This window comes from Chryseobacterium sp. c4a, assembly GCF_009900745.1.
In the GTDB taxonomy this organism is placed as follows: Bacteria; Bacteroidota; Bacteroidia; order Flavobacteriales; family Weeksellaceae; genus Chryseobacterium.
On sequence record NZ_WXVU01000009.1, the window covers coordinates 57,672 to 115,342 of the forward strand.

Annotated in this window: 54 protein-coding genes (2 of these 54 cut by a window edge); 22 read left to right on the top strand and 32 right to left on the bottom strand. The window is 35.1% G+C overall.

What is annotated here, in order from left to right:
- The 4 genes from GTR01_RS13105 to GTR01_RS13120 form a co-directional block, all read left to right on the top strand.
- Positions 1-2,320: the 3' portion of a DUF6443 domain-containing protein gene (locus GTR01_RS13105; protein WP_160138284.1), read on the top strand. It extends 1,142 nt beyond the left edge of the window; only the last 2,320 of its 3,462 coding nucleotides appear in the window; the start codon falls outside the window, past its left edge; it ends in the stop codon at positions 2,318-2,320.
- Positions 2,321-2,398: 78 nt separating this feature from the next.
- The gene (locus tag GTR01_RS13110; RefSeq protein ID WP_160138285.1) at positions 2,399-2,878 is read left to right on the top strand and encodes a hypothetical protein; all 480 of its coding nucleotides are present in this window, start codon (positions 2,399-2,401) and stop codon (positions 2,876-2,878) included.
- A 518-nt stretch (positions 2,879-3,396) separates the two neighbouring features.
- A complete protein-coding gene (locus tag GTR01_RS13115; protein ID WP_160138286.1) occupies positions 3,397-3,846 on the top strand; it encodes a MarR family winged helix-turn-helix transcriptional regulator in 450 nt (149 codons plus the stop codon).
- A gap of 21 nt (positions 3,847-3,867) precedes the next feature.
- The gene (locus tag GTR01_RS13120) at positions 3,868-4,716 is read left to right on the top strand and encodes a universal stress protein (protein WP_160138287.1); all 849 of its coding nucleotides are present in this window, start codon (positions 3,868-3,870) and stop codon (positions 4,714-4,716) included.
- A 208-nt stretch (positions 4,717-4,924) separates the two neighbouring features.
- On the opposite strand, the gene GTR01_RS13125 is transcribed toward GTR01_RS13120, so the two are convergent.
- From GTR01_RS13125 to GTR01_RS13150, 6 genes are all read right to left on the bottom strand, one after another.
- Entirely contained in the window at positions 4,925-5,776 is an 852-nt protein-coding gene (locus tag GTR01_RS13125) for a cupin domain-containing protein (protein WP_160138288.1), read from the bottom strand.
- Between the two features lie 2 nt (positions 5,777-5,778).
- Positions 5,779-7,815 carry a GMC family oxidoreductase gene (locus tag GTR01_RS13130; protein WP_160138289.1) on the bottom strand — a complete coding sequence of 679 codons (2,037 nt, stop codon included), beginning with the start codon at positions 7,813-7,815 and terminating at the stop codon, positions 5,779-5,781.
- Positions 7,816-8,068: 253 nt separating this feature from the next.
- Positions 8,069-8,749 (bottom strand): MarR family winged helix-turn-helix transcriptional regulator, encoded by a 681-nt coding sequence (locus tag GTR01_RS13135; RefSeq protein ID WP_160138290.1) that lies wholly within the window; start codon positions 8,747-8,749, stop codon positions 8,069-8,071.
- Between the two features lie 63 nt (positions 8,750-8,812).
- The gene (gene hemH / locus GTR01_RS13140; protein WP_160138291.1) at positions 8,813-9,841 is read right to left on the bottom strand and encodes a ferrochelatase; all 1,029 of its coding nucleotides are present in this window, start codon (positions 9,839-9,841) and stop codon (positions 8,813-8,815) included.
- 34 nt (positions 9,842-9,875) lie between these two features.
- Positions 9,876-11,078, bottom strand: coding sequence for a cryptochrome/photolyase family protein (locus GTR01_RS13145; RefSeq protein ID WP_228452234.1), 1,203 nt, complete (start codon positions 11,076-11,078; stop codon positions 9,876-9,878).
- Positions 11,079-11,309: 231 nt separating this feature from the next.
- Positions 11,310-11,609, bottom strand: coding sequence for a hypothetical protein (locus tag GTR01_RS13150; protein WP_160138292.1), 300 nt, complete (start codon positions 11,607-11,609; stop codon positions 11,310-11,312).
- 249 nt (positions 11,610-11,858) lie between these two features.
- Here GTR01_RS13150 and GTR01_RS13155 point away from each other — a divergent pair, with 249 nt between their 5' ends.
- Positions 11,859-12,092 carry a hypothetical protein gene (locus GTR01_RS13155; RefSeq protein ID WP_123907777.1) on the top strand — a complete coding sequence of 78 codons (234 nt, stop codon included), beginning with the start codon at positions 11,859-11,861 and terminating at the stop codon, positions 12,090-12,092.
- A gap of 1 nt (position 12,093) precedes the next feature.
- On the opposite strand, the gene GTR01_RS13160 is transcribed toward GTR01_RS13155, so the two are convergent.
- Positions 12,094-12,924, bottom strand: a complete 831-nt coding sequence (locus GTR01_RS13160) for an AraC family transcriptional regulator (RefSeq protein WP_185155130.1) — start codon at positions 12,922-12,924, stop codon at positions 12,094-12,096.
- Between the two features lie 84 nt (positions 12,925-13,008).
- On the opposite strand from GTR01_RS13160, the gene GTR01_RS13165 reads away from it, so the two are divergent.
- Together GTR01_RS13165 and GTR01_RS13170 are read left to right on the top strand one after the other, a co-directional pair.
- Positions 13,009-13,965 carry an alpha/beta hydrolase gene (locus GTR01_RS13165; RefSeq protein ID WP_160138293.1) on the top strand — a complete coding sequence of 319 codons (957 nt, stop codon included), beginning with the start codon at positions 13,009-13,011 and terminating at the stop codon, positions 13,963-13,965.
- Positions 13,962-14,588: an NAD(P)H-dependent oxidoreductase gene (locus GTR01_RS13170; protein WP_160138294.1), complete on the top strand. Its 627-nt coding sequence runs from the start codon at positions 13,962-13,964 to the stop codon at positions 14,586-14,588. Before GTR01_RS13165 ends, GTR01_RS13170 begins: the two co-directional genes overlap by 4 nt.
- On the opposite strand, the gene GTR01_RS13175 is transcribed toward GTR01_RS13170, so the two are convergent.
- Positions 14,549-15,508, bottom strand: a complete 960-nt coding sequence (locus GTR01_RS13175; protein WP_160138295.1) for a hypothetical protein — start codon at positions 15,506-15,508, stop codon at positions 14,549-14,551. The two genes, GTR01_RS13170 and GTR01_RS13175, sit on opposite strands and share 40 nt — an antisense overlap.
- 272 nt (positions 15,509-15,780) lie before the next feature.
- Between GTR01_RS13175 and GTR01_RS13180 the strand changes: the two genes are divergently transcribed.
- Positions 15,781-16,563: a hypothetical protein gene (locus GTR01_RS13180; protein WP_160138296.1), complete on the top strand. Its 783-nt coding sequence runs from the start codon at positions 15,781-15,783 to the stop codon at positions 16,561-16,563.
- 152 nt (positions 16,564-16,715) lie between these two features.
- The gene (locus GTR01_RS13185) at positions 16,716-18,281 is read left to right on the top strand and encodes a serine hydrolase domain-containing protein (RefSeq protein WP_160138297.1); all 1,566 of its coding nucleotides are present in this window, start codon (positions 16,716-16,718) and stop codon (positions 18,279-18,281) included.
- A gap of 9 nt (positions 18,282-18,290) precedes the next feature.
- Here GTR01_RS13185 and GTR01_RS13190 read toward each other — a convergent pair whose 3' ends face one another.
- From GTR01_RS13190 to GTR01_RS13200, 3 genes are all read right to left on the bottom strand, one after another.
- A complete protein-coding gene (locus GTR01_RS13190) occupies positions 18,291-19,055 on the bottom strand; it encodes a hypothetical protein (protein ID WP_160138298.1) in 765 nt (254 codons plus the stop codon).
- A complete protein-coding gene (locus GTR01_RS13195) occupies positions 19,052-19,546 on the bottom strand; it encodes a MarR family winged helix-turn-helix transcriptional regulator (RefSeq protein WP_160138299.1) in 495 nt (164 codons plus the stop codon). The genes GTR01_RS13190 and GTR01_RS13195 overlap by 4 nt, the downstream gene beginning before the upstream one ends.
- A gap of 136 nt (positions 19,547-19,682) precedes the next feature.
- Positions 19,683-20,528, bottom strand: coding sequence for an AraC family transcriptional regulator (locus tag GTR01_RS13200; protein ID WP_160138300.1), 846 nt, complete (start codon positions 20,526-20,528; stop codon positions 19,683-19,685).
- A 74-nt stretch (positions 20,529-20,602) separates the two neighbouring features.
- Here GTR01_RS13200 and GTR01_RS13205 point away from each other — a divergent pair, with 74 nt between their 5' ends.
- Positions 20,603-21,982, top strand: coding sequence for an MFS transporter (locus tag GTR01_RS13205; protein ID WP_160138301.1), 1,380 nt, complete (start codon positions 20,603-20,605; stop codon positions 21,980-21,982).
- Positions 21,983-22,017: 35 nt separating this feature from the next.
- Entirely contained in the window at positions 22,018-22,407 is a 390-nt protein-coding gene (locus tag GTR01_RS13210) for a hypothetical protein (RefSeq protein ID WP_160138302.1), read from the top strand.
- Between the two features lie 50 nt (positions 22,408-22,457).
- Here the strand turns inward: GTR01_RS13210 and GTR01_RS13215 are convergent, their stop codons facing one another.
- A complete protein-coding gene (locus GTR01_RS13215; RefSeq protein WP_160138303.1) occupies positions 22,458-23,618 on the bottom strand; it encodes an MFS transporter in 1,161 nt (386 codons plus the stop codon).
- Positions 23,619-23,811: 193 nt separating this feature from the next.
- On the opposite strand from GTR01_RS13215, the gene GTR01_RS13220 reads away from it, so the two are divergent.
- From GTR01_RS13220 to GTR01_RS13230, 3 genes are all read left to right on the top strand, one after another.
- Positions 23,812-24,657, top strand: a complete 846-nt coding sequence (locus GTR01_RS13220; RefSeq protein ID WP_228452235.1) for a helix-turn-helix domain-containing protein — start codon at positions 23,812-23,814, stop codon at positions 24,655-24,657.
- A gap of 131 nt (positions 24,658-24,788) precedes the next feature.
- Entirely contained in the window at positions 24,789-25,418 is a 630-nt protein-coding gene (locus GTR01_RS13225; protein ID WP_160138304.1) for a hypothetical protein, read from the top strand.
- Between the two features lie 87 nt (positions 25,419-25,505).
- Entirely contained in the window at positions 25,506-26,123 is a 618-nt protein-coding gene (locus tag GTR01_RS13230) for a GNAT family N-acetyltransferase (RefSeq protein WP_160138305.1), read from the top strand.
- 93 nt (positions 26,124-26,216) lie between these two features.
- Here GTR01_RS13230 and GTR01_RS13235 read toward each other — a convergent pair whose 3' ends face one another.
- The 3 genes from GTR01_RS13235 to GTR01_RS13245 all read right to left on the bottom strand — a co-directional run bounded on the left by GTR01_RS13235 (position 26,217) and on the right by GTR01_RS13245 (position 29,153).
- Positions 26,217-27,224, bottom strand: a complete 1,008-nt coding sequence (locus GTR01_RS13235; protein ID WP_160138306.1) for a T9SS type A sorting domain-containing protein — start codon at positions 27,222-27,224, stop codon at positions 26,217-26,219.
- Positions 27,225-27,381: 157 nt separating this feature from the next.
- Positions 27,382-28,296: a helix-turn-helix domain-containing protein gene (locus GTR01_RS13240; protein ID WP_160138307.1), complete on the bottom strand. Its 915-nt coding sequence runs from the start codon at positions 28,294-28,296 to the stop codon at positions 27,382-27,384.
- A gap of 59 nt (positions 28,297-28,355) precedes the next feature.
- Positions 28,356-29,153 (bottom strand): SDR family oxidoreductase, encoded by a 798-nt coding sequence (locus tag GTR01_RS13245; protein WP_160138308.1) that lies wholly within the window; start codon positions 29,151-29,153, stop codon positions 28,356-28,358.
- Between the two features lie 227 nt (positions 29,154-29,380).
- Here GTR01_RS13245 and GTR01_RS13250 point away from each other — a divergent pair, with 227 nt between their 5' ends.
- The gene (locus tag GTR01_RS13250) at positions 29,381-32,719 is read left to right on the top strand and encodes a DEAD/DEAH box helicase (RefSeq protein WP_160138309.1); all 3,339 of its coding nucleotides are present in this window, start codon (positions 29,381-29,383) and stop codon (positions 32,717-32,719) included.
- Positions 32,720-32,811: 92 nt separating this feature from the next.
- Here GTR01_RS13250 and GTR01_RS13255 read toward each other — a convergent pair whose 3' ends face one another.
- The 4 genes from GTR01_RS13255 to GTR01_RS13270 form a co-directional block, all read right to left on the bottom strand.
- On the bottom strand, positions 32,812-34,116 hold the full coding sequence (locus GTR01_RS13255) for a T9SS type A sorting domain-containing protein (protein WP_160138310.1): 1,305 nt from the start codon (positions 34,114-34,116) through the stop codon (positions 32,812-32,814).
- 888 nt (positions 34,117-35,004) lie between these two features.
- On the bottom strand, positions 35,005-36,180 hold the full coding sequence (locus tag GTR01_RS13260; protein ID WP_160138311.1) for an acetyl-CoA C-acyltransferase: 1,176 nt from the start codon (positions 36,178-36,180) through the stop codon (positions 35,005-35,007).
- 155 nt (positions 36,181-36,335) lie between these two features.
- Complete coding sequence (locus GTR01_RS13265) at positions 36,336-36,836, bottom strand: endonuclease V (protein ID WP_160138312.1); 501 nt, start codon at positions 36,834-36,836, stop codon at positions 36,336-36,338.
- Positions 36,837-36,991: 155 nt separating this feature from the next.
- Positions 36,992-38,032: a M28 family metallopeptidase gene (locus GTR01_RS13270; protein ID WP_160138313.1), complete on the bottom strand. Its 1,041-nt coding sequence runs from the start codon at positions 38,030-38,032 to the stop codon at positions 36,992-36,994.
- A 216-nt stretch (positions 38,033-38,248) separates the two neighbouring features.
- Here GTR01_RS13270 and GTR01_RS13275 point away from each other — a divergent pair, with 216 nt between their 5' ends.
- Complete coding sequence (locus tag GTR01_RS13275) at positions 38,249-39,388, top strand: aminotransferase class I/II-fold pyridoxal phosphate-dependent enzyme (RefSeq protein WP_160138314.1); 1,140 nt, start codon at positions 38,249-38,251, stop codon at positions 39,386-39,388.
- A gap of 272 nt (positions 39,389-39,660) precedes the next feature.
- On the opposite strand, the gene GTR01_RS13280 is transcribed toward GTR01_RS13275, so the two are convergent.
- The 12 genes from GTR01_RS13280 to GTR01_RS24775 form a co-directional block, all read right to left on the bottom strand.
- A complete protein-coding gene (locus GTR01_RS13280) occupies positions 39,661-42,387 on the bottom strand; it encodes a sodium-translocating pyrophosphatase (RefSeq protein ID WP_160138315.1) in 2,727 nt (908 codons plus the stop codon).
- 385 nt (positions 42,388-42,772) lie between these two features.
- Positions 42,773-43,384, bottom strand: a complete 612-nt coding sequence (locus tag GTR01_RS13285) for an inorganic pyrophosphatase (protein ID WP_160138316.1) — start codon at positions 43,382-43,384, stop codon at positions 42,773-42,775.
- Between the two features lie 17 nt (positions 43,385-43,401).
- Entirely contained in the window at positions 43,402-43,914 is a 513-nt protein-coding gene (locus GTR01_RS13290; RefSeq protein WP_066699697.1) for a hypothetical protein, read from the bottom strand.
- 36 nt (positions 43,915-43,950) lie between these two features.
- Positions 43,951-44,847 carry a phytanoyl-CoA dioxygenase family protein gene (locus tag GTR01_RS13295; protein WP_228452236.1) on the bottom strand — a complete coding sequence of 299 codons (897 nt, stop codon included), beginning with the start codon at positions 44,845-44,847 and terminating at the stop codon, positions 43,951-43,953.
- Positions 44,848-44,960: 113 nt separating this feature from the next.
- Positions 44,961-45,872, bottom strand: a complete 912-nt coding sequence (locus GTR01_RS13300; protein ID WP_160138318.1) for a hypothetical protein — start codon at positions 45,870-45,872, stop codon at positions 44,961-44,963.
- Positions 45,869-46,546: a RadC family protein gene (radC, locus tag GTR01_RS13305; RefSeq protein ID WP_160138319.1), complete on the bottom strand. Its 678-nt coding sequence runs from the start codon at positions 46,544-46,546 to the stop codon at positions 45,869-45,871. The genes GTR01_RS13300 and radC overlap by 4 nt, the downstream gene beginning before the upstream one ends.
- A 34-nt stretch (positions 46,547-46,580) precedes the next feature.
- Positions 46,581-47,159, bottom strand: coding sequence for a murein L,D-transpeptidase catalytic domain-containing protein (locus GTR01_RS13310; RefSeq protein ID WP_160138320.1), 579 nt, complete (start codon positions 47,157-47,159; stop codon positions 46,581-46,583).
- Positions 47,160-47,172: 13 nt separating this feature from the next.
- Positions 47,173-47,841 carry an ABC transporter ATP-binding protein gene (locus tag GTR01_RS13315; RefSeq protein WP_115968897.1) on the bottom strand — a complete coding sequence of 223 codons (669 nt, stop codon included), beginning with the start codon at positions 47,839-47,841 and terminating at the stop codon, positions 47,173-47,175.
- 100 nt (positions 47,842-47,941) lie between these two features.
- Entirely contained in the window at positions 47,942-48,469 is a 528-nt protein-coding gene (locus GTR01_RS13320) for a hypothetical protein (RefSeq protein WP_160138321.1), read from the bottom strand.
- 174 nt (positions 48,470-48,643) lie between these two features.
- Entirely contained in the window at positions 48,644-50,242 is a 1,599-nt protein-coding gene (locus GTR01_RS13325) for a pyruvate dehydrogenase complex dihydrolipoamide acetyltransferase (protein WP_160138322.1), read from the bottom strand.
- A gap of 109 nt (positions 50,243-50,351) precedes the next feature.
- Positions 50,352-51,353 carry a pyruvate dehydrogenase (acetyl-transferring) E1 component subunit alpha gene (gene pdhA, locus GTR01_RS13330; RefSeq protein WP_160138323.1) on the bottom strand — a complete coding sequence of 334 codons (1,002 nt, stop codon included), beginning with the start codon at positions 51,351-51,353 and terminating at the stop codon, positions 50,352-50,354.
- A 317-nt stretch (positions 51,354-51,670) separates the two neighbouring features.
- On the bottom strand, positions 51,671-51,799 hold the full coding sequence (locus GTR01_RS24775) for a hypothetical protein (RefSeq protein WP_262885751.1): 129 nt from the start codon (positions 51,797-51,799) through the stop codon (positions 51,671-51,673).
- Positions 51,800-52,376: 577 nt separating this feature from the next.
- Here GTR01_RS24775 and GTR01_RS13340 point away from each other — a divergent pair.
- Entirely contained in the window at positions 52,377-52,979 is a 603-nt protein-coding gene (locus GTR01_RS13340; protein ID WP_160138324.1) for a phosphatase PAP2 family protein, read from the top strand.
- An 8-nt stretch (positions 52,980-52,987) separates the two neighbouring features.
- Positions 52,988-53,488, top strand: a complete 501-nt coding sequence (locus GTR01_RS13345; RefSeq protein WP_160138325.1) for a BlaI/MecI/CopY family transcriptional regulator — start codon at positions 52,988-52,990, stop codon at positions 53,486-53,488.
- Between the two features lie 37 nt (positions 53,489-53,525).
- On the opposite strand, the gene GTR01_RS13350 is transcribed toward GTR01_RS13345, so the two are convergent.
- Positions 53,526-53,888 carry an RNA recognition motif domain-containing protein gene (locus GTR01_RS13350; RefSeq protein WP_160138326.1) on the bottom strand — a complete coding sequence of 121 codons (363 nt, stop codon included), beginning with the start codon at positions 53,886-53,888 and terminating at the stop codon, positions 53,526-53,528.
- Between the two features lie 400 nt (positions 53,889-54,288).
- On the opposite strand from GTR01_RS13350, the gene GTR01_RS13355 reads away from it, so the two are divergent.
- The 4 genes from GTR01_RS13355 to GTR01_RS13370 form a co-directional block, all read left to right on the top strand.
- Entirely contained in the window at positions 54,289-54,702 is a 414-nt protein-coding gene (locus GTR01_RS13355; protein WP_160138327.1) for a DUF6157 family protein, read from the top strand.
- Positions 54,703-54,798: 96 nt separating this feature from the next.
- The gene (locus tag GTR01_RS13360; protein ID WP_076553354.1) at positions 54,799-55,194 is read left to right on the top strand and encodes an acyl-CoA thioesterase; all 396 of its coding nucleotides are present in this window, start codon (positions 54,799-54,801) and stop codon (positions 55,192-55,194) included.
- A complete protein-coding gene (locus GTR01_RS13365; protein WP_160138328.1) occupies positions 55,191-55,751 on the top strand; it encodes a helix-turn-helix domain-containing protein in 561 nt (186 codons plus the stop codon). The genes GTR01_RS13360 and GTR01_RS13365 overlap by 4 nt, the downstream gene beginning before the upstream one ends.
- A gap of 187 nt (positions 55,752-55,938) precedes the next feature.
- Positions 55,939-57,671, top strand: the 5' portion of a protein-coding gene (locus GTR01_RS13370; RefSeq protein ID WP_160138329.1) for a heavy metal translocating P-type ATPase. 1,132 nt of this gene lie beyond the right edge of the window; the window shows 1,733 of its 2,865 coding nt (coding positions 1-1,733); the start codon lies at positions 55,939-55,941; its stop codon lies beyond the right edge, outside the window.

Consider the following 57,671-nt stretch of genomic DNA (forward strand, 5'->3'; position numbering starts at 1 on the left):
CTTAGACAGTCCGGCAGGCAGAAATCAACAAGTAACAGCTGTAGAGGCAGCAGGCTTAAACATAGAGTCACAAACTACTTCCAGCTGGAACAACAGTGGGATGGATGTATTTTACAGTAATACTGATGCTTATCCAACGACAAATTTTAAAGTATTAAGCATCAATTATTATGATACTTATCCTGCCGGATCACCAGCTTTCCCCAATACTTTTGCACAGAATCTTTTAACAGATAGTCAAAACACCAAGTCAACTAAAAGCTTACCCGTAGCTTCTTTTATAAAGAACATAGAAGATGACAACTGGACGCGCGATTTTATCTGGTATAATACCCAAGGAAAAATCATAGGTACTCATTCTGTGAATCACCTCAATGGCTACACCAAAACAGAAACGGATCTGGATTTTACAGGAATTCCAAAAAAAACTATTACTAGCCATAAAAGGCTAAGTTCTGATGCTGAAAAGATCATTACCGAAACCTTTGAATATGATCATCAAAATAGAATCAAAAAACACTGGCACCAGATAAATAGTCAACCCCAAGAGCTTTTAGCTGAAAATACCTATAATGAAAAATCAGAGCTTACCAATAAGAAGACTGGAAACAACCTGCAAAGCATTGATTATTTATACAACATCAGAGGTTGGCTAACCTTCATCAATGACCCTTATGCGCTGAGTGGAAAATTATTTGGATATGCCATTAAATATCAAAATCCTGAATATTCCAACATTGTTCCTGCAAAGTACAATGGCAATATCTCCGAAATTGACTGGAAGACAGCAAATGATGGTATTCAAAGAAGATATAACTATTCATATGATTCACTAAGCAGACTCTCTGCTGGTATTTATACAGAACCAAGTTCATCAATTATCGAGAATAATTATTATAACGAATTGATGACCTATGACCTTAATGGAAATATAAAAACCCTCGCCCGTTACTCAAGACCATCTTTCGGAGCCACTGCTGAGCAAATTGACAACCTCATCTATAATTATAAAAACGGAGGGTTGAGTAATCAACTTGAAAGAGTTACTCTTCCTGGTGGTATCGCTAATAATCCTTCAGGATATAATGCATTACAAAATGCGATTAGTTACGATGCTAATGGAAATATGAAAGATCTGTTAGACAAAGGAATCTCCAATATTTCTTATAATTTCCTGAATATACCTAATAACATTACATCATCAATTGGAAATACATCGTATATCTATAGTGCCAGCGGACAAAAGCTAAAAAAGGTTTTCGGAAGTAAAACTGTAGATTACCTAAATGGCTTTCAGTATGAAAACAATATTTTACAATTTATTCCTACCTCTGAAGGTTATTTTGATTTAACAAAAAACCAGTATATTTACAACTATACAGATCATCTGGGAAATGTACGATTAAGTTACACCAAAGGAGCATCTGGAGGAGCAGAAATCATTGAGGAAAACAATTATTATCCGTTTGGATTAAAGCATGAAAGGTATAATTCTTCATCTCTATTAAACACTTCATATCAATACAGATATAACGGAAAGGAGCTTCAGGAAACTGGGATGTATGATTATGGTGCACGCCAGTATATGGCCGATTTAGGACGTTGGTTTGTCTTAGATGAAAGAACTGAAAAGTATAGAAGCTGGACTCCTTATAATTATGCTATAAATAATCCTATAAAATATGTTGATCCAGATGGAAAAGATATTCTGAATGTTACAGGAGGAGTACAATTTACTGGGCAAGATGCGCAAACAATGTTTGCTTATCTACAACAAAATATGTCTTCATCTGGAAGAAGTCATATTAAAGGATTTCATTTTGTTATGGAATCCACAACACCTAATATTTATCGACACACTTTAGATTCATTCAGAAAAGGGAAACAAAATGTATTACATTATGATTCTGATCGTACACGAAGTAGAAAAAGAAGAACGGAAGCAACTTCTGGATATCCTACTAAACCGGGATTTGATAGAGATGAATATCCCTATGCTTCCACTTTTGAAGGGGGAAAAGGTGCAAACATTGCTTATGTTCCTTCTGAAGAAAACAGAATTGGCCAAGGGTTATTAGCATTAGCACCCTTATATAGAAAATTAAAAACAGGAGATGCTTTTATGGTCATCCCTGTACCAAAAAATAGAGAACCTGAAGATGTAAAGCAAGAGGCATTAGAGTCATCGCCAAAGCAAATACCAATACCTAGATTTCCTGATGTTTCTCATCCAACAGTTCCCATGAAGTTTTGGCCAGTAATGGGGGCTGCAGGAATACTAATATTTGTAACCTATTTTGGCACTAGAGTAGCAATTTAATTATTTGTAAGTATGAAGAACCTTTTAATATTAATTCTAATAGGGTTATTTATATTTTCTTTTAAGAATATAAAAAAAATGAAAATAAAACATTTTAAATTTTATACTGAATATAACCAGTTCTATCTTAGTAGTGATAATGCTGATTTTTTAAATAACATAATAGATTTTGATTCTAGCTCCTATAAAAGTAGGTTGAAAATTGAAAAAAATTCTCTAGTTATTTTTACCCAAAGTTATGGTAATATAAAAGGAGAAATAGAAATTCTAGAAACTTCCAATACAAACATTGATTATAATAAATATGACCATATTGTAGAAGGAGGAATTAATATTCAATCTGGAAAATTGAAAATATTGGACTGCCCGCATATTCATAAAAAGTTACTATTAATTGTTAAACCAGGAAAATATAGAGTAAGAATATATTCATCAAACCTTCTTACTGTGAAAGAATCTGACTTGGTAAATGAAACAGATAATGATTACTACAGAATTGAATTGTGGCCAAGTGAAGATATGAAAAGAAAAGTTTTAAAACAATATGAAGAGAGATAACTAATTCTAATAACAAAAATTATAATAAGAGTAAAATCCATGTATTTAGCTAGGGTTTTACTCTTATATTTATTAATCCTTAACTCATATATAATTTCTATTTGTAATAATACTCTTTAAAAAATAAAAAATATCATCCATTACCCCTATTTCCTCGCTAGCGCGAACATCTTGCTCGTGCTGCTAAATAAAAAATGACTTAAAAGATCTCTTTGCTATTAAAACCTCATTACTACATTTTTCCGTACTCCACCACTAATTTCGCCATCACTTCTATCCTATCTCTCCTACTTTTCTTTCAACCTTCTTTTGAACTAAGGCTGGATTTTTTACTCCTATCTTTCTTTTCAACAATAACCTGATTGACTACCACAAGCAATTCCACAAATCTCTTTATTCATTTAAAAACCTATTCACTAACATTTTACACCTAATTAGTTGAAATTAAAACTAATTTTCCGTACATTTGTTAGGAAGTATCACTCTGGGAACTGAAATTTCACCTTATTAGAAAAGATATGTCTGAGAAACAAAATAACCTTTCCGAACTCGCCTTAGAACTAGGCTGGGCAATGACTGAAATGAAAAGTCGTTTACGGCAAAAAATTCAGGCTTGCGTGAATGAGTATGATCCGGATCTTTCCGTTGAGCTGGTTGAAATCCTTGGACTTCTATCCCGCAATGATGGGATCAATCAACAGGAAATAGCCAACAAAGTAAGTAAAGATAAATCAAGCATCACCTATCTTATTAATGCCCTTGTAAAAAGAGAACTGGTAGAACGGGTTGCTTATAAAAATGACAAAAGAAACAAGCAGATCTTCCTTACTTTAAAAGGGAAAAAGCTTGTAGAAAAAGTGTATCCATGGGCACTGGAGCTGTATAAAAAGGCGGCAGGTGATCTTCATGAAGATGAAATTAACAAAGCTCTTCTTTTAATAAAAAAAATGACTGCCAATTTAGAATAATCAGGATTTAAAATAGACAACATGAGAACAATCCTCGTCCCTATTGACTTTACATCTACTACAGAAAATGCTGTAAAAGTAGCCGCAGAATGGGCAAAAAATTATAATTATCAAAACATTATTCTTTTAAAAATTGCCGGAGAATCTGAATTTGATTATCTGCATATTGCAGAAGGTCACTCATTCGTCAATGAAGAAAGTGTCAATAATCTTTTAGAGAGAACAGAATTACGATTTGATCAGCTAATTAAAATTGTTACAGAGATTTCACCGGAGATAAAAGTCTCCAGATTGTTAAGTGATTGGGCGCTGACAAGAAGTATCAATGAAGTATTGAAAAATCAGCCATCCATTGAAATGATCATTTTAGGAAGTGATGATTCTACTTCCACTACCGAAAGCTTTGTGTCCGATAATATTATCAGTATTGCAAGAACAAGTCCCGTTAAAACCCTGATAGTTCCCAATAGCTATCAATACAGCAATATTAAGAATATTGTGATTCCTTGTGATGTGAATGGGGTTAAAAAGCTTGAAAGACTGTTTCAGCACAAGTCAATTATTCAGAAACAGGATCTACACTTATCATTTCTGAATATCAATACTAAAGAAAAAACAGAGATCAACCCTGATAAGAAGCAAGAACTTGAAGACTATATTCATCAGCATTTAACAGAAATTCCCAGCAGTATCCATTACTCCTATGATGACAATGTGATCAACGGGATTTTAACTTTTGCTGTTTCAAACAATACGAATCTTATTATTGCTTTACCGGGAAGACATAGTTTCCTTTATTATTTAGCAAACCGAAGTATTTCTGAAGGCCTTTATCAAAACACCAATTTACCTGTTTTGATTTTGAAATAAAACTTAGATGTAAAAATCAGTTTTTGAAACCATCTTTTAAGATAGCTGAAAATAATAATGATAAAAAATGAAATCCGTCTCACAAATAGTGAAACGGATTCTCTTTTTATTTTCAACCTGCTTTCTGAAATATAGAGTTCACAACCCATACTTCCCTTCAGGCAGGCTTCCTCATATTTATTTTCAAAATGAAATAAACTTTCACTATTTAAGAGAGTTCATCTATTATAGCAATGTATTCTGGAAAAACTTGTTTTAAATGATCTAAAAAAGTTTTGCGATCCTTGTCATCTACTGGTAAAGATGTACTGCAGCCTTCATGAAAACCTGGTGCTAAGCTACAACTGCTTAAATTAAAATCTTCATTTACGACTTTGGCACCAAACCATGTATTTTTGGGAGCAATACCTTGTAATTTTTCCCCTTTATTGGTATTCCGGCCTATCACTTTAACCGTTGCTGTCTTTTTCTCCAAATCGAAAATATAAATTTGCAATGCTGAGCCATCATGAAAAAACCATTGCTCGTCCATCGTAAGCTTATGCAATTTTAACTTTGGATGGTTATCTATCAGAATAAAATTCAAAGAATAGGTACTATCTTTGTCTGCTTCATGAGTATGATCAATGCCAAAATAACCTACACGATCTACCAATTTAAGTCCCAATTCTTTAATCCACGCTTCTTTAGTTTTTTGCAATGCGAAGTTAACGGTGGTTCCTAAAATTTCGAATTCATTTGTCGGGCATCGCCATAACCCTTTTTGTGTAAGAATAGGCTGTTGCGATCCGTTTGGCAATTCTATCAATTCGCGATGATTCAATAAGGGTACTCCAGACTTTCTTACCGCTTCATCATCCTTTACATGCTGCTCTCTGTCATCAATCGTCCCTATAATAGCAGAGACAGAGCTTCCCACTAATTGGGCAAAGTTTTCATTACAATATACAAATCTGGAATCCACATCTTTTACACAAGTATAGACACCGTCCATATTTAATACAGGACTTGAATCCAGACCAATTTCTACAGGTAGAATAGTTTCGATATTATCCATCATGTTTAAAATTTAGATTGATCCATTAAAGAAAAAACTTCATTAGACCCAATAGTATTACCATTAATATGTTTTTTTTCACCATTGATACTTTCTTTTTTAGCATCCACTGCCTTACCTGCTTTTTTCGCAGCAATTCGTTTATCAGCTAATTGTAATGCCATTGCCGTCATAGTCAAAGTAGGATTCCAGGCACCACTTTGTGCCCATAATGATGCTCCTGTTATAAATAAATTGGATACAGGTGTTCCTCTATTTATCAGTTGATACTCTAAATTTACTACAGGATCAATATCATTATTATTTACTATAGGCAGTGTAGAACCTTCGTGTACCATTGCCGGAACGTGTGGGTAAGCCGTACGTTTATCTTTATTTACCCAAGAGTTTTGCATTTTAGAGCGTTCCTCCAAATCTTTGACCACATCCTTTCCTAATTGAGACTCTTGATAATAGTTCAAATCACTATACCAATATTCAGGATCACCAAATAAGAAATCAAGAATATCATAGGTTGCTTTCCCCATATCATCCCATGTCTCTTTATCTATTGAGCTTGGATTGCATCGCAGAACACTAGCAGTTGTAACATCATGATCATGATTAGCATGAAAATAGGCTTCTTTATTATGAATATCTAATTCTCCCAGAATAGCACACACTAATATCACATGGTTTTCTGAGTCTGCCAATTGTTCAGGAGAGGCTGTAGATACAACATCCGGCATATAGCGCATAGCAAGTTCTCTATTCTTATTCGGGTTAGGATCATGGATAATAGACAATTGAATATGAAACTGCTGCTTATTTTTCGCAAAGAATGGCAGGTAGATAGCTCCCATCTGTAAATTGTCATTTTCTGAAATCGAATCTTGTCCTAAAAGCGCCAAAAACTTATACTTCTCTACTCTGGCCGTTATTGCAGAAATCGTATGAGCCGTAAAATGCTGACCCGCTAATTGATGGTTGAATGATTTCTGAATCAGCGTAGCAGGAGGCAGCGCTCCGGTTGCTACGATCAATTCCGCATCATTCAATGCTATTGTCCCTCTTGTTGTTGATAAGCCATAAGCTTTATTATCTTCATTCAAAATCTCTTCTACGACACATTCTGTAACAATATGCAACCTGTTTGGATACATATTATTTCTTTCTTTTCGTCTTTTCTCTGCAACAGGATCTTTAGTATCAAATGCAGTACTATCTACCAAATTCAGAATCGCAGTTGGAGTAGAGAACTTATTAAAATCAATCCCTTTATTCTCACCATCACCACAAGCCAGAGAAGCGTATTCAACCTTCATCAGGTGAGCTCCGGTACGATTTCCGTTATCAACATTCGAGTTAAAATTTTCTCTATTATTATAAAATTTATTGTAAATAGCATCTTGCAATGCCCCATATTCTGGTAGTTGTAATTTACTCAAATTGTCTTCCAAATCCAGTCCCTTTAATTTTTTTAAGTTTTTCACAAAAGGTAAACTATTAGACTTATGAACATGCAATAACTCGATGGCATCATCAAAATAAGATGTTTTACCATTCTTTTCTGTTAGAGATTTAAATAATTCCGGAGACCATTTTTCAGCTTGCTCTGCTTCGGGTTGCGGACACCAGGCACTCCACAAGAAACTTCTCCCCCCAAAATAAGGTAACATCCCATGCTGGGTTACCCGATAAGGTGCCTTTTCAAGCATTGTAGATTGAGATAAGCTCCAAGGAAATGTTTCAGAGATTGGCCCAACCAGTTTCTTATAGCTTGCCCCTAAATTCTGAAAATGAGTTGGCAATAAGAATCCTCCCCTTTCAATCATTAGAATGGTAGCTTCTTTGTCTTTTTCTAAAATTCTTTTAGCGAAGGCATATCCACAGAAGCCTGAGCCAATTACGATATAATCATAAGAATTATTTTCTCTTGCTTCTTTCCATTGACCTTCCGTCAAGAAATAAGCGTGATTCATGATATCCTGAATATCAGGACGCTGAGGGCCCGGAGTTGGATATCCATTGCCTAGGTTTCTAGATGATGCAAAATTTCCCATAGTTATTAGTTTTTTTTATGGATTAATATGATGGGATAAAAATAATAGGTTCAAAAAGATATAAACTAAGTATTTATACCTAATTTATGATACCGAGTTTATACATATAATCAATAATTAATGCGAAATAATCATATTTTATTTTATACCTATTTTCCAAAAAAATATCGCCAACTGTTACCAGTTGGCGATTTATATAATAAAATTAATTAAGTCTTTTAATACAATTGGGCTTCAGGAGAAATTTATGTTTCTACTTCACTTGAAATGAATATTCATCATAGACTGTATTGATAAGCTCTTCAGAATGGATATTTCGTGAAAAAATAGGATAATGAAAACGATCCAGTTTATTAAGAATACGTATAAGCTCCATTTTTTCGCTGTGATTAAGATTTCCTGCAACAATATGGGTAGCCTGGCGAATCTTATCCATTTGTTTTTCCAAAATCATCAGTCCTCTTTCAGAAATACGGATTAATTTACTGCGTTTATCTACATCAGAATCCATCTGCTCAATAAGTCCCTGGCGTAGAAGTCTTGCAATAATAAGCATTCCTACAGGTTTGTCCTGGATATTCTTCTTGATGAGAGCCATCTTGGTCATTTCTCCAAAAGCTTTCAAATTAATCAAATAAATAAAGTCTTCCTGTGTAGAAAATTCCGAATCTGAAATTGCTGATTTTGAATAGGTTTTCGCATATCGGTTAAGATGAACAAGTAATGTACTTATTGCACTTTCCGGGGTTCTTCCGTTTTCCTTACCTTCCCAATAGGGTTCTTCTGAGTTATTTTTTTGCTCAGTATTTTCTTTACTGGAAATCCATGCTTTAAAGCCCTGAATATTTTCTGGATATAAATCAGGACATGCCTGGATTTCGGTTTCAAACTCTTGCAGTAGGTCTACAAAATCTTTAATAAGTGTATAATTCATATCCGCTAAATAGTTTACAAAAATACCTAATTCCTTAAAGAACTACGCAATATATCATCAAAACTATAGTAAATAGAATTGATTAAGCTGTTCTTCACATAGGGTTTTTATCACTTCAATCCAACGATCTTCATCATTCAGACAAGGTATATAAGTGAAATTCTCACCCCCAGCTTCCAGAAACTGCTCTTTTCCTTCAACAGAAATTTCTTCCAGAGTTTCAAGACAGTCGGAAACAAATGCAGGACAAACAATCGCAAGATTTTTAATTCCTTTTTCGGGAATAGTTTCTAGCGTATGATCTGTATAAGGCTCTATCCATTTGTCTTTTCCTAATCTGGATTGAAAAGAAACAATGACTTTATCTTTTGGCAATTCAAGTTTTTTGATGACCCGATCTGTGGCATTAAAGCATTGATGACGATAACAGAATGAATGACTTGGATGGGTATCTTTATGACAGCAATCATTCATATTGCATGTTTTTGTTCGATCTGTTTTATAAATATGCCGCTCAGGAACACCATGGTAAGAAAACAATAAGGCATCAAAATTTTCAGGAAGCTTCTCGCGGATACTTTCTGCTAAACAGTCCGTATATACATCCCGATTATAAAAAGGCTGCACATAATTGATTCTTATACCAGGGAACTTCGCCTTTCTTACCTCTTCCGCTTTTTCAATCACTGTTTCTGTGGTGCTCATTGCATATTGCGGATAAAGGGGAAATAAAACAATTTCCGTGATTCCTTTTTCAACAAGATTTCTGATTCCCGTTTCAATACTGGGTTCCGCATATCTCATTCCGATCTCAACTGGTATATCAACTACCTTTTGCAGTTTTTGCTGTATCTTTTTTGTGATAACAATAAGAGGAGATCCTTCTTCTGTCCATACGGTTTTATAAGCTTCCGCTGATTTTGCAGGTCGGGTTTTTAAAATAATTCCACGAACCAAAAGTGCTCGAAAAATCCATCGATAATCAATTACCTTTTCATCCATCAGGAATTCATCCAGATATTCTTTTACATCTTCTACCGCCGTTGATCTCGGAGACCCAAGATTGATCAACAAAATTCCTTTTTTAGCCAATGTTATGTATTTTATTTATTAATAGTCTCATCTGTTATTCTGCCAATGCGTCCTTATAAGCTTTCAATGCCCGCTCTCTGGCTTTTGTATGTTCTACAATGGGTTCTTCCGCATATTCTTCAGGAAGCCATTTTCTGATATATTGGAGATCTTTATCAAATTTTTTTGTCTGTTCATAAGCATAGTCTAAGAGTTTTTCAGCAAAATAGGCTTCTCCCCACCGCCAATCAATGAGCAAATGTTTGGTAAGGAAACTTGCTGTAATCATCCTTACTCTGTTGTGCATCAATCCGGTTTCATTAAGCTGCCTCATTCCGGCATCTACAATCGGATATCCCGTTCGCCCTTCACACCATGCCTTAAACTCTGTTTCGTTGTTCCTCCAAACTATATTCTCATATTTCTTTTTAAAACAATGATGAACAACACTTGGGAAATGGTACAGAATCTGCATAAAAAACTCTCTCCAGATAAGCTCATTAAGCCATGTTTCATTATGTTTAACAGCATATTGCACGCATTTTCTTATGGAAATGGTTCCAAAACGAAGGGCAATACCAAGATGAGTCGTACGATCCAATGCAGGAAAGTCTCTATAATCACCGTAAGAATCTACTATCTTTTTGTCAAGTTCCGGTTCTGCAAAGTCAAGATCTGTCTTCTCAAATCCAATTTCTTTCAGTGAAATAATTTCTGAAGTTCCATTATAGTCTGCAAAATTCTCCATGTTTGGAGCAACCGATTCTATACTGCTCAGGTTTTCTTTCCATTTCTTTGAGTATGGAGTAAAAACGGTATATGGAGAAAGATCATTCTTCAAAATATTATTTTTTTCAAATATGACCTGATCTTTAAAGTTCCTGAATAGAATATGATGCATCAACAGGAAATCAGCGATCTGCCGATCCCGCTGTATGGCATGTGGCTCGTAATCTCTGTTTGAAAAGACTGTATCAACCGTAAAATCTTCCGTTATTTTTTTAAAAACATCCATTGGAGTTCCATAGTAAACATGAAGTCCACTGTTATATTTCTTCAAGTCATTATGAATTCGTTGTAAAGCCTGATGAATATAATCTACCCTTCTGTCCTGTTTATTCTGAAGCCGATTGAGTATCTCTTGATCAAAAATAAAAATCGGAATAACCTTTAACCCTGCATTAAGCGCATGATAAAGCCCCATATTATCCTCCAGTCTAAGGTCTCTTCTGAACCAAAAAACATTCACTTTATTCATGATGTATCTATTTAAAGAAGTCGTATGCTTGTTTCAAAAAATAAAATACAAATATACTATTTAATAAATAAAAAGAATATTAATATACCAGTATTTATGCAGAATGATCATTAAACATCAATCAATATCTAATGAATAGCCTCACTAACAGCCCAAAATAAGATATAAATAAACTAAATAACATATAAAAAAAGGCCGGAATTTTTCAATTCCGGCCTTTATTAAACTAACTTAATTGGTTTTCTTTCTCCATTCTGCTTTCACATCTTCGGCGGCATCTTTGGTCTTTTCCCATGCTTCATCAGCTTTATCCTTAATATCTTCCCATGCATCGGAAACATTTGATTTCACTCTATCTAACCAGCCTTCCTGAGTTGCTTCCTGATCACTATCTCTTTTTTCATTGATATAATCCTTAGCTTTATCTGCCAATTCATTGATCTTCCACTTCGCCTCATCAGCTGCATTTTTTAAAGTTTTTTTTGTTTCATCTACTGCATTTTCCGCTTTGTTATAATCTGAATTATTCATAATATAATATTTTAGTAATTGGTATATAAATAAACAATATCCATGCCTAAAAAATAATTATCATGTTAAAAAAATGATAAAACTGGTTCAGCAGTAATATAAAATATCTTTTTCTCTTCTATTAGTCTTCGTAATACCACTCATAATGAGCATCTTACTAAAACAGCAGCTAGACTTGCCCTTAAACATGATAAATTTAGCCCAAGATTTCCGAACTTTGCCCCCATTAAATATATAGCACCCGAACTCATGGAGGAATTTGAACTACCTGTAACCTATAAAGGCAAAGAAGAACTTTTCAATGTAAAATTGGCTACATTCACTTATGGTTATAAATTCTATGTAGATGTGAATGGTAACGAAGTTGTTTTTGAGCGGGACGACGAAGGCAATATGCGGGCTATGGTACAGGATACCTCATCAGAATCAAAGATAGAAAAAGGACTTATTGAGGCGATTATGGAAGTGTTTAATGCACTTTAATCTAAGCCACTTCAAGCCGATATGCTTTAAGGCTTTTCCCTTTATGTCTTTTGAAAAATTTATTGATGTGGCTTTCATCAGCAAATCCAAATTCATCGGCAATTTCGTGAACTCTTTTATCACTGAAACGTAATCTATGTTCTATCAGCCGGATTTTATAGGAAGAAATATATTGTTGAATAGATTCATTACATTGTTTACGGAAATAACTCCCTAAATAAGTAGATGATAGTCCAAATTCATTGGCTATGGTTTCTACTTTTAATAGCTTGGGATGACGTATATGTTCCTGAATATAATCCAGAATCTGAAGAATACGGACATCTGCATGGGAAGAAAGATTCTCCGGTTTGATCACTGCAATATTTCTGGCTGCAATCACAATAATAGCATTCACCAGATGGCGGGTAAGATCCTCATTATATACTGAATCATGTTCTATGGCCTGTCTTAAATTCTGTATCAGCAGGCTGATCATTTTTTTATCCTCATTATTTACAAGAACAGACCCGGATAAATGGGAAGCATAATACAAAAGACATTCGATGTGGTCTATACTTTTCCATTGGTATTCTTTGATATAATTTTCTCCGAAGCGAACGACCATAAATTCGCAAATTCCATTTAGATCAAAACCATGACAATCATTGGGGGTAATCAAAAACATATCTCCGGGAGAAAAAGCAATTTTATTTTCATTCACAATATGATCTCCAATACCGGAGATTACATACACTAACTCAAAAAAGTTAAACTGTCTATCCTTTAAAGGGCATTGATCGATCTTTTCATAAAAAACTTCAAGGGATTGGTATATATTTTCTCTTGCCATACAACAAAGTTACCTAAATAAGCTTAAAATATACCTGTTTTCACCTAGTTTATCAGTCTATTTTTGCCTTACAAAATAAAAACAATGCAAGAAAGAATAGATCCGGATTTACTAAAAGTCATGATAGACAGCCCATTTAGCAAGATCGATTACGAAGCACTATTAGCACAAGATCCCGCCAGAATCAGGGAAGAAGAAATGAAGGTAATGATAGAAGATGAACCTTTATCTAGTCCACAATCATTATCAGTAGAAAATATCCACATTTCTTCTTCTGAAGACCAAAGAAGCATCAGACTAAGAGTTTACAAACCTAAAGAAAAAGAAAATCTACCCATATTACTTTATTTCCACGGCGGCGCATTTATATATGGAACACCAGAACAATATGATTTCATATTCTTTCCATTAGCTTTGGACATTAATGCTGTTATTGTCTCCGTTGATTATCGGCTAGCTCCTGAACATCCATTCCCCGCTGCCATGGAAGATGGCTATGATGCTCTATTATGGCTATCTAAATTTGCAGAACAGATAGGTGGTGATAAAAATAATATTATGGTTGGCGGAAGCAGTGCCGGAGCAACAATTGCAGCGTCATTAACCCATTATGCAAGGGACAAAAAAACAATCAAAATCCGTCATCAATACTTATTATACCCACCTACCGATCATCTGTTAGTAACCTCATCCATGCATGAACTTGCTCATGCTCCTATGCAGACAAAAAATACAACTAAGTGGATGTGGAAGCATTATTTGCCAGAGGAAATGATCCATCCCCCGCAATATTCCGTTCCATTACAGGAAAAAAACTTTAATAACCTTCCTGATACCACACTTATTGTATGTGAACTTGATCCTTTAAAAGATGAAGGAAAAGAATATGCTAAAAAATTACAGCATTCAGGAGTGTCTGTGAATCTCTTGGAAATTAAAGGCGCTGTACATGCTTTTGATTTCTTTCCATGCGCACTATCTGATTCTTTTTACAAACAACAAATCGAGTTATTCAAACATATTTTAAATCAAACATTATGAAAAAAATAGTCGTCATTAACGGACATCCGGATCAGAAAAGCTTTAATGCCGCCATCGCAGATTCTTATATAAGCTCTGCAATAGCTTCTGGTGCAGAAGTACGATATATTGCCCTTGGAACTCTGAATTTCAATCCTAATCTTCAATTTGGATATCGCCAGCGAATGGAATTGGAACCTGATCTGATAAAGGCTCTGGAAGATATCCAGTGGAGCGATCATCAGATATGGATACATCCTGTTTGGTGGCTGGGAATGCCTGCCATCATGAAAGGATTCTTTGACAGAGCATTTCTCCCGGGCATCACTTTTAGAAGCAATAAAAAAGGCAGCAGTGAAGGTTTATTAAACGCAAAATCAGCCAGGATTATTACAACAGCGGGCGATCTATCCCTCAAGATATATGAAGAAGAATATCAATCCAGCGGGCTTATCCAGCTCAAAAAGGGAATATTGGAATACTGCGGCGTTTCCTCTGTTGAAAATCACTTTATAGGCCCTTTATATGAATTAAGTGAAAAAGACAGAACGGAATGGCTCGATACGATTAAAGAATTGGCTATTGTAGATGCTATAAAGCAGTCTCAATATACTTCCAGTAAAGAAGTACCTTTAGGACGATAAAGATAAAGGGTAATGTATGTATTCGTTACATTATCCTTGCCTTTTCTTTTAAAATCACCCCTAAGTGCTGATTTTCCGTCATTTATTTCCTGTAAGCATACGATTTTACCTTCTGCATAAAAAGTTATTTTATAATTTTCAATAGGTTTCACATCAAAAAAAGCAATATCCGTGTTTGTTCTGAATACATATTCATGATTCCATCGATCTTTTATCTCATCTGGTAACAGGTACAATTGTTTTGCAATTCTCTTTTCTCTATTGTAATAGATATTAGCCAGTGCACTCCAGGAGCCACTTGTATAAATATTTCTTATCTTATTATATTTAGCAACAACTTCTTGTTCAATAGTCTGTAGTTTATCCGGGTCTGTAGTTTGTAAAACATCGGCATTTTCCAACGTTTCTACATGGTAAGGAATATCAGCAAAGAAGGTAAATTTATCTTCAAATATATTGTTAGCCGCCATTTTCTTTTTAAAAGTGGAATAGCTTTGTACATCACTTTCTTCCCAGCTACCCGTCTTATTTTTCAGTGATTTTACAATCTTCATCTTCATTCCTGAGTCGGGAGAAAACTGAGTGTTTAGGGTATTTTGATCCTTATTAAATCCTGGAGTCATTCTAATACTGATTCTTTGAGTCCCTTTTTTATTGATTCCTTCATTCAGCGGAAAATAAGAACCAGCCAAACCACTCCCTGAAGTATCACTATATTTTATAACAGGAATATCATTAATCAAAATTTCAAAAGAACAGTTCGTATTATAGACATAAACCCCATAACGAGATTCGTTCTCTAAATACTTAATGTCTTTAACGGTTGTAGAAATATACTGATGAGAGAAAATAGATTCTGCTTTCTTCTCAGCATGAGCCAACAAAGGTAATATCAACCCTAATAAAATATATTTTTTCATAAGTTTCACTTTACATAACACCTCCAAAGTGAAGGTTTCTTTTCAGAATACATACCAATACATTAAGAAAAGCTGTTTTGCTCATTCCATTTTTTAAATACAGAAAGATTTCATTACTAAATAAAAGAAGAATCACTTTCAAAAGAATTATTTTATGAGCCCGATAAAAATAAGAATATTTTTTATACTAACCTGGTTACAAATTATGGATTCATACATGATCAGGGAAGGTTAATTCGAAAAAAAGTATTTTCTTTGCAAAAATTATAAACATGAAAAAAATATTATTTCTGGTAATGCCTGTTGGCTTATTCTTTTCCTGTAGTTCAGGTTCAGATGAAGCAGCTTCTAAGCCTGTAGTTCCTGAACCACCAGTACAATCAAAAAAAATTATTGCGGTAAAACAAGACAATAGACTGGTATATACATTTACTTATAACAGTGATAATAAGATTTCCGAAATAGGTAATTATTCCAGTAATGGTAGTCTTTTCAGCACTACAAAAGTAGAATATACCAATGGTTTTGAATCCAGAAGAAATACTTATAACCTACAAAATAAACTTTACAACTACCATACTTACACTTATTCCGGCAAATATATTTCTGAAAGATCAATCTATTCCAGAGAACCGTCTACAGGAAAAGAAGTTTTAGTTCAAAGAACCTATTATACAAACGATTCCGGTAAGCCAAACTATAATCTCACTGGAGTTCAGTATTATGATAATATCGGAAATTTGGTATCAAAAAGTGACATCACCTATATGGACGCTCATGGAAGTAGTATTTCAACCGTCTATAATGCTGCAGGTACAAAGACAGAAGTTTCTGTCTGGATGAGAGATAATGCAATAGCTTGGGATAAGGTACTGGATCCTTTTGTTTACCAACATGAGCACAATACATTATCTGTATCAAGTAATAATCTTTTAGATGGTACGGCAACAGGATACAACATAGAGTATACATATGATAGTAAGAACTACCCTCTTACTGCAAAATATTCTCATTCCAACGGACAAACATATACCTATTCATTTACCTGGGAATAGAATATAATCTGAAAAATATATAAAGGAGACCCCAAAAAAGGTCTCCTTTATTATTCACTGTAAAGCAATGCATTACACTTGTGCAGTAAGAAAAATCTGTTTAGTTTTATTTAGACAAATATTGTATTCTTTAACCTGTTCAGATTTGCCGTATGAAAAAATTTACTTTTTTGTTTCTGATTATTGTCAATGCACTTCACGCCCAACAGGCAAAGGTAGATCAATTCAGTGCAGCGCTGGATTCTATTCGGTCTCAATTAAAAATACCAGGAATGTCCGTTGCTGTAAAACAGGATGATGTGGTAATACTTCAACGCGGGTATGGATTCTCTGATCTAGAAAAACATATTCCGGCTACCCCCGAGACTACCTTTCGTGTAGCATCAGTAACCAAAACTTTTACCTCCACTCTGGTTATGCAATTGGTAGAACAAGGAAAACTGAAATTGGATGATCCGGCACAGAAATATGGAATCAATCTGAACGATTCAAGAATTACGGTAAAACACTTACTGACTCATACTTCTGAGGAAGTTCCCGGAACTCACTTTCAGTATAATGGATATCGGTTTGGATTATTAGGGACTATTTTAGAGAAAGTGTCGGGTATTCCTTTTTACCGCTTATTAACAGAAAATATACTGATTCCTCTTACAATGACCTCATCCGCGCCCTGCATCACACCAAAACAAGTGAAGGAATACACGTCTATAAACCCGGCAGTTCTACCCTTTTTCATTACAACTTTTGACCGGCTTGCAAAACCGTATGAGCTCACTTCTTCAAGGGAAATTAATCGAATAGAATATCTTAATGAATTTGGAGCATTTGGGGGACTTGCTACAAGTGTTGGGGATCTGTTAAAGTATTCAGATGCTATTGATCGTCATCAGCTGATCTCTGAAAAATCTCAAAAATTGGTTTTCACCCCGAACGAAACAAATACAGGTTCACTCATTCCTTATGGATTGGGATGGTTTGTACAATCTTATAAAGGAAGAGAATATTATTGGCATTATGGACAAACCAACGGTGAATCTGCTCTCTTTGTCAAGGTGCCTTATCTGAAACTAACCTTAGCCGTGATGTGTAATACTGATAAACTGAGTCAGCCGTTCCCACTTGGTGATGGAGATCTGATGATGTCTCCAGTTGGAAGTCTTTTTTATCATTACTTCATAGATCATAATAAACATCCGGATCATGATCTGGAAAATAAAGAATTAATCAGCAAAGCCTCTATAGCTCTCCTGAATGGAGATACCGTAAAAGCACAAAAGCTCTATGAAATATACAGCAAAAAAAATAAGTTTACTACGACCATAATTCCAAGAGGAAAGATGATTGCAGAAATTCAAAAGGTTGGAATTAACAAGAATTTGAATCGTTCTTTTACTCTTCCAAAGTCCACTTCGATAAAAGTATTGGGTACTGGAGAAAACTGTTCAGGAAATGGAACTTCATGGTGTGATTATGGATGGATTGAAGATCGTTCGGGTAAAATGGTATGGCAAATGCAAAATCAGCCTTCTTCTCATGCAGGAGGAGCTCTAAAAAATCAGAAAGTAAATCAGGTAATCATTCTCCCTGAAGGAAAATATACGCTTCACTATCAATCAGATTCCGGGCACGCTTACAATCATTGGGATTCTTTGCCTCCAGATGGCTTTTTCTGGGGAATTACCCTTCAGAAAGTCGATCAATATACTACCCCTTAGCTGCTTACACTATTCAAAAACGACATAGTTTACTTTATCTACTCCCGTATTCCCCGTTTTCTCATGGTAAGCATACAATGTAAGCTCATAATTTCCTGCAGTATTAATGAGGTGATTTCCTTCAAATAGATTGGTAGAAACCCAGGACATATCAATATTCTTTACAAATTTCCCGTCTTTTTTAAGGATTCCTTTTACTTCAATCTCATCAGAATTCCAAACTCCTCCTTTTTCAATCACACATCCACACATCATAACAATATTGGCCTGAAATAAAAAGGGTTTATCTTTAATGGTATTTAAGGCAATATACTGATGGGTTCTGGGTTTTAAAATATCAATAATATACCCGGGAATTTCAAGAATAATACCTTCTCCCAGTATATTTTTTCCAGGGATCAGCCACAATTCAGTATTTACCACTGCCTGCGCCTGTCTGCTGTTTACAGGTGAAATGACTTCTATTGTAACAAATGTAGGTTCCTCAATGTCAATTGTTGCCACAAACCCTCCCGTCTGATCATCAGTAATTGAATTTCCCCTGACTTTAGGAGTTTTCATAATCAAATCTGTGTTTCCGGTACTTCCGGTAGTATTTCCTTCTGCTAGAATTTTTTGGTTTAGTTTATTCCTTACAATAATATGGGCACCACCCAATGAGCTTCCAATAAATTTAGCATCTCTTGCTTTCGCCCTGATCATTACTTTAGTTTCAGCAGCTGAAATCATAAGGTTAGAGAAAAGCATTGCGGTAATAAGAAAAAGTGTTTTCATGGCTGTATTGATTTTAAGTATTCTTTTTTAAATCGATTGTGGAAAGACTCCTCTTTTAATTCCTGATCAATGGCATCCAGATAAGAAAAAATAGATAAATCCTCTGAAAGTAATTGTAAAATAGATTTTTCACAACTATCCCAAATTTGCTCCAATTGAGGAAGCATTTCAATAGCTTTAGGAGACAGTGAAATCATCTGTTTTCGTTTATCCGTAGCGTCTTTCTTAATGATCAGATATCCTTTTTCTGTCATTTTCTTCACAATAATTACTACAGACGGATGAGAATATCCCAATGGCTCAGCAATATCCGTAATCGAGATCACACCTCTTTGCTGTAAGAGCATAAACACAAGATACCAGTTAGGCTCCACATCAATTCCAAACTCCTTGTAGAATTTCCTTACATCATGAGCCATCCGGTCGCTGATTCTTTTTAATCTGCTATCTAATGCTTTATATCCCAATTCTTTAATAAAGTCAAAATCCATTTGAAAAATATTTGATGTAAATATATACAAATACATAGTCAACTATATAGTTCACTATGTTAATTTTTGAAAAAGTTTTAAAGTCTAATGAATCAAGAGTTTACAAAAAAACAAGAAAAGTCCTGCTATTGCTTGTTTACTTATTCCTCTTTCGATATTCACCTGGTGTAATGCCTCTGTATTTTTTAAAAATTTTGGAAAGGTGACTCTCATCGCTGAACTGCAGCTCATAAGCAATCTCACTTAGTCTTATACTGCTGTATTTCAAATAAGTTTCTACGAGTTTAAGCCTATAATCCAATAAATAATCCTGATAAGAAACTCCGGTTTGTTGTTTAAAATACTCTCCAAAGTAGTTCCCTGAGATCCCAAAATGTTCTGCAATAGCTTGTATACCTGTTTTTTCTCTATCTTTTATATGCTTTTGAATATAGGTAATGATCTTCATGATGGAAAAAGCCTTTCTGTTTTCCTGCAGGTCTGATGTTTCACTTTGAATAATATTCCGGGCAATAAGATTAAGTAAAATAGAGATACAATTACGGATGATCAGATAATCTTCTGCCTTATTCCTGAATTCATTTGCAATCTGCAGAATAAGAGTTTCCGCAAAATCTTCATCATTTTTATTACGGAACACACATCCGGCACGGGCATGATAATTATTGCTGATATATTGAAGTTTATATAGGTTTTCACAACTTTCAATGCGGTCTGCTTCCAGACGGATCTTATCAATAAACTCAATCGGACATTCAATACTGATAAGATCAGCATTTTCACTTTCGAAACAATAGGATTCCTGCTGAGGAATAATAAATAGTTTTCCTTCTGTAAAATCAATACAACGTTCATCATACAGCAAACTTCCTTTTCCTGTTACGATATAAACAAATGAAAGAAAAGTTGAAGTTTTAAAAACAGTCTCTCCTTTAAGCTTTATTTCTTTCACTTTAATTCCTTCAAGATGCAGTCCTTTCATGATGCCACACTATATTTTCCTCCAAAAGTACAATTTTACCAGAACACAAGGAGGTTATTTTTGCATAAAAAAATATGAACACCTATCCGAAACGATGGCAGGCACTTAATTTCCTTATTGTCGGAGCTTTTCTTTCACCACTGGATTATTTTATCGTAAATATGGCATTGCCCTCCATAAAAAATGCTTTTAAAGCCAGTGATCATCAGCTGCAAATGGTTATTGCCATTTATGGGCTTACTTATGGAGCCTTAGTAGTCTGTGGCGGCAGACTTGGCGATCTTTATGGGCGCAAGAAAATTTTCACATTGGGATTGTATACCTTTTTGTTGTCTTCCCTGGCCTGCGCTTTTTCCCCTACTGTAACATGGCTAATTATTGCCAGATTATTTCAAGGAGTTGGAGCTTCATTACTTGCCCCTCAGGTTTTAGCTTCTATAAAAGTTTTGTTTAGCAGTAAGGAACAGCCCAAAGCAGTAAGTCTCTTTAGTTCAGTATTTGGGTTAGCCTCTGTCGTTGGACAATTGCTTGGTGGATTACTTCTCAGTATGCATTGGGGAAATTTCTCCTGGGAGCTTGTATTTCTTGTGAATGTCCCTATCACTATTGTATGCATTGTGGGAGTTCATTTTACCATGGATAATAACCACCAAGAATCCAATTCAAGTATTGATTTAAAGGGAGCATTATTGCTGATTATTGCCCTGCTTATGCTGATTTGTCCACTTATTTTTGGACAGCAATATCAATGGGCATGGTGGATCTTTATGATAATGATATCAGGAATAGCTTTATTAATCACTTTCATTAGATACGAAACATATCTATTAAAAAATGATCGTCCGGTACTGATAGATCCCACATTATTACAGCATCAACCTTTTGCATTGAGCCTTTTGATCCTCTTCTTTTACAATTTTACCTCAGGTTTGTTTATTTGCTACCCATATTATCTACAGGAATTTTTACATCAGGATTCTATGCAGACAGGGCTAGCCATTGTACCTTATGGAATTGCTTTCTTTCTGGGTCCGTTGATGGTTTCCAAAATAAAACTTTCCTCTTATACAATGATCTATATTGGTTTGGGATTATTAATGGGTGGATTTATTTTCAGTGCATTATGCTTTTATTTTCAGCAAAAACCTTCTTTGATCACCCATATTACTTTATTTATGGCAGGGCTAGGTCATGGTATCATTATGCCGGTTATGATGCGGACTGCTATTACATTTACAACTAAGGATAAAGCTGGCCAGGCCTCAGGATTAATCAGTATTGGAATTCAGGTTGGGAGTGTATTGGGAGGCGCTGTTATTGGAACCCTATTTTTTAATCTGATTGAGGTGTTGGGATTTCCGGAGGCTTTTGCCGTAGCTATTGGTATGATCGGGGCTATTCAGATCATAGGAATGTGGGGTAATGGTAGATTACGAAAGTATATCACTGCTTGATTTTATAAACAAAAAATATTATAAATTTTAAATCTATGAACAACAAAGAAAAAATTAACACCGAATTAAAAGACTTCTGCGAAAATATTGAAAACTTATTTCAAGGGAATGCTCAGAATAAGGATCTCCTATTCAAAAAGATACTTTCAGGGTTCTCTCCCGAATTCAAAATGATTAATGGTGACGGGAACACTATTACCTTCGCTATGTTTTCAGATTGGCTTCCAAGCGTTTTTGGAAAATTTCCAGATCGAAAAGTGCAGATTGAAAACATAGAAATTCATCAAACTGAACACCATGGCCTGGCTACTTATATTGAAATTCAGACAACAGAGGGAATCGCAAACCAACGAACAGGCTCAGCTGTCTTTCTTTGCAATGAAGAAAAAGCATTATGGTATCATCTCGTAGAGAGCTGGATATAAAAAAACGGACTGTTGATGAAACAGTCCGTTTTTTTTATATTTCAATGGCATTATTTATCATTTCTAAACACCTTCATCTTTCCAGCCATAATGCTTAATAGAATTCCAAAGCAGGCAAAAAGACCATAAGAATATCTGAGATCAAAGCCTTCTGCAATATATCCAATCAGAGGTGGCCCAATCAGAAATCCTAAAAAGGAAATACTGGATACAAAAGACAAAGCAATACTTGGTGCTACGGTGTTCACCTTTCCAATCGTACTATAAACTGACGGCACACTTAAAGAAGCTCCAAGTCCGATAATCATAAATGCAATGATACAGATCCATAGTTCAGGAAAGAAAACACTCAGGAAAAGACCAATACTCATTAGGGCTCCGCAAAACTGCAATACAGTGCGTTTTCCCAATTTTTCAATGATTTTATTCCCAACAAACCTTCCTAAAGTCATCATTAAGATAAAGCTCGTATATCCCAATATAACAAGGTTTTCCGGCGCTTTTACGATGGTTTGAAAATAAACCCCACTCCAGTCAAACATAGCTCCTTCAATAGCCATACTTAAAAAACCAATAATCCCTAATCCCACCAAGGTAGGATTCACAGATTTAAAAATAGATTGTGTTTGCGGCTCTGCTTTATGAATAATATTCGTGAGATTATTTCTGCTATACAGCCAAAGTAAAGACACCAAAACAAAGGTCAGTACAAAATGATGAAACGTTTCTATGTGCAGATTAATAGCAAGCAATCCTAATACTGCTCCCACCAGCCCGGCAAAACACCATGCCCCATGATAGGAAGACAATAATGTTCTTTTTGTAATAGATTCTATTTCAATAGCCTGGGTATTGATCGCTATATTACATAAGTTTCCACTCACACCAAAGAAAAACAAGACCACCGCCAGAATCCAATAAGACGGTGAAAGCCCAATTAATAAAAGACATACCGGGTAGATCAAAAAACAGGTTTTAATGATTCTGCTGCTTCCGTATTTACTAATTAGTTTTCCAGATAACATCATCGTAGAAAGCTGACCTATCGGCATTAGCAGTAAAAGTGTTCCCAGCTGTGCTTCATTAATAGAAAGCGCCTCCTTAATAATGGGAATACGGCTCGCCCATGACGAGAAAACAAGTCCGTGGGCAAAGAAAAGTAAAAAACAAGCCGTAGGCATTTTCACATTGAATGATTCTCTATCTTGCATTATAACAGTGTTTGATTAAAATTTCCGTTTGCGAAGTTAGGAACACTCTTCCAATAAAATACATTCCATTTTTGATATTTTATATTCCATTTTAAACAATGCTTTTAAAAAGAAAAATTAACTGCTTACATTTGATCACTGAAATATCGTTCCTCAAATTATTAACCATTCTAAGAAGTAATCCAACTGTACAATGATAGAGATAAAGCCCAATTTTGAAGGATTATGTATTGAAAAATACACCCAAAATAACCTCTCTGAATTCCATCGAAAGGCAGGAAATCTAAATAAACTGCTGCTTTGTTTTGTATCAAATGGCACATTGGATCTTCAAATCAATACCCTTCCTTTTCCTATACAGGCCAATTCTATCATCATGTTATTGCCTGATACTGACCTGGGAAGTTTTTCCGGCAGCAATGATCTTGAACTCTCCGTATTTTTCATCTCTCTGGATTTCATTAGCACTTATAGTTTTCTGACTGTTCTACTAGCCAGTGATGAAATTAAATTCAATCCGGTAATAAAAACAGAATCTTCAGCAAGAAAGCTCATTTGGTCTACCGTAAAGCTCATTCAGGAATACAACAGCAAAACAAAAGAAGAAAGCACACTGGAATCTGTTCAATATCTACTCTACGCTCTTCTGGAACTGATTTCAAAGCTTTATCTACCGGTAATTAAAAACAACAGCCTTTTACAAACCCGAAGTCAAGGCATTATTGATCATTTTTTTGAATTGCTAAACAAACATGGGCATTTGGAACGAAGTGTCTTATTTTATTCTGACCAATTGCATCTTTCTCCGCAGTATTTAAGCAGCTTAATCAAAAAGGAAACCGGAAAGCCCATCAAACAATGGATAAGCTACAGAGTCATCAAACAGGCTGAAGAACTTCTTAAAACGACTTCATTATCCATTAAAGAAATCAGCAATCAGTTACAATTTGTAGATTCTTCTTTATTTTGCAGGTATTTCAGACGTTGTACGGGCATTACAGCCAATACCTACAGGGAAAATTACCGAATTAAGAAATAAATTAGATCATCCTCCTCACTAAAACTCGTTCATTATGACAACCATTTCCTGAATAACAAGAAATCATAGGGTATGTATAAACCAGTGGAAGTATTTTGTAATTTAGCATCCACAAAAAAAGAAACCGAATTATGCCAGGAAAACCATTGCTGCTTTCTGCAGCATGTCTGCTTTTTATTCATTGCAAAAAAGAAGATATTCAGAAGCCGCAAGCTGTACAAGATACTATCAAACAAAAAAGTACTATACATTCGACCCCAAAACTTCAGGATAATACGGCCATTGAAACCGTAAAGTCATTTGTAACCTGGTATAGAGATCATGAAGATGATCTGTCTCACTTCAACACAATAAAAGGGGGTTCTCAGGATGGAAACGAGCCTGCTGCAGACTATGCCGTTGACTTCAATCAGGTGGATAAAGAAATAACCTTTCTAAAAAGCAGCTATTTTTTATCTGAAAAGTTTCTTTCCGCTTATAAACAAAATTATGTGGAAGGAGATGAGTATTTTAAAAAGAATCCGGCTAATGACGGCCCTCCACACGGTTTTGACTATGATTATTTTTTTAAAACCCAGGATGATTATCAATCTGACCTACAAGACATTAAATCGATACAATTCACTGCCAATCAGAACAATCCTCAATCATGTAGTGTAAAGTTTCATTTAAAAAATTCTGGGATGACTTATCAATACACCCTGAGCAAAAACAATCGTAATCAATGGCAAATTGATTCCATTGAAAACATCAGTCAATAAATTTTATTCAGACAAAACAAAAATTCAATTAATTAAATACCACAATTGTTTGTTTTTAATTAATTTAGTTGCTCCAAAAAATATGATATGAAGGAGAAATGGATATCACATCCTACCACTTTAGAAGGAACAAATGTAGAGTTGATTCCTTTAGAAAAAGAGCATTTTGAAGAATTATTTGCTGCCGCTGCAGATAAAGACCTTTGGGCCTTGATTCCTACCGACGGGACAGACAGAACGATATTTTATCAAAACTACGAATTAGCCCTATCAGAACGTGAAACAGAAAGACAATATCCTTTCGTTATAAGACATAAGGAAACTCAAAAACTGATAGGTTCCACAAGATTTTTTGAAATTTATCCTTCAGACAAAAAATTAGAAATCGGCTGGACTTGGATTACCAAAGAGTTTTGGGGAACTTCGATCAATTTAGAATGCAAATTACTATTGCTCACTTACTGCTTTGAAGTATTAAAGACCAATCGGGTACAGCTGAAAACAAAAGACAATAACATCAGATCCAGAAAAGCCATCGAAAAAATAGGCGGAGTATTTGAAGGAATTTTACGTAAAGACAAAATTCAAAATGATGGTACTACCCGAAACGCCGCCTATTACAGTATTCTGGATGATGAGTGGGAAGCAGCAAGACAAAAAATAGAAGCACTGATCAGAGAAAAAGAAACTTCATTGAAAAGCTAAAATTTAAGCTTTTGAAAGGTAAAATGATCTAAAAATATAAAGATCAGGCGTAAAACATAAAATTTTTACGCCTGATTATCTATCAACAATCACTTACTTTTTGATTATTTTCTTTGAAATAATAGTTCCATTCTTCAATTCCCCCTGAAGGATATAAATACCTTTAGACAGTTTTGAAACATTAATATTTCTGGAATTTTCAGCAGTTAAAACAGTCTTTCCTTCTAAAGAATTAATTGTAATCTTTTTAAGATCCTCTTTGGAGGTTACTGTAATATAATCAGAGCTTGGATTAGGATATACTATAATTTCTGCCTTTTTGTTGTCCAGATCAGCTGTAGATAGCACTGAAGAATCAATATAAGACACTGATTTAGAAGTATTTGAAACTCCATTCAGTACAGAAGTATTAATAGCAAAACTGAAAACCATCCCGCCCGTCTGACTCACCCATTGGTAAGACTCATTCGTATAAGTCGCAGTAATAGGGGCAGGCGAACTGGCAATGACCTGTGTAGCCGTTCTCATTCTTTTTATTCTCAATACATTAGGATATGTCCCTTTTGGAGTAATCACTGTACCATAGCCATCAACAGTAACACTCACCTGCCCTGTTTCATTTACATTTCCAATAGCAGCGGAAACACTGTTAAACTCATAAGTATCATCAAACTGCTGCAGGTAAGTAATCGGAAATTTATACTCAATTAAAGGGTTTACATAAGTAACTGTAACATCTCCCAATGCTGGCCCCGAATAAGATCCCAGCATCGTAGCGTCAGTATCTGTCATAGAACTAAAATCACTTGTGTCTACATTAGTCAACATTGAAATTCTGTTCGCTCCCGGAAATCGAAAACAATTGGTTTGCCCGGGACATACCCTATTCACAAATGAAACAGGGTTAACTCCTGTATACGCTGAAAAATCCCAGGTAATATTGGCACCGGAAGAACCTGCAGTAATGGAAGTTCCTGTTACATCTCCAGACTTCAAATTAATAGTACTATTAATACGATCTACTCCTGCCCGTGTTATCGATGGCTGCGCATAAGACATTATTCCGGCAGTTAGGAATAAAATAAAGTTTAATTTTTTCATGATATTTTGATTTAAGGTTGTTTGCTTAATAATTTTCCTCATGAATATAACACCCATTATTTCTTACCTTATATTTTTATCTACCCAAAGCCATGTTTATTCTACCAACTGCACTCAACAAAATACCCAGCCATTCCGGCTGGGCATACTCTTATACTTAATTAAACAATTGTCTGTAGCTTAAAGGTGTTTGATCTGTTTTCTTTTTAAATAATTTATTAAAAGACTGCGGATGCTCAAACCCTAGTGCATAGGCTACTTCCGAGACAGAAAAACGGGTTGTTGTAAGATATTCTTTCGCTTTTTCAATCAGCTTTTCGTGAATATGCTGCTGAGCATTCTGTCCCGTAAGATTTCTTAGCATATCACTAAGGTAGTGCGGCGACAGGTTCAGTTCATAAGCCAGAAACTCTACAGTGGGAAGTCCTTGAGCCAATGTCTTCTCCTGAGTAAAATAATCTTCCAATATCAGATCCATTTTAGTCAACAGATCATTATTAACGGCCTTTCTTGTAATAAACTGTCTTTTATAAAAACGGTTGCTGTAATTCAGAAGCACTTCAATATAAGAAACCACAACATCCTGACTCACTTCATCAATGGCTGTATTAAGTTCATTTATAATACTGTCCAGCAACCCTGTAATGATATTTTTTTCCTGATCAGACAGATGCAGTGCTTCATTAGTATCGTAGGAAAAGAATCCGAAATTTTTAATATTTCTAGCCAAAGGATAACTTCTCAAAAAATCCGGATGAATCAACAATGTGTATCCACAATACCCGGTACTTTCATCCGTTGAAAGAACTTGTCCCGGGGCTGTAAACATCATTCCGCCTTCATTAAAATCATAATACCCCTGCCCATATCCCATTTTTCCTACTTTGGAATATTTATATGAGATTTTATAAAAATTAAAAATAAAACTTCTGCTCAACAATTCCTTATTGACAACCATTTTCGTATTATCCACAAGACTTACCAGCGGATGCAGTGGTTTAGGAAGCTGCAAAAGAGTATGCAGTTCTGAAATGGATGAAATTTTCCGAGGGATATGATCTTTCTTTTCCATGATATAAATTTACAAATTATCAGATTAAAAACACAGCAATCACACTGTTTTATAACACTTTAAAAAAACTGTTTACCCAATTGCTCTCTGAATGCTTCCGCTCCTATTTCCAAACGTTGCGTATACAAGGTTTTGGCATCTTCACCTGCCACATATCTTAATTGCTTTTTACCGTCTGTCGCAGCCTCATAAACTACTTCTGCAATTTGTTCTGCGGTAGAAGCCACTTCCATCATTCCTTCCATTTTGGAATATAGAGCGTTTATAATGTCTTCATAGGCAGGACTTGATGCAGAATCCAAAGAACGGCTTACAAAATCAGTCTTAATTCCTCCGGGAGAAACCGTTTTAATATCAATTCCGAAAGAATTCAATTCAAAAGCCATACTTTCGCTCCAGCCTTCTAATGCCCATTTTGTAGCATGGTAAATTGAATTCAGAGGGAAAGTCATCAATCCACCAATAGAAGTTGTAGTAATAAAGATTCCTTTCTCTTTTTCTCTAAAATAAGGGGTAAATGCCTGAGTAACTCGGATAGTCCCCAATAAATTAGTATTCATTTGTCTTACAATCTGTTCATCGCTCAATGCCTCCAAAGGCCCCATAAGACCGTATCCTGCATTATTAAAAACCACATCTACATCTCCCAATTCTAGAGTTTTCTTTACAATAGCTTGTATCTGTTCCGGATGAGTTACATCCAAAGGAAGTACCGTTACATTATCCAGAGACGCAAGATCTGAACCTGCATCAGGGTTTCTCATGGTAGCAATTACCTTCCATCCTTTTTGTTGAAATAATTGTGCAGTTGCTCTTCCTAATCCTGTAGAAGCTCCTGTTATAAAAATTGTTTTCATTTTTTTCTTGTTTAAAATTACAGGACAAAGTTCAGAATCATCACAACAATAAGAGTTGCCAAAACGGGCTAAGCTGTAGCCAAAATGGATTTAATACTCACAACAAACGATCAATCGATGATCCCATGATTCTGATACCTTGTTTCATAAAAAAGGATTTCTAGACGGGTCTATTGTAAGCATCCTTCTTTTTCCTGTTTTTTTGTAAGTTTGTATGATCAATTTTTATGGCAGAATATATTCTAGAAAACATCAATATCAGTACACTTTCCGTATATGACCTCCTAAAGCATACTGCAGAAAGTTCATTTATTGGAATCACTGATTTTCATGATGTTTATCCCGTTGCCATTGAAAATAATACGGGAATCTTTACCAAAAAATCTTCATTGCAGGATTTCCCTATGGTTACTATAAGCTTAATCGGAAATTCATTGCTTTGCAGTTGTACCTGTGATCATTCTAAAGTACAGCTTTGTGCTCATCAGACGGAAATTATTCATTGTATTCTGGAAGAGAAAAATTACAGAATCTTCTTTGACGATATACTCCGTAAAAAAACATTAGTATCTAAAGCCAAAAGCTATGGGCTAGAAAACGAACAAGACCTGGATCAGTATTTTCAATTGGAATTGAAAAACGGAAAGCTTGACATTTCGCCCAAGATCAAGGAAATATTTCCCATGGATGAACTGATGCTTCAAAAAGATCTTCTGCCCCAACTTTCATCAAAATTGGATGAATTAGCAGCTTTAGAAACCGGCAAAAGACAAATACTAGTGATCGGAAAACACCGTTACTACAATCATTTGGTATTTACCCTTATGGAAGCAGAGATTACACAAACCGGAAAGATTAAAAATCCTGTTACTTCTGTAGATGCCATGCAGTTGATTTGGAAAGCAGAGAAACCTTTGGATATAAAATTCTACACCGCTATTTCTACTTTTCAGAACAATTATAATGAAGATTATAACCCTGCAGAACTGGAGGCGTTAAAGCTTATTGTAAAAAATCCTCTTGATCTGGAGGTCTATTATCATGATCGTGAAATCGCTGAAACGATCTCTTCAAAGTCTTTGATCGCCGTTAAAATTAACACTTTAGATGCAGAGCTTCAACTATCTGTATTTAAGAAAGATCCATTTTATGAAATCACAGGAGAATTACTATTTAATGACGTTTCTGTTCCTTTTAAAAATGTGATCATCAGAAATGAATATTTTGTATATAACAACAACACTTTCAGCTTTGTAGACCAGCCCGACATGCTCAAAGTCATCAGGTTTTTCAAAGCAAATAATGAGATTTTGTTGATTCATTCTTCAAAATATGAGGGTTTTATGAAGCAAATACTCTCCACACTAGAAGAACGTATACACATCAATTACAGCTATATACAAGAAGCAACAAAAGTACAGCTTGAAGAAAAGGATTTTCAGATAGAAAAGGTTATTTATCTTCGACAACAGGAAAATTATATCGGGATCACCCCTGTTATGAAATATGGACAGGTAGAAGTTCCGGTGTATTCCAGAAAGCAAATTTTTGATACTGATCAGAATGGAAATCCCTTCAAAATAGAAAGAAACGATGCGGCAGAAGCACGCTTCACCTCCTTAGTAATGCAACAGCATCCTGACTTTGAAGAACAGATGGATGGTTACCAATATTTTTATCTGCACAGAGATAAATTCCTTGATGATCATTGGTTTTTAAATGCGTTTGAAGTATGGCGAAATGAAGGGGTCATTATTTTAGGTTTTAATGAATTAAAAAACAACAAACTGAATCCGCACCGCGCCAAAATCAATATTCAGATCACCAGCGGACTGGATTGGTTTAATGCTAAACTAAAAGTAGGTTTTGGTCAGAAAGAAGCCACTTTGAAACAGCTGCACAGAACCATTCGTAATAAAAGTAAATTCGTACAGCTGGATGATGGGAGCATGGGAATTCTTCCTGAAGAATGGATGGATAAGATTGCCGCTTATTTTCAAGCCGGAGAAATTGATGAGGAGCTGCTAAAAATTCCGAAAATCAATTTTACAGAAGTCTCCTCTCTTTTTGAAAAAGAAGTTCTGAGTACTGAAGTTCAGAATGAGCTTACCACTTATTCCACTCAATTTTCAACCGTTAAAACTATTCCAAAGGTCAAAATTCCCACTGAATTACATGCTGAATTAAGAGATTATCAGCATGATGGGTTAAATTGGCTCAATTTCCTTGATGACTTTAATTTTGGCGGATGCCTGGCTGATGATATGGGATTGGGAAAAACCATTCAGATTCTTGCATTTATTCTTTCTCAAAGGGAAAAACGAGGCAGCACCACCCATCTTATTGTGGTTCCTACTTCACTTCTTTTCAACTGGCAAGAAGAAATTAATAAATTCGCTCCTTCCATAAAGGTGTTGGTTCATTATGGGGCGGATCGACAAAAGACAACAGTCCATTTCCCAGAGTATGAAGTGGTCTTAACCAGCTATGGAATGCTGCTTTCCGATATTCGTTTTCTGAAAACTTTTAACTTTAATTATATTTTTCTGGATGAGTCTCAGACGATTAAAAACCCTAATTCAGAAAGATATAAAGCAGCAAGACTTCTACAGGCCAGAAATAGAATTGTATTAACAGGTACTCCTGTTGAAAACAGCACTTTTGATCTTTATAGCCAGCTTTCTTTCGCTTGTCCTGGATTATTGGGCAGCAAACAGTATTTCAAAGATATTTACGCCATTCCTATTGATAAATTTGAGTTCAGTAAACGAGCCATGGAGCTTCAACAGAAAATAAAACCTTTTATTCTTCGCAGAACTAAAAAGCAAGTAGCTAAAGAGCTTCCTGAAAAAACGGAAACTGTTATTTATTGCGAAATGAATGCTGAACAACGCCGAATTTATGATGCCTACGAAAAAGAACTTCGGGAATTTATTGCGGCCAATGATGACGATGATCTCAACAAAAACAGCATCCATGTTCTCACAGGTCTTACAAGGCTCAGACAGATCTGTAATTCTCCTGTATTGATTAAAGAGGGGTATTCCGGAGAGCATGCAGTAAAGATTGAAATTTTGATGGAGCAAATCCTTGGAAAATCGAAAGATCATAAAATCCTGGTATTCTCACAGTTTGTCGGAATGCTCGACTTATTGAAACCGGAGCTGGAACGTCATGGAATTCCTTTCGAATATCTTACCGGACAGACCAAAGACAGGGGTGAAAAAGTGGCTAATTTTCAGGAAAATGAAGACATCCGCGTGTTTTTAATAAGTTTAAAAGCTGGCGGTGTAGGGCTTAATCTCACCCAAGCCGATTACATTTACCTGATCGACCCTTGGTGGAATCCTGCTACCGAAAATCAAGCTATAGACCGAAGTTACCGTATAGGACAAACTAAAAACGTTATTGCTGTCCGTATGATCTGTTCCAATACCGTAGAGGAGAAAATCCTTACTCTTCAGAAAAAGAAGAAATTACTGGCTCAAAACCTTCTCAAAACAGATGGAACAAAATTCCAGGGACTTTCAAAACAAGATCTTCTGGATATTTTGGAATCTAACTAATACATTATCAAATATCTAAAAAAACAAAACCGACAGATAAAATCTGCCGGTAAAAAACAAAAATTGATATGGATATGATTAGATATGTGTTTTTACTTTTTAATCATCTTTTGGGTAATTATTTTTTTATCTTTCGTCTGTATTTTAATCAGATAGTTTCCTGGAATACAACTGCTCATATTCACAGTTTCAGAATTTCCTTCCAAAAGTTTTTGCCCTGAAATAGAATAAACCTCATACTTCTCCAGTCCTTCTTTCATCTTGATGACTGCATTTCCAGATGTTGGATTTGGATATAGCTTGACCTCTATAGGTTTTCCTTTAGAAACTTCTGTCGTAGAAAGGCTTTCTGGCTGTACATTGATGGTATAATCTTCTACTTGACCGATAAACCAACCTGAAGGACAGGCAAGATTTTCCAATGTTCCCATCCATGAACTGGATTCATACGCTTTAACTAACCTAAAACGGGTATTTCCTAATGACGCATTCACAGGAATAGTAATGGTTTCAGAAGTTACTCCTGACTCATGTCCTGAAACAGGGTTGGAACTATCCAGATATCCCAGATTAAACTTTTCATCAGCATCAAACTGATTATTATGGTTAAAATCGATATAGGCATAAGCAGAAACAGTTGTTTGTCCATGCGTTCCACCCGTAACGGTTATTGGATATCCACTGCCGCGATTAACATTGAAAGTGGTTCCTGTAAAGTCTTCTATAACCGGAGAATTTCCATCAATTGGACTATCATTCACTACTCCTGCAAATTCTATCTTGCTTATTTCGCTTACTGTAAGGCTGGTTACATTTTCAGCTCCACAATAAGGAAACGGAAACCCTAGGTTATTTCCTTGAATATTCACTGTATAATCTTCAGTCTGACCAGCTCTTAATCCGGAATCACAAGCAGAATGAATGGAATTCTCAGCATTAGGATCTGAATAAGCCTGTACATTGGTATTTTTAAGAACTCTCATTCTCTTGCTTCCACCTGATACATTTGCAGGAACAGCAATATAACTATCGATGGTAAAAGCATTTGCTGGATTAGCAGCCTCTAACCTGCCTATGTAAAAACCTTCTCCTGCGTCATCAAAACTACCATTTCCATTAAAATCAATATACACCATTACATCACTTGGGAAAGTACTTGACGGCCCTTTTACCGATATTGGATAGGAACTTCCCGCCATCAAATCAGTAGACAAAGAAGTAAAGTCTTCGTATTCCTGAGTATTGGATGAATTTGTTGATGAAGCATTATTGATACTCCCAAAGGTGACATTGCTGATCATATTACTGCCTGCACCATATTGAAAAACCGGAGTGCAGTATTGGGCATCTATGAGCCCGTATAAAATGATCGCAGAAAGAGTAGTTATTTTTTTCATGGAGTTCTTATTTTTTGTTGAGGCAAATTTATATTTATTTAGAATCAATAAAAATAAGAAAGTAATGATATTTGTCAGTTTATAGAGATTTATCAAGATTTAATTATCAAATAAATAATAAAACAACTGTTAATTATATAATTACCAATAAGTTCACTTCTTTATTGAGATTAAATGAAAACTTATATTTATTGCGTCCTAGATTTTAACTGTATTCCCCAGCGTTTTGATAAGTATCTTGATCGTTTAAGTTTTATCAGTTGTTCTTTCTTTATGGAGCTTTGTTGTAAACGCTTTAAAGGTGTATTTTAAGTAGGTTACAGTATTTATTGGGTTTTTCTTGTTTAAAAGGTTTAAAGGCTTAAAACCACCTTAAAAATAGCAAATGGAGTATACAAATAGAAAACATGCTATTGAGAATTTCAAATTTAGCTGATCCTCCATAAAAAAGTTTCTATCGTAATACTCCGATTCTTATGAAGGTATTTCAAAGTTTTAATCCTGACATTAAAGCTTTGTGATGATTTTCTGGATGTATTATTTAGCTTTTGCAGGAAAACTTACAAGTATAATATCTTTATAATAAACAACTAAATATTAATTATTTAAACCTATTTAATTCATTTATTAATTGAATAAACTCTCATCCCAATTAATCCAGATTTATTTCTTCCAGATGAAAGTATATAAAGATCATTTTCCGGTTTTAATAGTACTTATGTCATCTTTAAACGAGTCACTCTTTTATCAGAAGTTTCTTTAATTAACAGTAAAAGACGGCGTATGAAGGGTGCATATTATTTTCCAAATCATTCATGCCTTTCCGCTTCCATATTTACTATTTTTATGAAACCCTTTTAGCCGTCTTTTCTGTACTGATTATGCTTTTTAATTCAGATTTTCAATAAGAATTGCCGAAGCTCCACCACCGCCATTACAAATGGCAGCAATACCATATCGACCTCCTTCCTGGCGCAATACATTGACTAATGTTGCAATAATTCTTGCTCCCGAAGCACCAATCGGATGTCCCATTGCAACAGCACCACCATATATATTAACTTTATTCAAATCATATCCCAGAATTTGCTGGTTGGATAGGATCACGGAAGAATAGGCTTCATTAATTTCAAAATAATCAATATTGGACAAACGCAATCCTGTATTCTTCAGAATTTTTTGAATGGCAACAGATGGAGAGGTAGTAAACCATTCCGGAGATTGCGCGGCATCTGCGTAGGCAACAATTCGAGCCAATGGTTTAAGATGATATTCTTGTATCGCTTGTGAAGATCCAAGCAATATTGCTGCCGCTCCATCATTCAGGTTACTCGAATTGGCTGCTGTGAGAACTCCATCATTTTCAAAAGCCGGTTTCAACAGAGAAATTTTTTCAGGAATCAGCTTATCTATGTCTTCATCCCGATCTACCAGTACAGTTCCTTTCTTTCCTTCAATGGTAATGCTAATTAATTCTTCGTTAAATTTATTTCCGGAAGCTGCTTCCTGAGCTCTTTTATAAGATATCAATGCATAATCATCCAAATGTTGTCTTGTTAAGCCATACTTTTTCACTCCTAATTCTGCAGCACTTCCCATGTGAAAATTATGATACACATCCCATAAACCGTCTTTAATTAAGCCGTCAACAAGTGTAGTATCCCCTAATTTCCGCCCCTGGCGAAGATAATTGTAATGAGGCACATTACTCATGCTTTCCATTCCACCTGTCATAACAAGATTTTCCAATCCAAGTTGAATCTGCTGCGCCCCGATCATGGCAGCTTTCATTCCGGAAGCACATACTTTATTGACAGTAGTAGCATCTTTGTCTACCGGAATTTTCGAAAAAATAGCAGCTTGTCTTGCTGGTGATTGTCCTACTCCTGCGCTCAGTACATTTCCCATATATACACTCTCTATATTTGCGGGAGAGACAGATACACTTTCATAAGTATCCTGTATAGCTATTGCTCCTAACTGAGGAGCAGTAAAACTTGATAAACTTCCCATAAAACCTCCTATAGGAGTTCTTTTGGCTGCCATGATAAATGCTTCTTTCATAGTTTTTATTAATTTTAAAAATATACTAATCGGTATATTTTAGGTTAAAAAATTTTGCTTTTAAAAAAGTCTTCACACAAATATACAAAATATACCAATCGGTATATTGTCAAATAAAAAAAAGTCCTACTCATAAAAAAGTAAGACAATTTATTTTATGCTCTGCTCAATTGATCAAGCTTTTTCAGTAAGGTAGGCATTCTATAAGAGCCATGCATCTGCTCTACATCCAGCTTGATTTGATCCACATCTATCCCTTTAGCCGTTACAAAAAGAGGTGTTTTACTATCTCCACGCAATACGCTTCTTCTTTGAGCATCAGGGGTTGTAAACTCATTTTTAGCGATACCTACCACGGGATATTTTCCTTGTAAAGATTCGTAAAGATATCCTCCTAATCCAATTTTACCATCATTATCAAGAGTCACATATCCATCAACAATGATAATATCTTTTTCTTTTAAAACGATTTTATTCAATAAACTCAGAATACATGGCAATTCTCTTTTGTAAAAGGCTCCGCTTTCATATTCTGAACTGATGGGAGTCTGTTCTGTAAAAACTTCTACTTCCCGGCCAGATTTCCAGTCTTCAAATGCAATACATACAGTATTGGCATAGTCTTCATAATAATAGGTATCAAATGCGTAGATCATCGTATTGATTTATTTCAACCCTCAAAGTAAGGAAATGAAAGTTATTGCATAAGTTAACAGAATCTACAAAGGATCAAGGATTTAATCATCTTAAATAAAAAAATCCTTATTCCTTTGTTTTTTCTGAATGTATTTTAAAATAAACGAAGTAAGGATTACTTTCTGTCTACTACAATTCTTTCAGGTCTGTTAGCAATATCCCAGGCAGTAGTGAAAACCAACTGAGTTCTTTTCTCCAACAGATTATAATCAATCTTATCAGGATCATCCGTTGACTTGTGATAGTCTTCATGAATTCCATCAAAGAAGAATGCTACAGGAACATTATGTTTAGCAAAATTATAGTGATCTGAACGGTAATACAATTGTTGAGGATCATTAAGATCATCATACTTGTAATTCAGTTCCAAATTATTGGTTTTCTTATTAGCTGCTTCATTAATTACTTTAAGCTGCGAGCTTAGCATATCAGAACCTATCACATACACATATTGCTTTCCTCTGTTGTCCGGATCGTCACGCCCAATCATATCAATATTAAGATCTACAACGGTATTCGCCAATGGGAAAACAGGATTGTCTGTATAATATTCTGAACCAAACAAGCCATGTTCTTCTCCTGTTACGTGAAGAAATAAAACAGATCTTTTTGGGCCATTACCTGCTTTTTTAGCTTCCTGGAAGGCTTTAGCCATCTCCATTACAGCAACAGTTCCGCTTCCGTCATCATCAGCTCCATTATACACTACTCCATTTTTTGTTCCTACATGGTCATAATGTGCAGAAACCACCACTATTTCTTCGGGTTTTTCACTTCCTTCAATAAAAGCTAAGATATTTTCAGAATCCGGAAGATTTCCGCCTCCTCTTTTCTTCATAAATGCTGAAGGAACTTTCTGATAGTAAGAACCTAACGCTTTAGGATAAGAAATCTCGAGGCTTTTATAATAGTTAACCATGTATTCTCCTGCTTTTTTCTGCCCTTTGCTTCCTGTATCTCTACCCTCCATCTCATCTGAAGCAATTACATATAGATTCTTCTTTAGGTTTTCGGCTTTGATACTTTTATAAGCATTGGCAAAAGCTTTATCATGTTTTTGAAAAACATGGTTTGGGGCTGTACCATCAGCAACCTGTGTAGTTTTGCAGCTTGTCATCAGCGCAAGAGCAAATAATGGAATAAGTAGTTTTTTCATACAGAATAAATTTCTTAAAAATAACAATTTTTATTGAATCAGAACTATATAATGAAAGATCTTCCCTCTTATTATAGGCCTTCAGGAAGAAATAAAAATATCTTCAGGATTCAGAATATCCAATATTGAACAAATAAACTTAAAATTAACATATATAAAAATATAAACCCTATACACTATCAAATTTTTATTACTTTTGATAGAAATACGAAATTAATGAAAGAAATTCACGGGTTTACCCATTATTCCTTTTTTACAGAAATGTCTGAGCTGGCCATAAAGCATGGTAGCTTTGATCTTTCACTGGGATTACCTGATTTTGATATTGATGATCGGCTAAAATCATTTTTGAAAGAAGCGGCAGATCTTAATACGCATCATTATGAACCTCTTTCCGGAAACCCTTTACTGATACAGAATATCATCAATTTTAACACGGAAAGAAAAAACAATATTTCATTAAAAACAAATGAAATCACCATTGTTCCTTGTGCAACCTTTGCTTTATATACTGCACTTAAATCTATTTTAAATCAGGATGATGAAGTTATTATTATTCAACCTTCCTATTACACTTACGCTCCTGCTGTTGTGATGAATGAAGGCATACCTGTATATTATGATCTGGAAACAGATTTTGCCATAAATTGGGATAAGTTCAGTGCCTGTATTTCAGAAAAAACCAAAGCGATCATTATCAATTCTCCTCAAAATCCGACCGGAAATATCTTGAAAAAGGAAGACTGGAACCAATTATTTGAGTTGATAAAAAACAGGGAAATCTATTTAATTTCTGAGGAAATCTATGATACTTATTGTTTTGATGGAGCAGAACATTACAGTTCTTTTGTTCATCCTGAGCTTAGGAATAGAACGTTTTGTATTTTTTCATTTGGTAAAATGTTTCACACTTCAGGATGGAAAGTGAGCTACATGCTTGCACCTGAAGAGCTAACGGCCTTATTCAGAAGTCATCAACAATATATTTCTTATAGTACTAATGCTCCTGCTCAATATGCGCTGGCAAAATATCTGGAAGTATTTGATCCTTTAGAAGCTCAATCTATTATGCAGAAAAAGCGAGACATTTTCAATGATTTGCTTAAAGAAACCCCTTTATATGTTGAAAAACAAGCTGAAGGAAGTGTTTTTCAGGTAGTGAATTTCAGAAATATATCTAAGACAATGACGGATATAGAGTTCTCCAAATGGCTCACAATTGATAAAAAAGTGGCTTGTCTTCCCCTTTCTGCCTTTTATAATTCCAGACAAAATTCCGATTATATTAGATTTAGCTTTGCAAAAAAGGATGAAGTTATTATTAATGCGTTAGAATATCTTAAGAAAAATTTATAATAGTAAAAAGCTGCTTCTTAGGTTGGAAGACACAAACGGTGTTATAAAATGAGCATATTTTAAGGTGCAAGAAAATCTTAGTTATTTCAACAAAAAGCATTTACATTTCCATATTCTATGGGTAAAAAAATAATTGAGCATTAGCCACTAATATTCTTCTATTTAATTTTATTGCAGATCAATCTTCTTGATTTCAAGTATTCTTTATATTTTAAGTATACAAAAAAACACCGCATTTTAGCGGTGTTTTTCTATTATTCTTTAAGTTGATATTAAAGAGCCAGAACTCTTACATCAATTCTTCTGTTTTTGGCTTTACATTCATCTGTATCATTGGCTTCACAAACCGGATGCTGCGAACCATATCCTTCAGCTTCTATCCTATCGGCAGATACACCTAATTCTAACAACTTTAGTTTTGCTGTTTGAGCTCTCAGGTTAGACAGCTGCTGATTACTTTCCTCATTTCCGCTATTGTCTGTATAACCTCCTAGTTTTATTTTCAGGTCAGGATATGCATTTAGAATTTCGGCAATATTATTCAACTGCATTTCATACCCTGCTTTTAAATCACTTGATCCCGTTTCAAAGTAAAGGTTTTCAATCGTATACCATTTATTAGGATCCAGAATTGATTTATCTTTTTGATTAACGGCATTATAAAGCTGGTACAATTGACTGGATTCACCCAATTCTATTGTTTTTCCGCCCTTCAGTTTTACTTTTTGTAAGTTTCCGGTTTCGTATACAAAGTCTCCGCTTTCATTAAGATGTCCTTTCACTTCCCCCGAAACAATTGGAGTTTTAAGATCTGTGGAAATCCCCGTAGTTCCGGAAATTCCAGTTAAGCTTTCAATTTTTGCCTTTCTGTTCGCTTCAATTTTATCCTTATGCAAGACTGCCAAAGTAGGTGCAATCACCAATGAAACAATTGACATCAGCTTGATTAAAATATTCATTGATGGCCCCGAAGTATCTTTAAACGGATCTCCTACTGTATCTCCGGTTACAGAAGCTTTATGAGGTTCAGAACCTTTATAATAGGTCTGTCCATTGATATCAACCCCTTTTTCAAATGACTTTTTTGCATTATCCCAAGCACCGCCGGCATTATTCTGGAACATCCCCATCAACACACCACATACTGTAGCTCCTGCCAGAAAGCCTCCCAGCACTTCAGGGCCAAAGATAAATCCGATCAACAAAGGTGAAATAATAGCAATAGCTCCCGGTAACATCATCTTGCGGATGGATGCATCAGTAGAAATGGCAACACACTTTTCATATTCAGGCTGGGCTTTTCCTTCCAGAATTCCCGGAATTTCACGAAACTGTCTTCTCACTTCTTCCACCATGGCCATCGCAGCCTGCCCAACTGCTGTAATCGCTAATGAGGAAAATATAAACGGAATCATACCGCCCACAAACAATCCTGCCAGCACATCAGCTCTATAGATATCAATCCCATCAATCCCTGCAATTCCTACAAAAGCGGCAAACAGGGCTAATGCTGTTAATGCTGCTGAAGCAATCGCAAATCCTTTTCCTGTAGCAGCAGTTGTATTTCCTACAGCATCCAGAATATCTGTTTTTTCACGGACTTCCTTAGGAAGCTCACTCATCTCAGCAATACCTCCCGCATTATCAGCTATCGGGCCAAAAGCATCAATAGCCAGCTGCATTGCAGTAGTAGCCATCATTCCGGCGGCTGCAATAGCCACTCCATATAATCCGGCACATAAATAAGATCCATAAATACCTCCTGCCAATACAATGATCGGAAGCAAAGTAGACTCCATTCCTACAGAAAGCCCACCAATAATATTAGTAGCATGTCCGGTTGAAGACTGTCTTACAATACTGGAAACAGGTCTTTTTCCCATAGCTGTATAATATTCAGTAATAATGCTCATTAAGGTTCCTACAACCAATCCTACCATGATCGCTCCAAATACTCCCATTTTAGTAAATTCATGACCTCTTAAAATCATTTTTTCAGGAAGAATATAAGTAACCAAAAAATAAGAAGCGATCGCAGTAATCACAATACTGCCCCAGTTTCCTAAATTCAATGCATTTTGGACACTGGAAGTGGAAGAACCTTCATTGTCATTAATTTTCACAAATAGAGTTCCTATCATTGAAAAGATAATTCCTGTTCCTGCAATCAGCATTGGTAATAAAATCGGAGCAAAACCTCCGAACGAATCATCAGAAACTGTTTCTCTTCCCAATACCATTGTTGCCAATACAGTAGCGACATAAGATCCGAAAAGGTCTGCTCCCATCCCGGCTACATCTCCAACATTATCACCCACATTATCTGCAATAGTTGCTGGATTTCTTGGATCATCCTCCGGAATTCCGGCTTCAACTTTACCTACTAAATCAGCTCCTACGTCTGCCGCTTTTGTATAAATACCACCACCTACTCTTGCAAAAAGAGCAATGGACTCTGCCCCCAAAGAAAATCCGGTAAGAATTTCTATGGTTCTTTCCATTTCATGAGAATCTACTGTGGCTTCAGGTGCAAAAATCTGTTTAATAATCAAAAACAAAGCTCCTAATCCCAATACGGCAAGTCCGGCTACTCCCATTCCCATTACAGAACCTCCTGTAAAAGAAACTTTAAGGGCTTTGGACAATGACGTTCTTGCTGCTTCTGCAGTTCTTACATTGGCTTTAGTTGCAATTTTCATCCCTATAAATCCAGCTGTAGCAGAAAAAATAGCGCCTACCACAAAAGCAAGACCTATACTCCAGTGTGAATTGGCATTAGTAGATCCCATCACTGCCAGGAGAATGGCTACAACGACGACAAAATAGGTTAAGATTTTATATTCGGCTTTTAAGAAAGCCATCGCACCATCAGCAATATGTCCGCTGATTATTTTCATTTTTTCATTTCCTGCATTCTGTTTATTTACCCAGTTGCTCTGAAGAAATGTATAAAGCAAAGCTAAGACACCAAAAATTGGCACTAACACAAATAGATCCATAGTTTAATATTTTTTTGGTAATAGAAAAATAAATATAATAAATAATTACCATCAAAGCATTAAAAAAATCACGGACTTTTCATTACTACACAAAAGAATCTTATAGGTAACTGATTCTTTTTCTGAAAATATTGCAGGTTTAAAATTGTTACAAAAGCTTATGGAATCAGGCTTGAAAATGATTTTAATTTTTAAAACATTAAGGTTTTAAGAGTATTAAGGTAAGCTTCGCTTTAAACAATAAAAACATTTCAAAGGGGGGGCAGATTTTTATATTAAACACTTCAATAACTTCCTTACTCCGGCCTCCAGCTTCCTTACTTTACAAAAAAAAGGATAAACAGTTTCCCGTTTATCCTTTTTGTATGATGTACATCAGAGAATATTATCCTCCAAATTTATCTGCATAGTCTGTTTGAGATGCTTTGATCACTTTTCTTGCATGCTCAGCACCATAAACTTCTTGGATTCTACATTTTGCAGGCTCATCCGGTAAGTTTTTGTACGTTAAGAAGTAGTGCATTAATCTTTTAACTTCTGCTTCTGGTAATTCAGTAATATCTCTGAAGTGTCCGAAAGCATGGTCATTGATCATTACTGCTACAATTTTGTCATCTGCTTCTCCACCGTCAATCATTTTGAAACCTCCAATTGGAATAGCTTCCATCAATAGACCTCCAGCGTGAATATTGTGAGAACTTAAAACACAAATATCAAGTGGATCATGATCTCCCATTGTCACATCAGTTGCTCCTGCTTCTATAGCAAGGTTCATCACTTCTTTATCACAATATGTTCTTGGAACAAAACCATATAAAGCCGGGATGATATTAGAAAATTTCTGAGGCCTGTCTACTTTTAAATATCCTGTTTCTTTATCTACTTCATATTTAATAGTATCTGAAGGAACAATTTCCACAAATACGTTTACAACATTTGGCGCATCTTCTCCTGCAGAAATTCCGTGCCATGGATGTGCTTTAAAATTTGGAATCATTATTTATCTGTTATTTTTTAAGTTATTATTAAAATTTCTTTTCTTAAATCTTCTATTGTTTCAGCAACATAATCATTGCTTTCCATATAGTTCATGATGAAAATCGTTTTGAATTCATCAAGTTTCACTTCTCCTTTCAATCCATCGTAGGTCTTATGAAGAAGGTCTATAATGGCATTTTTAGAATCTACAATATTCTTCCATGAATTCTTCGTTACATAAAGCTGTTGAGAGGAATTATATTCAAACTCTTCATTGATTGCTTTTTCTGTAAGGAAAATAAACTCATGAACTGCCAATCCTTTGTCAAATCTCTGAATCAGGTTAGAAGGTTTTATTCTATCCAGAAACAAGGTCATTCTCTCATAAGAATGCGCTTTATTCTCCGAATTAGACTTCACGGTAAGTAATTTGAGTTCCTGGTTTTTAAGAGTAATATACGAGTGTACAAATTGTCTTAGCAAAACCAAAAAAGGAATTGCAATAATCAATGCAAATGCATAGGGTAAATATCCTGAAAGACTCGTCATAATTTTAGACTGCAAAATTACTAATATTTTCTGATATTACAGTTCAAATAATGCAGGTCTTTGTGTAACTTCATGGTAGCATACGCTGTTTTCATCAAAAAAGTGGTACACCAGGCTTTTTCGGGTTTTATTTTTATCGGTATGAGGTTCTCCGCCGTGAAGAATATTGGCATGCCAGATCAGCATATCACCTTTTTTAGCTCTGAAAATCTCTTTCTTCAGTCCCAATTCTTTCACCTTGTTCTCCAAAAATTCTTCATAAGCTTTATAGCTCTTCTTCCCTATTTTCAAAGCTGTACCTTCATTATCATAGTCTGAATTCAGAAAATAAGGTAATTTGTGGCTTCCGGGAATATAATGCAATGCACCATTAGTTTCATCTACATCTTCCAGAGCAATCCATACTCCTAACAGTCCGCCCAATGGGAATGTTGTCATGTGAATACTATCAGAATGGGTTTTCTGCTGGCTACCGTTAATAAAGTTGATGCTTTGAAATAATTTGGCTTTACCATCAAGCAAAACAGACAAAAATTCCAACAATTCTTTATCACTTCCAATATTTCTGATGATTTCCGAATGGTGAATCGCAAACATCAGTTTTCCGCCATATCGAAATTGTAAAGTTCCGTCCTTCATAAGCTTCTCAATCTCAATATTGATATTTTCAGCGGTTTCCGGGCTAATAAAGTTCCTCAGGATCATGTAGCCGTTATCATCATAGTGAAGGGCACTTTCCTTATTCTCTTCTGATAATTTTTTAAAAAAAGCAGTGGATGAAAGTTTTCCCTCGCCAATACTTCTTTCCGTTTGAGGAAGATGAGCGAAATCTTTACTTGAGATACTTGAAAAATAACTCTTGTTGATTCCGTACTTTTTATATAATGGAATATTATGCTTTAACTTGCTCTTTTTAAAGAAATTATAAAGCATATATGATAATTTATAATTACGAATTTGTTGTAACATAACGGTTATTAATATGTGTTTTATAAAGGTACGGAATAATACTAGATTAGAACCAATCTAAACAATGCTTTTTATCATTAAAAAATCCTTCCTTTTACCATTAAAGAGCCTAATTTTTTAAATAGATCTTTTTTAGAGTGTTCTATCATTCCGTAAGGTTTAAGTTCCGGGCGAAATCCTCTGAAAAATTCTTCAATATTTGGAATATCTCCCCCTTCAAAATCAAAGATATTGGTTTCAATAGTTTCTTTAATAACATGATCAATCAATACGGATGCTCCGGATAATTTAACATATTCTTTATCACTGAAGTTCCCCAAAAGAGCAACCATATCACAATCTGAATAGGTAGCAATCGCATTAATTATTTTTCCCTGGTAATAAAAGGCCAGGAAATTCAAATATTTCAGACGATAAAACGTTTCATACAACTCCAAAAATCCGGATAAATCACTTTCTTTACTCAATCCTATGATATGGGTTTCTATAAAAGACTTCACTTCATCATAAGAAACGGATTTTATCTCGGAATGATTCAAAACTTCTTCATCCAATCTTAACTTTCTTTTTCTTTTAGGAGAATATCTGGCGTAAACCGCTTCATAAATATCAGGATAAATCAAAAAGTTCTTCTTTATTCTGAATGTTGAACGAAGCTCATTGCTATCATTAAAAGGATAGGCTCTTATCAAATAATGCCCTTCCAGAAAGGCTAAAAATTTTTCATTAAGGTTGACATCATCGCTAGTGGAAAAGACTCCTAATTGCTGGCAAAGTTTAGGATTATGAACGATTTTAACACCATACTTTCTTACAAAAGGAATTGGCATTACCGCTTCATAATCATTGTACACAAGGACTTCCCATTGTTTTTGGGTAGTTATATCTAAAAAGTCCTTTGTTGCCGAGTATTTTCTTTGCTTAGAAAGGTGTAAGCATTGAGAATATTTTACAAAGTCAATTTCATTATATTTCAATCTTCTAATCATAATAATCCTGCGTCCGAAAAGCTAAAATATGAATTTTGTGTGATGATGATATGATCTAAAAGCTGAATGCTTAATATTGCCCCGCCTTCTTTTATTTTTTGGGTAATGTTCATATCTTCTTTGCTTGGCTTCAGGCTTCCTGAAGGATGATTGTGAGCGATAATCACTCCTGTGGAGAAGTGTTCAAGTGCTGTTTTAAAAAGAACTCTAACATCTACAATAGACTGGCTGATTCCGCCTTGGGTTAATTGTGAAGTATGGATCACTTTATTGCTATTATTTAGAAAGATGGCCCAAAATTCTTCAGTTCTTAAATCTGACAAATTATTTTTGAGGATTGAATAGGCATCATTACTATTTCCAATCACTGTTCGCTCAGGAATTTCCTGACCGGCTCTTCTTCTTCCAATTTCTAAAGCGGTAATGATGGATATGGCTTTAGCCTCTCCTATTCCTTTGAACTTCATCAGATCTTTAAGAGAAAGTAAGCTTAGCTGATGCCAATTATTGTTGACAGATGCTAAAATCTTTCTGGCCAGTTCTACCACACTTTCTTCTCTATTTCCACTTCCCATAATAATCGCTAAAAGTTCAGAATCGGAAAGTGAACCCTTACCTTTTTGTAAGAATTTCTCCCGTGGTCTGTCGTCTTCTGCCAAAAGTTTTAAGGACATGGTAATCGGTTTAAATGATAGATAGAATAATTAATTAATAGAATGCATATAAGATGATAGGCTTCTGCGACTTGTCAATATATTTTGCAGTTTCTTTAAAAGCATTGATTGAAAGCATCGGACATCCCAGACTTAAAGCGGCAGGCTTCTCCGATTCTACATCAGAAACACTGCTAAAGGAATGAAGTACAATGGCTCTCTGCATAGCATTATCGTTGGTAGAATCCAGTCCTTTTAAACGGTAAGCTTTTCCAAATTGCCCTGTATAACTTCCTCCAATCGCATATTTACCCAATGAAGATTGATAGGATCCTTCTACATTACTAAACTTTAAAGCATTTGATCCTGAAATCACAGATCCTGAACCATGAGCTACAATAGCTTTTTGTATGACTTTATTATTTTTCAGATCGTAGATGAAGTAACGGTATTTTCCGGATGGAATTTTAAAGTTAATAAAAACTGCCAGCTCCTGATTGTAATCTTTATCTTTAATATATTTTTTAATTTCTTCAATTTTGGATGAAGGCAGGCTCGGCACTGCAGCCTGCTGCGATTCAGCTTTTGAGCACGAAACTAAAAGTATAAAAAGAAAAATAAAGTGTTTCATCATCTGTATAAGAAGGTTATTCTATAATCATTCCGTCTTTCATGACAAGCTTACGGTCGGTAATTTCAGCCAGATTTGGGTTATGGGTAACAATCACAAAGGTTTGGTTATACTTATCTCTAAGGTCAAAAAACAGCCTGTGAAGATCATCCGCATTTTTTGAATCCAGGTTACCTGTAGGTTCATCAGCAAAGATAATTTTTGGTGAATTGATTAAAGCTCTTGCAACGGCTACCCTTTGCGCTTCTCCACCGGAAAGCTGGTTGGGTTTATGATTCAGTCGTTGTTCGATTTTAAGATCCTCAAACAAAGCATACGCTTTTTCCATAGCCTCTCTTTCATTAGCACCTGCAATTCTTGTAGGAAGCAAAACATTTTCCAAAGCAGTAAATTCAGGAAGCAATTGATGAAACTGAAATACAAAACCGATATTCTGATTTCTGAATTTTGATAACTGCTTATCATTCATATTGATAAATGATTCGCCTGCGATCTCAATTTCAGTATCATACTTTCCGGATTGAGTGGGATGATCCAATGTTCCTAAAATCTGTAGCAATGTTGATTTACCTGCTCCGGATTCTCCTACAATAGAAACCACTTCCCCTACTTTAATGTGAATATCAACTCCTTTCAGTACTTCTAAATTCCCATAAGACTTATGGATATTTCTTGCTTTAATCATGATTCAAAAATAGTAAATATAAATAGAACAAAATAATATTGTAACTATAAATATAGTAATTCCATCTGCTATTAAAAGCCAATAATCAATGGAAAAGTATTCAAAATAATCTTATTAACTTCTTGTCTGTTGTATGTAGTACTTTCCTATAGCGGTATTCTTTATCTATAGTATAAGATTTTCCTTCCAATACATACGTAAGCTTTAGATTTAAATTATAAGCTGAATGATCACAATTGACATAAAAATACCTTGCAGCAGCGCTATGATGAATGATTTCATTGGAAGATTGTTTAAAGAGAATACCTTTACTGCTCTGTAAGTTCTCCACATCCAAAGGAATTTCTTTTCCTTCTGAACTCAGAGTTACTTTAATCTTATCAATAACAACTGTGGGCTCAGGTTTATTCTCTTTCTTATCATCAGTAAATAAAAAGGTATTAATTGTGTAATAAATATCACCGTCTTCGCTTCTCAAACTTGGACTTAAACTAAAAACATTATTTTCTGAAAAAATAGTATTTTCTCCGGATTCCGATTCTAAAACATATTCAGAATTACTTGCTAAAAAAAATAAACCTAATATACCAAGCACAATTATAACACAAACAGCCCCTATCTTATTCATCGTCTTTTATTTTATAACTTCTCGAAAATCATTCCCTAAATATAATGTTTTTTATGAAGAAAAGCGTGATATCAAAACGTTTCACTGATCTATTCTCTATTTAGTTTTTTTCTTTAACTCCCAAAAACAAAAAGCCTCCCGATTGGGAGGCTTTATTATTTTCAATTCAGAAAATTACAGTAACAAAGTTAATGGATTTTCTAAATATGTTCTTAAGGTTTGTAAGAATTGTGCACCTGTAGCACCATCTACTACTCTGTGGTCACATGCTAATGAAAGCTTCATTGTGTTACCTACTACAATCTGACCATTCTTAACGATTGGCTTCTCGATAATAGCTCCTACTGAAAGGATCGCAGAATTTGGTTGGTTGATGATACTTGTAAATGTTTCAATTCCGAACATTCCAAGGTTAGAAATAGAGAATGTAGATCCTTCCATTTCGTTAGCTTTAAGGCCTTTGTTCTTAGCTCTTGAAGCCATATCTTTTACAGCTGCAGAGATCTGAGTGTAAGACATTTGATCTGTATTCTTCAATACAGGAACTACTAATCCGTCAGGAATAGCTACTGCCACTCCAACGTTAATATTTCCTCTGTGAATAATCTTATCTCCTGCCCAGCTTGAATTTACCTGTGGGTGTTTTCTTAAAGCAATAGCTGTTGCTTTAATGATCATATCATTGAATGAAATCTTCGTATCTGGAATAGAGTTGATCTCTTTTCTAGCTTCGATCGCTTTATCCATGTTGATTTCAACCATCAGATAGTAGTGTGGAGCAGAGAACTTACTTTCAGAAAGACGTTTTGCGATAACGTTTCTTACTTGTGAGTTTGGAGTTTCTGTATCTTCTCCTTGTACAAAGCTTACAGCAACCTGAGCAGCAGCACTTGCAGCCGGAGCTGAAGCTGCTGGTTTTGCAGCTGGCTGATAGTTTTCAATATCTTTTTTAACGATTCTTCCGTTTTCACCTGAACCCTGAACAGTATTGATGTCAACTCCTTTATCCTGAGCCATTTTCTTAGCCAATGGAGAAATTGCAACTCTGTCAGAAGATGAAGTATTAGCAACCGGAGCAGCTTTTTCTTCCGTTTTAGCTTCTGCTTTCTGTTCAGCTGGTTTTTCTGATGCCGAAGAAGCAGCTTTAGGAGCTCCTACCGCTGAAACATCAGTTCCTGCAGGGCCAATAATAGCCAATACAGTGTCAACCGGAGCTGCACCACCTTCTTCTACTCCTTGCTTCAATAGTACTCCATTGAATTCAGATTCGAAGTCTTGTACTGCTTTATCTGTTTCGATTTCAGCAAGAAGATCACCTTCTTTTACTGTATCGCCAATATTTTTGTGCCATTTAGCAACCTTACCTTCCGTCATTGTATCAGAAAGTCTTGGCATTGTAATCACTTCTACTCCTGCCGGAATTTCCGCTGAAGCAGTTTCCACAGTTTCTGCCTTAGGCTGTTCTTGTGATTTTGTTTCTTCAGTACCTGCAGCCGGAGCAGCAGCTCCACCTGTTAATCCTGAAATATCTTCTCCTTCATTACCGATAATTGCTAAAATAGAATCTACAGCAGCTCCTGCACCTTCTTCTACACCAATGTATAAAAGGGTACCTTCTACTTCAGATTCGAAATCCTGAACTGCTTTGTCAGTTTCAATTTCAGCTAAAATATCTCCTTCCTTTACTTTATCGCCTACTTTTTTATGCCATTTTGCCACTTTACCCTCCGTCATAGTGTCGGAAAGGCGGGGCATCGTAATTACTTCTGCCATAATTTATTTTAATTTGAAAATTTAGCAATCTGAAAATTTGAAAATTAAAAAAGGACATACTATATCACATTTTCAAATTCTCAAATTGTCAAATTAACTCATTATCTTTTTAGTTTTCTAATTTGTCTAAGAATGGATAATCTTCCTGAGCGTATACATACTCATAGATTTTCTCAGCATCTGGATATGGAGAATTTTCCATAAACTCGATGCACTCCTCAACAAAGTCTCTCGACTTGTTATCCATAGCTTCCAATTCAGCTTCAGTAGCCCATCCGTTTTCAAGAATTCTGTGTTTCACCAATTCGATTGGGTCATCATTCTTGTGAACAGCTACTTCTTCTTTAGATCTATATGGCTCAGCATCAGACATAGAGTGACCTCTATAACGATATGTTCTCGCTTCAATGAATGTAGGCCCGTCTCCTCTTCTTGCTCTTTCAATAGCTTCGTAAGCAGCTTCAGCTACTTTTACCGGATCCATTGCATCTACAGCAAGACAAGGCATTTCGTACCCTAATCCTAATTTATAGATATCTTCGTGGTTAGCAGTTCTTTTTACAGAAGTTCCCATTGCATATTGGTTGTTTTCTACCACAAATACTACAGGAAGCTTCCAGTTCATTGCCATGTTGAATGTCTCATGTAATGAACCTTGTCTTGCAGCACCATCTCCGAAGAAACAAATGTTTACAGCTTTTCTGTCGAAATATTTATCTGCAAAAGCAATACCTGCTCCCAATGGAATTTGTCCTCCAACAATACCATGACCTCCGTAGAAACGGTGCTCTTTACTGAAAATGTGCATAGATCCACCCATACCTCCGGATGTACCTGTAGCTTTACCACAAAGTTCAGCCATGATTCTCTTAGGATCTACTCCCATCGCCATTGGATGGATGTGACATCTGTAAGCAGTAATCATACTGTCTTTTGTAAGATCCATTGCATGTGTAAAACCAGCAGGAATAGCTTCCTGACCATTATACAAATGTAAAAATCCTCTGATCTTTTGTTTTAGGTAAAGAGAACGGCATTTGTCTTCAAACCTTCTCCACATTGTCATATCTTCATACCACTTCAGGTATACCTCTTTAGAAAATTCTTTCATGTGTTAGCTCTTGCTTTTTTATGATGAAATAGTTGAGCAAAATTATGAAAAAAACTTTGTTTTTATTGTATGCATAAGTAACTTTTCGTTTTTTCTCTAAAATCTACTTGCAGGCGGAGGGGATTATTCTTAATTTTCGACCCATAGAAACCCTCATAAAATAGCATTTTTCCTATTCTTTTCGTGTTATAATATCTATGAAATCGGCCTATCTATATAGTTTCCCTGAAATATCCAAATGAGGTAAGGTGCCAAAAATCATGGTTTATTCACCTCTCTTTTCTTTCATCTTTAATTATTGTTAACATATCTTTTGGTTATTTCAACAACTTCTTTTCGGGTGAAAATTCTGTAAGTTTCAATGTTCGGTCTTCAATATTATTCACAAAATCTCCATGTAATTTTGCAGTTTTCATCTTAATCTCTTTCTTTTCTGGATCGCCCATAAAAGCCTGTCAGGCCATTTTCATTGCCTCTTCATTTTTCCATTCAAACCAATAAATAAATTCCGTTTTTCCTTCAAATTCTGATTCCCAGATTGGCACAATGGTGAATCCATATTTTTTCATAATCCTTAGAGCATGATCTCTGAACCGATCTAAAAATACTTGTCTATTTCTTTTGGAATTTCATAAATTCTCAACTGATGAACAGGAACTGATGATGAAACGTCTTTTGAATAAGTTTGCCCGAAAATAAAACTCCCAGAACAAACAGACATAGTATAAATAACCGTTTCATTATATTAAATATTAGGATTAGTTTATGAATCCCTTTATTCCTACGATATTTCAAAAATGATAAAAGGAAAATTGCTCCTTTCTCTTTAAAAACAGAACTCATTAAAATTAGATATTTTTAGAAATAAACCATATTATTTCCAACAAAACAGAAGAAAAATTTTAACATATTAAAGGACATCAATGCTCAGTTACATTTTCCATATCTCAAAAAACACATCATTAATGAGTCTTCATTTGTTTTTTGGGCTTATAATCTTATATTTGACTTTTAAACTATTATATGGAAGAAAAAAAGGCTTCGCTTCTCCACAAAATCTCAAAGATCATCTCTGATTTTTTCAATCCGCTGGTTTCCCTGATTATTTTTTTTGTGTACATGAGCTTTAGGGAGTATACTTTTAAGGAATCCCTTCTTTATTTCCTTCCTTTACTATTAATGATTATTGCACCAGTTGTTATATGGCTGGTATGGAATGTAAAAACAGGTCGGTATACCAATATGGATGTTTCCAACCGGGTTCAGCGAAAGACATTGTACATTTTTATTGCAGCCTGTGTTATTATTTATCTCATTTTCAATTATGTGAAAAACGGATATGTTGATTTGGTAATGCTTTTTATTTTAATCCTGCTTTTTGCTCTTCAAATCAGCAATTTTTTCATTAAAAGTTCTATGCATACTGCATTTAATATATTTGTAGCTGCATTATTTTTCACTTTAGACTGGAAAATGGGTCTTCTATGGCTTGGGATCGCCGGCCTGGTAGGACTCACCAGAATTATTTTAAAAAGGCATACGGTAAAAGAAGTATTTATGGGAGCTGGAATAGCTTTTATGGTATCTTTTATTTATCTTTATTGCAATATACAATTTCAACATTAGAAGAATATATGAAAATCAATCATCTTACCGCCGCAGAAGAAAACTTTATGAAGCTGTTTTGGACAATGGAATCTTTCTATCTGAAGGACGTTATGGAGCAGCATCCGGAACCCAAACCCCACCAAAATACGGTTTCCACATATTTGAAAATATTGGTTGAAAAGGGCTATTTATCTACAGTAAAGGAAGGAAGAATCTTCAAATACACAGTCATTGTTCCGTCTGAAGAATACAGGAAGTTTCTTTTAAAAGAACTTACACACAATTTTTTCAATGATTCAGGAAAAGAGATCCTGGAATTTTTGTTCAGTGAAAAACTACTTACACAAAGCGATCTTAAAGGGTATTTTGATCTTAAAATTGAGATTAAGCCTGCCAAAGTTGAAGAACCTAAATTTGAAGTTGCTGAGGAAATCTTAAATCCGAAGAAAGAGAAAAAAGTAAAAGTCAGCAAAGAGAAAGAAAAGGACAAAGAGAAAGAGAAAAAGAAGAAGAAAAAGAAATTATAGAAAATAAAAAAAGCGGCTTTTAAGCCGCTTTATATTTTTACCAACGATTTCCACCGCCGTTACCACCACGATTTCCACCGCCGTAGCCACCGCCATTTCCACGGTTGTTACCTCCGTAACCTCCGCCTCTGTTGTTATCGAAGCTTCTTCTTGGCTTCTCTTCTCTTGGCTTAGCTTCAGATACGTTTAATGTTTTTCCGTTGAATTCTTTCTGATTAAGAGCTTCAATAGCTTGCTTTCCTTCTTCATCACCCATTTCAATGAAACCAAAACCTCTAGAACGGCCAGTTTCTCTGTCTGTTACGATTTTAGCTGATGATACATCACCAAATTCTGCAAATAGATCGTGCAACTCATACTCTTTAGTTGCGTAATTGATGTTTGAAACAAAAATGTTCATTTTGAATAAATTAAAAAATTAATAAAAATTTGGTATATAAAAGAAAAACAACATAAATTAATGAACAAATATTGATTCCAAATATAAACGTATGCAAGATACAATTAAAAATTTCAAATCAAAGCTTTTTTTTATCTCTTTCTCACTTTAGTTTGAATTCATACTCTGCTTTTCTCAATAACAACAACACAACCTACTGTTTTTCAATCAAATAAACCCAAAAATAACCAAAAAGTTAAAGTTAGTTAACATAATAAATTATTCTATGAATCATTATAAAACAATAAAAATAGAGAGGCTCCACAATAAAATAAAGAGGCTTCTAAAGTATAAAGGATAGTAGTATATTTATACTTCTTTTTAAACATCATATCATAAAGCCTATAATTTGGATTGTATTATGAAACAGCATACCACCAATTACATCAATACTTTCATAGAAGTTGCCGAAGACTGCCCTGCTTCCCAAGCACAGATTCCTCCTGAAAAGAAAGAAAAGACTTTAGCCAATCTTCAATATGAAAAGATCAGTAAACACCCCTACCAATACTCTTCTGATGACATTATTTTTGATTGCTATGCCTTTAAAAATGATATTCCTGAAAGTGGAAAACAAGAAGCAAGAGACCAATTCTTCTCCAAAGGACAAGCCTGCCTTCGCTCTTCTCCTCTTGCTAAAAGATATGGATTTGGATTTCATCATAATAAAGAAGGTAAAGTAGCTCTCTTCCCTATAGAGAGTGAAGAATATCAGAAATTATTAAATGACCCTAACATCGCAAAGACAAAAGCAATGCGCTCCAAAAGAAAATGATTGAGAAAATGAATAATTCTCTTTAGATCAATAAATACTATTCTTTTGATAACATCAGCTTTTAACGCTAAATTTGTACTGCAAATTATTAAGAACATGAACTACCATACAAGAAAATGGGTAAAACCCGAAGATTTAAATCCCAATCACTCACTATTTGGAGGAAGACTTTTACAATGGATTGATGAAGAAGCAGCATTGTATGCAATTATCCAGCTTGAAAATACTAAAGTCGTTACCAAATTCATTTCAGAGATCAATTTTGTAAGCTCAGCAAAACAAGGGGACATTATAGAGATTGGAATTGAAGCTATTCATTTTGGCTCATCTTCTATAACATTAAGATGTGATGTCCGTAATAAAATGACTCACCAGACCATTATTACGGTTGATAAAATTGTAATGGTTAACCTGGACAGTGACGGCAATCCTGCTCCACATGGTAAAACTCAGATTGAATTTGTAAAAGACAGATTAAACAGCGAACTATGAAGGTCTTCATAAAGAATATGGTTTGCAGCCGATGCATTTCTGCCGTAGAGACCATTTTCAATAATGCAGATGTAAAAACCAGCTCCGTTATTCTGGGTGAAGTAGAAACAGAAACAGAAGTTCCTACAGTAATCATGCAGTCTATCGAAGAGAAACTACTTGAAACCGGATTCGAAAGAATTATGGATTCTTCTCATCAGCTTATTGAAAAAATTAAAAACCTCGTTATTGTAAAAATCAGTGAGCTTGATATTGATGAGGATTTTCTGCTTTCTGAATTTTTAAGTTCAAAACTTCACAAAGATTACAGCTCCCTGTCAAAAACATTCTCACAGAATGAAAATATTACTCTGGAACAATTTTTCATTCTTCAAAAAATAGAAAAGGTAAAAGAGCTCCTTTTATATAATGAATTTAACCTTACAGAAATTGCAGGAAAATTGGGTTACAAGAGTGTCCAGCATCTTTCCACTCAATTTCGTAATGTGACAGGGTTCACTCCTACTGAGTTTAAAAAACTTAAAGATCATCACAGAAAGTCTCTTGACAGCCTTTAATTGAGTTGGAGAATTGGAGAGTGTTAGAGTTTGAAGGTTTAAGTCAGAGAGTTTAATATTATAATAAACAATCGCCCCATAACCGCCACTCTAATACTCTCAAACCTAAATTCTATAACTATTATCCTTAAATTTATAACAGCCTTAGATTTTCATTTTGGAAATTTGCAGTATAAATTTAAGAATCATGGAACAACAGTATAAAATACTCGGAATGACCTGTTCCGGTTGTCAGAAAAAGATATCCAATCAACTGAACAGTATTGACGGTGTTACAGCCGATGTCAATCTGGAAAACAATACCGCTACCATCACTTCTGATCATTCGGTTGCACTTTCCGTTTTAAATGATTCCCTGGCGGAAATAGGAAAATATAGACTGGAAGATCCCAACAACCCTGAAAAAGCGTTTATAAAACCTCAGGATCGGGTATCTCCATCTTCAGTATATTATTGCCCAATGGAATGTGAAGGCGAGAAAGTATATTTCAAACAGGGAGAAAGATGTCCGGTTTGCAATATGTATCTGGTTCCTATTGAAGAGAAGCTCGCCAAAGATCCTAATCATAAACCAGCTTATTCATCTACTCACCTTCCTGAAAACTTTAAAGACAGCATCGGAAAATACTATTGTCCGATGTTCTGTGAAGGAGATAAAGTATATGATGAAAAAGGTGACTGCCCTGTATGCCACATGCATTTAGAGGAAATCTCTGAAGATATGGCTAAAGATGCAGGTTCACACCATTCTCATTCTCATTCTCATTCTCATTCCCACCATCACCATAGCCACCATCATGAAGCCCCTAAAGTAACTGATGAAATGGCTGGAAAATACTACTGTCCTATGTATTGTGAAGGCGACAAAACCTATGATTCTAATGTAGGATGTCCGGTGTGTGGAATGGATCTTGTAAAATATCCGGAAAAGAAAACAGCAAAATATACTTGCCCGATGCACCCAGAAATCATCAGTGATGAACCGGGAAGCTGCCCGATCTGCGGAATGGATCTTGTAAGAATGCCAGACAGCGGAAACGATGAAGAGGATGAAACCTATACCCTTCTGAAAAGAAAATTTTTAATTTCATTAGCCTTTACCGTTCCGGTTTTCATTTTATCAATGGGAGGAATGTTTATTGATTTTCCATTCTCTCATCAGATTCAAGGTTTCATTGAATTAGCATTAACGCTACCTGTTATGTTTTATTCCGGATGGTTCCTTTTAAAAAGAGGCTGGGTTTCATTCAAAACCTGGAATCTTAATATGTTCAGCTTAATCGCATTAGGAGTAGCTGCAGCATTTATTTTCAGTATTACAGCATTAGCTTTCCCAGATATTATTCCGCATGAAATCCGTGGGCACAACCATGAAATCCCATTGTATTTTGAGGCAGTCTGTGTTATTTTAACCCTTGTTATTCTGGGCCAACTGATGGAAGCCGCTGCTCATAAAAAAACAGGAAATGCCATCAAGGAACTGATGAATCTGTCTCCGGATGAAGCCAACCTTATTGTGAATGGTGAAGAAAAAAGAGTATTGCTTTCTCAGGTAAAAATCGGAGATCTGCTAAAGGTAAAACCAGGTGAAAAAATTCCTGTTGACGGAAAGATCACGGAAGGAAGCTCTATTGTAGATGAGAGCATGATTACCGGAGAACCCGTTCCCGTTGAAAAAACGATTGATGATAAAGTTTCTTCAGGAACTATTAATGGAAATCAGGTATTTATTATGAAAGCTGAAAAAGTAGGTGATGAAACCTTACTTTCACAGATTATTAAAATGGTAAATGAAGCCAGCCGAAGCCGCGCTCCTATTCAGAAACTGACAGATAAAGTATCAAAGGTATTTGTTCCTGTAGTGATCCTTATCGCAGTACTTACTTTTGTTCTGTGGCAGTTCTTCGGGCCGGAAGGGAA

Excerpts from the sequence above, each read along its gene's own strand:
- GTR01_RS13220 (WP_228452235.1), top strand. The coding sequence starts at position 23,812 with ATGATAGAGATAAAGCCCAATTTTGAAGGATTATGTATTGAAAAATAC.
- GTR01_RS13255 (WP_160138310.1), bottom strand. The coding sequence starts at position 34,116 with ATGAAAAAAATAACTACTCTTTCTGCGATCATTTTATACGGGCTCATA.
- GTR01_RS13350 (WP_160138326.1), bottom strand. The coding sequence starts at position 53,888 with ATGAACATTTTTGTTTCAAACATCAATTACGCAACTAAAGAGTATGAG.
- GTR01_RS13265 (WP_160138312.1), bottom strand. The coding sequence starts at position 36,836 with ATGATCTACGCATTTGATACCTATTATTATGAAGACTATGCCAATACT.
- GTR01_RS13310 (WP_160138320.1), bottom strand. The coding sequence starts at position 47,159 with ATGATGAAACACTTTATTTTTCTTTTTATACTTTTAGTTTCGTGCTCA.
- GTR01_RS13215 (WP_160138303.1), bottom strand. The coding sequence starts at position 23,618 with ATGCAAGATAGAGAATCATTCAATGTGAAAATGCCTACGGCTTGTTTT.
- GTR01_RS13320 (WP_160138321.1), bottom strand. The coding sequence starts at position 48,469 with ATGAATAAGATAGGGGCTGTTTGTGTTATAATTGTGCTTGGTATATTA.
- GTR01_RS13245 (WP_160138308.1), bottom strand. The coding sequence starts at position 29,153 with ATGAAAACAATTTTTATAACAGGAGCTTCTACAGGATTAGGAAGAGCA.
- GTR01_RS13180 (WP_160138296.1), top strand. The coding sequence starts at position 15,781 with ATGAAAAAAATATTATTTCTGGTAATGCCTGTTGGCTTATTCTTTTCC.
- pdhA (WP_160138323.1), bottom strand. The coding sequence starts at position 51,353 with ATGAAAGAATTTTCTAAAGAGGTATACCTGAAGTGGTATGAAGATATG.
- GTR01_RS13280 (WP_160138315.1), bottom strand. The coding sequence starts at position 42,387 with ATGGATCTATTTGTGTTAGTGCCAATTTTTGGTGTCTTAGCTTTGCTT.
- GTR01_RS13325 (WP_160138322.1), bottom strand. The coding sequence starts at position 50,242 with ATGGCAGAAGTAATTACGATGCCCCGCCTTTCCGACACTATGACGGAG.
- GTR01_RS13285 (WP_160138316.1), bottom strand. The coding sequence starts at position 43,384 with ATGATTCCAAATTTTAAAGCACATCCATGGCACGGAATTTCTGCAGGA.
- GTR01_RS13130 (WP_160138289.1), bottom strand. The coding sequence starts at position 7,815 with ATGGGAAATTTTGCATCATCTAGAAACCTAGGCAATGGATATCCAACT.
- GTR01_RS13355 (WP_160138327.1), top strand. The coding sequence starts at position 54,289 with ATGAAACAGCATACCACCAATTACATCAATACTTTCATAGAAGTTGCC.
- GTR01_RS13200 (WP_160138300.1), bottom strand. The coding sequence starts at position 20,528 with ATGAAAGGACTGCATCTTGAAGGAATTAAAGTGAAAGAAATAAAGCTT.
- GTR01_RS13210 (WP_160138302.1), top strand. The coding sequence starts at position 22,018 with ATGAACAACAAAGAAAAAATTAACACCGAATTAAAAGACTTCTGCGAA.
- GTR01_RS13250 (WP_160138309.1), top strand. The coding sequence starts at position 29,381 with ATGGCAGAATATATTCTAGAAAACATCAATATCAGTACACTTTCCGTA.
- GTR01_RS13165 (WP_160138293.1), top strand. The coding sequence starts at position 13,009 with ATGCAAGAAAGAATAGATCCGGATTTACTAAAAGTCATGATAGACAGC.
- GTR01_RS13295 (WP_228452236.1), bottom strand. The coding sequence starts at position 44,847 with ATGCTTTATAATTTCTTTAAAAAGAGCAAGTTAAAGCATAATATTCCA.
- GTR01_RS13115 (WP_160138286.1), top strand. The coding sequence starts at position 3,397 with ATGTCTGAGAAACAAAATAACCTTTCCGAACTCGCCTTAGAACTAGGC.
- GTR01_RS13300 (WP_160138318.1), bottom strand. The coding sequence starts at position 45,872 with ATGATTAGAAGATTGAAATATAATGAAATTGACTTTGTAAAATATTCT.
- GTR01_RS13195 (WP_160138299.1), bottom strand. The coding sequence starts at position 19,546 with ATGGATTTTGACTTTATTAAAGAATTGGGATATAAAGCATTAGATAGC.
- GTR01_RS13160 (WP_185155130.1), bottom strand. The coding sequence starts at position 12,924 with ATGGCAAGAGAAAATATATACCAATCCCTTGAAGTTTTTTATGAAAAG.
- GTR01_RS13345 (WP_160138325.1), top strand. The coding sequence starts at position 52,988 with ATGAAAATCAATCATCTTACCGCCGCAGAAGAAAACTTTATGAAGCTG.
- GTR01_RS13270 (WP_160138313.1), bottom strand. The coding sequence starts at position 38,032 with ATGAAAAAACTACTTATTCCATTATTTGCTCTTGCGCTGATGACAAGC.
- GTR01_RS13315 (WP_115968897.1), bottom strand. The coding sequence starts at position 47,841 with ATGATTAAAGCAAGAAATATCCATAAGTCTTATGGGAATTTAGAAGTA.
- GTR01_RS13205 (WP_160138301.1), top strand. The coding sequence starts at position 20,603 with ATGAACACCTATCCGAAACGATGGCAGGCACTTAATTTCCTTATTGTC.
- GTR01_RS13185 (WP_160138297.1), top strand. The coding sequence starts at position 16,716 with ATGAAAAAATTTACTTTTTTGTTTCTGATTATTGTCAATGCACTTCAC.
- GTR01_RS13235 (WP_160138306.1), bottom strand. The coding sequence starts at position 27,224 with ATGAAAAAATTAAACTTTATTTTATTCCTAACTGCCGGAATAATGTCT.
- GTR01_RS13240 (WP_160138307.1), bottom strand. The coding sequence starts at position 28,296 with ATGGAAAAGAAAGATCATATCCCTCGGAAAATTTCATCCATTTCAGAA.
- GTR01_RS13155 (WP_123907777.1), top strand. The coding sequence starts at position 11,859 with ATGGAGGAATTTGAACTACCTGTAACCTATAAAGGCAAAGAAGAACTT.
- GTR01_RS13290 (WP_066699697.1), bottom strand. The coding sequence starts at position 43,914 with ATGACGAGTCTTTCAGGATATTTACCCTATGCATTTGCATTGATTATT.
- GTR01_RS13365 (WP_160138328.1), top strand. The coding sequence starts at position 55,191 with ATGAAGGTCTTCATAAAGAATATGGTTTGCAGCCGATGCATTTCTGCC.
- GTR01_RS13275 (WP_160138314.1), top strand. The coding sequence starts at position 38,249 with ATGAAAGAAATTCACGGGTTTACCCATTATTCCTTTTTTACAGAAATG.
- GTR01_RS13225 (WP_160138304.1), top strand. The coding sequence starts at position 24,789 with ATGCCAGGAAAACCATTGCTGCTTTCTGCAGCATGTCTGCTTTTTATT.
- GTR01_RS13120 (WP_160138287.1), top strand. The coding sequence starts at position 3,868 with ATGAGAACAATCCTCGTCCCTATTGACTTTACATCTACTACAGAAAAT.
- GTR01_RS13260 (WP_160138311.1), bottom strand. The coding sequence starts at position 36,180 with ATGAAAGAAGCATTTATCATGGCAGCCAAAAGAACTCCTATAGGAGGT.
- radC (WP_160138319.1), bottom strand. The coding sequence starts at position 46,546 with ATGTCCTTAAAACTTTTGGCAGAAGACGACAGACCACGGGAGAAATTC.
- GTR01_RS13230 (WP_160138305.1), top strand. The coding sequence starts at position 25,506 with ATGAAGGAGAAATGGATATCACATCCTACCACTTTAGAAGGAACAAAT.
- GTR01_RS13125 (WP_160138288.1), bottom strand. The coding sequence starts at position 5,776 with ATGATGGATAATATCGAAACTATTCTACCTGTAGAAATTGGTCTGGAT.
- GTR01_RS13190 (WP_160138298.1), bottom strand. The coding sequence starts at position 19,055 with ATGAAAACACTTTTTCTTATTACCGCAATGCTTTTCTCTAACCTTATG.
- GTR01_RS13340 (WP_160138324.1), top strand. The coding sequence starts at position 52,377 with ATGGAAGAAAAAAAGGCTTCGCTTCTCCACAAAATCTCAAAGATCATC.
- GTR01_RS13360 (WP_076553354.1), top strand. The coding sequence starts at position 54,799 with ATGAACTACCATACAAGAAAATGGGTAAAACCCGAAGATTTAAATCCC.
- GTR01_RS13145 (WP_228452234.1), bottom strand. The coding sequence starts at position 11,078 with ATGAATAAAGTGAATGTTTTTTGGTTCAGAAGAGACCTTAGACTGGAG.
- GTR01_RS13170 (WP_160138294.1), top strand. The coding sequence starts at position 13,962 with ATGAAAAAAATAGTCGTCATTAACGGACATCCGGATCAGAAAAGCTTT.
- GTR01_RS13150 (WP_160138292.1), bottom strand. The coding sequence starts at position 11,609 with ATGAATAATTCAGATTATAACAAAGCGGAAAATGCAGTAGATGAAACA.
- GTR01_RS13135 (WP_160138290.1), bottom strand. The coding sequence starts at position 8,749 with ATGAATTATACACTTATTAAAGATTTTGTAGACCTACTGCAAGAGTTT.
- GTR01_RS13110 (WP_160138285.1), top strand. The coding sequence starts at position 2,399 with ATGAAAATAAAACATTTTAAATTTTATACTGAATATAACCAGTTCTAT.
- GTR01_RS24775 (WP_262885751.1), bottom strand. The coding sequence starts at position 51,799 with ATGGGCGATCCAGAAAAGAAAGAGATTAAGATGAAAACTGCAAAATTA.
- GTR01_RS13175 (WP_160138295.1), bottom strand. The coding sequence starts at position 15,508 with ATGAAAAAATATATTTTATTAGGGTTGATATTACCTTTGTTGGCTCAT.